The sequence below is a fragment of the Actinomyces sp. HMT897 genome (assembly GCF_016626125.1).
Lineage (GTDB): Bacteria > Actinomycetota > Actinomycetes > Actinomycetales > Actinomycetaceae > Actinomyces.
Map to the genome: position 1 here is coordinate 1,263,566 of NZ_CP067336.1, position 57,671 is coordinate 1,321,236.

The 57,671-nt window shown below is 70.7% G+C and carries 37 protein-coding genes, 3 pseudogenes and 1 CRISPR repeat array (1 of these 41 cut by a window edge); of the genes and pseudogenes, 8 read left to right on the forward strand and 32 right to left on the reverse strand.

Annotation, left to right across the window (positions count from 1 at the left end; all coding sequences use genetic code 11):
• The 3 genes from JJJ15_RS05100 to JJJ15_RS05110 form a co-directional block, all read right to left on the reverse strand.
• Positions 1 to 466, reverse strand: the start of a protein-coding gene (locus tag JJJ15_RS05100; protein WP_200511662.1) for a hypothetical protein. It extends 1,211 nt beyond the left edge of the window; 466 of the gene's 1,677 nt are visible here — the first part of the coding sequence; its start codon is at positions 464 to 466; its stop codon lies off the left edge, out of view.
• A gap of 62 nt (positions 467 to 528) precedes the next feature.
• Positions 529 to 1,926: a hypothetical protein gene (locus tag JJJ15_RS05105; RefSeq protein ID WP_200511663.1), complete on the reverse strand. Its 1,398-nt coding sequence runs from the start codon at positions 1,924 to 1,926 to the stop codon at positions 529 to 531.
• A gap of 6 nt (positions 1,927 to 1,932) precedes the next feature.
• A complete protein-coding gene (locus tag JJJ15_RS05110) occupies positions 1,933 to 4,065 on the reverse strand; it encodes a hypothetical protein (RefSeq protein WP_200511664.1) in 2,133 nt (710 codons plus the stop codon).
• Positions 4,066 to 4,505: 440 nt separating this feature from the next.
• Between JJJ15_RS05110 and JJJ15_RS05115 the strand changes: the two genes are divergently transcribed.
• Complete coding sequence (locus tag JJJ15_RS05115) at positions 4,506 to 6,074, forward strand: tetratricopeptide repeat protein (protein ID WP_200511665.1); 1,569 nt, start codon at positions 4,506 to 4,508, stop codon at positions 6,072 to 6,074.
• A 164-nt stretch (positions 6,075 to 6,238) separates the two neighbouring features.
• Here the strand turns inward: JJJ15_RS05115 and JJJ15_RS05120 are convergent, their stop codons facing one another.
• From JJJ15_RS05120 to JJJ15_RS05130, 3 genes are all read right to left on the reverse strand, one after another.
• Complete coding sequence (locus tag JJJ15_RS05120) at positions 6,239 to 6,847, reverse strand: hypothetical protein (RefSeq protein ID WP_200511666.1); 609 nt, start codon at positions 6,845 to 6,847, stop codon at positions 6,239 to 6,241.
• Positions 6,848 to 7,076: 229 nt separating this feature from the next.
• The gene (locus JJJ15_RS05125; RefSeq protein ID WP_200511667.1) at positions 7,077 to 7,463 is read right to left on the reverse strand and encodes a DUF5663 domain-containing protein; all 387 of its coding nucleotides are present in this window, start codon (positions 7,461 to 7,463) and stop codon (positions 7,077 to 7,079) included.
• An 81-nt stretch (positions 7,464 to 7,544) separates the two neighbouring features.
• Positions 7,545 to 8,348: a tetratricopeptide repeat protein gene (locus tag JJJ15_RS05130; protein ID WP_200511668.1), complete on the reverse strand. Its 804-nt coding sequence runs from the start codon at positions 8,346 to 8,348 to the stop codon at positions 7,545 to 7,547.
• A gap of 222 nt (positions 8,349 to 8,570) precedes the next feature.
• Between JJJ15_RS05130 and JJJ15_RS05135 the strand changes: the two genes are divergently transcribed.
• Positions 8,571 to 11,135: a (Fe-S)-binding protein gene (locus tag JJJ15_RS05135; RefSeq protein ID WP_200511669.1), complete on the forward strand. Its 2,565-nt coding sequence runs from the start codon at positions 8,571 to 8,573 to the stop codon at positions 11,133 to 11,135.
• A gap of 249 nt (positions 11,136 to 11,384) precedes the next feature.
• On the opposite strand, the gene JJJ15_RS05140 is transcribed toward JJJ15_RS05135, so the two are convergent.
• The 3 genes from JJJ15_RS05140 to JJJ15_RS05150 all read right to left on the reverse strand — a co-directional run bounded on the left by JJJ15_RS05140 (position 11,385) and on the right by JJJ15_RS05150 (position 17,158).
• The gene (locus tag JJJ15_RS05140; RefSeq protein WP_200511670.1) at positions 11,385 to 12,902 is read right to left on the reverse strand and encodes a hypothetical protein; all 1,518 of its coding nucleotides are present in this window, start codon (positions 12,900 to 12,902) and stop codon (positions 11,385 to 11,387) included.
• 390 nt (positions 12,903 to 13,292) lie between these two features.
• Positions 13,293 to 15,098 carry an ABC transporter ATP-binding protein gene (locus tag JJJ15_RS05145; RefSeq protein ID WP_246742157.1) on the reverse strand — a complete coding sequence of 602 codons (1,806 nt, stop codon included), beginning with the start codon at positions 15,096 to 15,098 and terminating at the stop codon, positions 13,293 to 13,295.
• Complete coding sequence (locus JJJ15_RS05150) at positions 15,095 to 17,158, reverse strand: ABC transporter ATP-binding protein (RefSeq protein ID WP_200511936.1); 2,064 nt, start codon at positions 17,156 to 17,158, stop codon at positions 15,095 to 15,097. The genes JJJ15_RS05145 and JJJ15_RS05150 overlap by 4 nt, the downstream gene beginning before the upstream one ends.
• Before the next feature lie 422 nt (positions 17,159 to 17,580).
• Between JJJ15_RS05150 and JJJ15_RS05155 the strand changes: the two genes are divergently transcribed.
• A complete protein-coding gene (locus JJJ15_RS05155) occupies positions 17,581 to 18,228 on the forward strand; it encodes a TetR/AcrR family transcriptional regulator (protein WP_200511671.1) in 648 nt (215 codons plus the stop codon).
• A 1,526-nt stretch (positions 18,229 to 19,754) separates the two neighbouring features.
• Entirely contained in the window at positions 19,755 to 20,660 is a 906-nt protein-coding gene (locus JJJ15_RS05160; RefSeq protein WP_200511672.1) for a hypothetical protein, read from the forward strand.
• Positions 20,661 to 21,904: 1,244 nt separating this feature from the next.
• Here JJJ15_RS05160 and JJJ15_RS05165 read toward each other — a convergent pair.
• The 6 genes and pseudogenes from JJJ15_RS05165 to JJJ15_RS05190 all read right to left on the reverse strand — a co-directional run bounded on the left by JJJ15_RS05165 (position 21,905) and on the right by JJJ15_RS05190 (position 30,618).
• On the reverse strand, positions 21,905 to 23,140 hold the full coding sequence (locus tag JJJ15_RS05165) for a discoidin domain-containing protein (protein ID WP_200511673.1): 1,236 nt from the start codon (positions 23,138 to 23,140) through the stop codon (positions 21,905 to 21,907).
• A 333-nt stretch (positions 23,141 to 23,473) separates the two neighbouring features.
• A complete protein-coding gene (locus tag JJJ15_RS05170; RefSeq protein ID WP_200511674.1) occupies positions 23,474 to 26,155 on the reverse strand; it encodes a choice-of-anchor M domain-containing protein in 2,682 nt (893 codons plus the stop codon).
• 343 nt (positions 26,156 to 26,498) lie between these two features.
• A pseudogene (locus JJJ15_RS05175) lies at positions 26,499 to 27,358 on the reverse strand (anchored repeat-type ABC transporter permease subunit).
• The gene (locus tag JJJ15_RS05180; RefSeq protein WP_246742158.1) at positions 27,334 to 28,188 is read right to left on the reverse strand and encodes an anchored repeat-type ABC transporter ATP-binding subunit; all 855 of its coding nucleotides are present in this window, start codon (positions 28,186 to 28,188) and stop codon (positions 27,334 to 27,336) included. Before JJJ15_RS05180 ends, JJJ15_RS05175 begins: the two are co-directional and overlap by 25 nt.
• Positions 28,185 to 29,093, reverse strand: a complete 909-nt coding sequence (locus tag JJJ15_RS13410) for a choice-of-anchor M domain-containing protein (protein WP_200511675.1) — start codon at positions 29,091 to 29,093, stop codon at positions 28,185 to 28,187. Before JJJ15_RS13410 ends, JJJ15_RS05180 begins: the two co-directional genes overlap by 4 nt.
• A 580-nt stretch (positions 29,094 to 29,673) precedes the next feature.
• Complete coding sequence (locus JJJ15_RS05190) at positions 29,674 to 30,618, reverse strand: anchored repeat ABC transporter, substrate-binding protein (RefSeq protein ID WP_200511676.1); 945 nt, start codon at positions 30,616 to 30,618, stop codon at positions 29,674 to 29,676.
• Between the two features lie 528 nt (positions 30,619 to 31,146).
• On the opposite strand from JJJ15_RS05190, the gene JJJ15_RS05195 reads away from it, so the two are divergent.
• The 3 genes from JJJ15_RS05195 to JJJ15_RS05205 all read left to right on the forward strand — a co-directional run bounded on the left by JJJ15_RS05195 (position 31,147) and on the right by JJJ15_RS05205 (position 39,295).
• Entirely contained in the window at positions 31,147 to 32,262 is a 1,116-nt protein-coding gene (locus JJJ15_RS05195; protein WP_200511677.1) for a hypothetical protein, read from the forward strand.
• 871 nt (positions 32,263 to 33,133) lie between these two features.
• Positions 33,134 to 33,536: a CRISPR direct-repeat array (repeat unit 37 nt; unit sequence GTCAGGGAGCACCACGCACCTGTAGGTGCATTGAGAC).
• Between the two features lie 819 nt (positions 33,537 to 34,355).
• Complete coding sequence (locus JJJ15_RS05200) at positions 34,356 to 37,358, forward strand: alpha-L-rhamnosidase (RefSeq protein ID WP_106109776.1); 3,003 nt, start codon at positions 34,356 to 34,358, stop codon at positions 37,356 to 37,358.
• 41 nt (positions 37,359 to 37,399) lie between these two features.
• Complete coding sequence (locus JJJ15_RS05205; protein ID WP_106109777.1) at positions 37,400 to 39,295, forward strand: CocE/NonD family hydrolase; 1,896 nt, start codon at positions 37,400 to 37,402, stop codon at positions 39,293 to 39,295.
• A gap of 1,058 nt (positions 39,296 to 40,353) precedes the next feature.
• On the opposite strand, the pseudogene JJJ15_RS12965 reads toward JJJ15_RS05205, so the two are convergent.
• The 4 genes and pseudogenes from JJJ15_RS12965 to JJJ15_RS05225 all read right to left on the reverse strand — a co-directional run.
• A pseudogene (locus JJJ15_RS12965) lies at positions 40,354 to 40,728 on the reverse strand (PTS glucose transporter subunit IIA); the annotation flags it as partial.
• 177 nt (positions 40,729 to 40,905) lie between these two features.
• A pseudogene (locus tag JJJ15_RS12970) lies at positions 40,906 to 41,676 on the reverse strand (serine/threonine-protein kinase); the annotation flags it as partial.
• A 305-nt stretch (positions 41,677 to 41,981) separates the two neighbouring features.
• A complete protein-coding gene (locus tag JJJ15_RS05220; protein WP_200511679.1) occupies positions 41,982 to 44,675 on the reverse strand; it encodes an AAA family ATPase in 2,694 nt (897 codons plus the stop codon).
• A 286-nt stretch (positions 44,676 to 44,961) separates the two neighbouring features.
• Entirely contained in the window at positions 44,962 to 45,615 is a 654-nt protein-coding gene (locus tag JJJ15_RS05225) for a hypothetical protein (RefSeq protein ID WP_106109780.1), read from the reverse strand.
• Positions 45,616 to 45,799: 184 nt separating this feature from the next.
• Between JJJ15_RS05225 and JJJ15_RS05230 the strand changes: the two genes are divergently transcribed.
• Positions 45,800 to 45,982: an antitoxin gene (locus tag JJJ15_RS05230; protein ID WP_106109781.1), complete on the forward strand. Its 183-nt coding sequence runs from the start codon at positions 45,800 to 45,802 to the stop codon at positions 45,980 to 45,982.
• A gap of 199 nt (positions 45,983 to 46,181) precedes the next feature.
• Here the strand turns inward: JJJ15_RS05230 and JJJ15_RS05235 are convergent, their stop codons facing one another.
• The 13 genes from JJJ15_RS05235 to JJJ15_RS05295 all read right to left on the reverse strand — a co-directional run bounded on the left by JJJ15_RS05235 (position 46,182) and on the right by JJJ15_RS05295 (position 57,527).
• Entirely contained in the window at positions 46,182 to 46,928 is a 747-nt protein-coding gene (locus tag JJJ15_RS05235) for a hypothetical protein (protein ID WP_200511680.1), read from the reverse strand.
• A gap of 26 nt (positions 46,929 to 46,954) precedes the next feature.
• Entirely contained in the window at positions 46,955 to 47,464 is a 510-nt protein-coding gene (locus JJJ15_RS05240) for a hypothetical protein (protein ID WP_200511681.1), read from the reverse strand.
• 60 nt (positions 47,465 to 47,524) lie between these two features.
• Positions 47,525 to 47,947: a helix-turn-helix transcriptional regulator gene (locus JJJ15_RS05245; protein WP_106109784.1), complete on the reverse strand. Its 423-nt coding sequence runs from the start codon at positions 47,945 to 47,947 to the stop codon at positions 47,525 to 47,527.
• Complete coding sequence (locus JJJ15_RS05250; RefSeq protein WP_200511682.1) at positions 47,944 to 48,966, reverse strand: J domain-containing protein; 1,023 nt, start codon at positions 48,964 to 48,966, stop codon at positions 47,944 to 47,946. The genes JJJ15_RS05245 and JJJ15_RS05250 overlap by 4 nt, the downstream gene beginning before the upstream one ends.
• Positions 48,967 to 49,151: 185 nt before the next feature.
• Positions 49,152 to 49,769 (reverse strand): nucleotide exchange factor GrpE, encoded by a 618-nt coding sequence (gene grpE, locus JJJ15_RS05255; protein WP_200511683.1) that lies wholly within the window; start codon positions 49,767 to 49,769, stop codon positions 49,152 to 49,154.
• A complete protein-coding gene (dnaK, locus tag JJJ15_RS05260; protein ID WP_200511684.1) occupies positions 49,766 to 51,616 on the reverse strand; it encodes a molecular chaperone DnaK in 1,851 nt (616 codons plus the stop codon). Before dnaK ends, grpE begins: the two co-directional genes overlap by 4 nt.
• Positions 51,617 to 51,953: 337 nt before the next feature.
• Entirely contained in the window at positions 51,954 to 52,751 is a 798-nt protein-coding gene (locus JJJ15_RS05265) for a hypothetical protein (RefSeq protein WP_200511685.1), read from the reverse strand.
• Positions 52,744 to 53,739: an ATP-binding cassette domain-containing protein gene (locus JJJ15_RS05270; RefSeq protein WP_200511686.1), complete on the reverse strand. Its 996-nt coding sequence runs from the start codon at positions 53,737 to 53,739 to the stop codon at positions 52,744 to 52,746. The genes JJJ15_RS05265 and JJJ15_RS05270 overlap by 8 nt, the downstream gene beginning before the upstream one ends.
• 137 nt (positions 53,740 to 53,876) lie before the next feature.
• Positions 53,877 to 54,044, reverse strand: a complete 168-nt coding sequence (locus tag JJJ15_RS05275; protein WP_165271603.1) for a hypothetical protein — start codon at positions 54,042 to 54,044, stop codon at positions 53,877 to 53,879.
• Positions 54,045 to 54,313: 269 nt separating this feature from the next.
• On the reverse strand, positions 54,314 to 54,979 hold the full coding sequence (locus JJJ15_RS05280) for a response regulator transcription factor (protein WP_200511687.1): 666 nt from the start codon (positions 54,977 to 54,979) through the stop codon (positions 54,314 to 54,316).
• A complete protein-coding gene (locus JJJ15_RS05285) occupies positions 54,976 to 56,151 on the reverse strand; it encodes a histidine kinase (protein ID WP_200511688.1) in 1,176 nt (391 codons plus the stop codon). The genes JJJ15_RS05280 and JJJ15_RS05285 overlap by 4 nt, the downstream gene beginning before the upstream one ends.
• Before the next feature lie 409 nt (positions 56,152 to 56,560).
• The gene (locus JJJ15_RS05290) at positions 56,561 to 56,902 is read right to left on the reverse strand and encodes an Lsr2 family protein (protein WP_106109793.1); all 342 of its coding nucleotides are present in this window, start codon (positions 56,900 to 56,902) and stop codon (positions 56,561 to 56,563) included.
• Positions 56,903 to 57,014: 112 nt separating this feature from the next.
• The gene (locus JJJ15_RS05295; RefSeq protein WP_200511689.1) at positions 57,015 to 57,527 is read right to left on the reverse strand and encodes a PH domain-containing protein; all 513 of its coding nucleotides are present in this window, start codon (positions 57,525 to 57,527) and stop codon (positions 57,015 to 57,017) included.
• Positions 57,528 to 57,671 lie beyond the last annotated feature (144 nt).

A 57,671-nucleotide genomic window follows, 5' to 3' on the forward strand; every position in this document is an offset into this window, starting at 1 on the left:
CCTCCAGCAGGGAGGCCAGGAAGCCCGGAGGGACGAGGACCTGGGCCAGGTCACGCATGAGCTCCAGCTCGCGCTCCGGGTCGCCTGCCAGGGCCCCGTCGACCACCCGCAGGAAGTGCCCCACCTCCAGCGGGTCCGGGGTGGCGGTGGAGGCCGTCTCGTCCTCGTCGTCATCGTCGAAGAAACGGGCCATCTCGTCATCGTCGTCCTCAGGGCCGGTGGCGGCGTCGGGCTGGGCGGGCAGGGGCGGGTAGTCCCGCTCAAGACGCTCGACCTGGGCCCCGGTGACCTGGTCGTCGTCGTCCATGTAGTCAGGCAGGGACCGGCGCAGCGCCTGTGTCACCCGGACGAGCTCCTTACGGTCCAGGACGACGAACGCCGGCGGGCAGTCCTCGCTCTCCCAGGCCACGTAGGTCCCCGACGTCGTGTCGACGCCGTGGAAGACGAACTCGAGCTGCTTGGTCACATCCACTCCTCGGAGGCAGTCGGGACGGCGCCCTTCTCGGGGCACCGGGGGAACCGGGCGGGTCAGCACCTGAACTGGGCCAGGAGCTCGGCGACCCACAGCTGGGACTGCTTCAGGCTGGACCGCACGAGCCGGGGCGCCATGCTCCGCCGCTGTTGGATGGCCTTGTGCGCGGTCCGCTGACGGCTCCGGACCCACTTGTCAGCCCGCTCCTGCTCCTCCAGGAGCCGGTCCCGGTCCCTGCCACGCACGGGCCGGGAGGGGCGGGGCACGGAGACCACGTCGACCAGCTCGATCTCCTGCCCCTCCCCCAGGGGCGCCGCACCGGTCACCTCCCCGGGGGCGGTGGCGCACAGGTGGACCAGGACCGGCAGGATCTCCCCGTAGACGTAGACGCGGGCCATCCCCACGTCACTGTCCTGGGGCAGTTCGCAGGCGGTGCGGACGGTCACGGTCACGCGCCGGTCCCGTTCGGTGCCCGCGACCCGCCAGGCCCCGGCGCCGGGGGAGGTGTCAAAGAGCCCCTGCACGTTCTGGCCCCAGTCAATGGTGAAGGTGCCTCGCGTCCTCCCGGCGCCCGCCACGAGGGCGACGGCGTCCTGGGACAGGCGCCCTCCCAGCAGGGCGGCCAGCTCGTCGTGCTGTCCCCTGCCCGCCCCGGCGCGTTCCTCCACGGCGTCCAGGAGCTCCTCCAGGGCGGCGGCCTCCTCCTCGTCGCCCTCGTCCTCAGCCGCGTCGAGCAGGCCCTCCAGGCAGCTGGCGATCACCAGCCCCCAGGAGCGCCGCACCGTCTCATCGACGCCGTTGTCAATGAAGTCCCGCGCCCGGTCCTTGACCTCCTGCGCCATGGGGGCGAGCAGGAGGGCGCCCACGCCCCCGTCCGCGGCGAGGCACAGGGGGACGTCACCCTCCCGGCTGAGCGCGATCAGCTCCATGTCCAGCGCGACCCGGTCGAGCTGCCTGACGCTGCCGTCGGCGGGGGACGGCCAGTAACGGCGCATCCACAGGCCCTGGGCGATCCTGCACAGCACCCTGGCGGTCGTCGTCGGCGCGCTGTGCCAGGTGGTGGGGACCTCGCGGGCCAGGCGCAGCTGGCGGCTGTCCTCGGCGTCCTCGACCTCGGTGAGAAGCTGCTGCGCCGCGAGGACGACGTCGTAGCCGTAGACGAGCTCGACCCACAGCGGCACGGTGGTGGTGAGGAAACCGCCCGCCACGGACACGGGATCCTTCTTGTCGATAACGAGGTCGGCGACGACCCAGCCTCCGTCCAGTGGGACAAGGGGGCGCAGAAAACTCTCCCTCGCGGCCTGCCCGTCGGGGGCCCTACCGAGGGCCTCGTCAGGGGTCCCGGCGGAGGTCCCGCCGGGGACAATGAGGACCGTGTCCCCGTCCCATGACACCGTCACCCGGTCCAGCGGGTCGGCGGGCTCTGCCGTCCTGGGAGTGGTCTGATCAGTCATCTGTGCTCACATCCTGTTCAGGCAGTCGAGGATGTCGGTGATATCGACTCCGTCGAGCAGCGGGCCGACCTGCGGGTCCTCGTAAAGGCGGTCCAGCTCTCCCATGAGCTCCAGTGCCACCCTGCCCCGCTTGACGTCGACGGCGTCCCTCTCCGCGAGACGCAGCGCCTCCCGCGGTACGTCGTCCCTCAGCTCCCGGCTGCGCCCCGGGATGGTCCCGGGGCCGTCGTCCCCGTCCTCCGGGTTCCTGTACTGCCGCATGAGACTGTAGACGGAGGCGTAGGGCTCGTCGGTCCGCAGCTCCTGGATCTTCATAATGAAGGGGAGGGCCGGGTGAGATGACCCACCACCCTGCGGTCCCTGTCGGAGCGACGAGCGCGGTCTGGGCACCAGCACCTTCCCCGCGTCAATGCACGCCTGCTTCACGGCGAAGTAGATCCTCTCCTGGACGGTCTTCACCGAGAAGCCGTCCCTCTTGTCCTCAAGGCCGAGGAACTCGTAGCGGTGCCACTGGTACCACAGCGAGCACGCGGCGTGGGAGGCCACCCTGCTTATAAAGGCCTTGACCTTGTCGTCCTTGAGCTGACGCTCCCCCGCCGCCCAGCTGACACTCCCGTCCTGGCGCATCGAGGCCGACGCGGAGCGCGCGGGCCGGAACGCTATCTGCACCGCGGTCCGCTCCTTGAGCACCTGCTCCCGCACGGCCCGGTGGACGAGGCTGCGCGGGTGCCACTGCAGGAGCTGGCCGACGTCGTCCTTGTCCGGCCTCGGGGAGAGGACCCGCTCGGTCTCCTGGAGCACGAACTCCACCACGAGCGCCGCCATGGTGATGACCAGTCGGGACTGCACCCAGGCCAGGCCCGTGCAGTGGGCGCAGCGCCGCGCCTCATCCACCAGGGCCTCGGGCAGGCGGTCCTGGGGGAAGTCCTCCGACACCGCGTTATTGAACACGTGAAGGACCCGGGGGACGTAGCCCAGGTCGAGCGGGGGCTCACGCAGGGGCTCCTTGACACGGGGCTCGGACTCATCCGCAGCACGATCCCGCCCCGACCGCCTGGAGAGCCTGTCCCACTGCGGTGCGGGCCGACGCCGGAGCGATGAGCACTCCACGTCACGAGTCAGCCCCAGGGGCTTAGACCTTCTCACCAGCGCCCAGACGTCGGAGCCGTCCTTCCCGCACTGGCGCACCACGGCCTGGAGCAGCTCGTCAACCGGGGTGTGCTCACACTGAATCGCCTGGCACAGGGTCTCGTCGTCATTCTCCGCCATCATGCGCGCCCCGGCGACTTTCATGGTGAGGTCGTCAAGTCCCGCGTCGGTTACCGGCCTGGTCGTCGGGGCCGGCTCCCAGAGCCTGTCGATCTCCCCCTCGACGCGCTGGCGGATCCCGGGCTCAGCAAGGATCCTGCGGCACGCAGCCGTGTTCGCACGCTGGGGTGCCTCGGTCCGCTCGACGAGGATCCTGTCCAGGAACGTGGTCTGGTCCTCCGGCGAGGCCTCCCGGAGATCCACCAGGCCACCTTCCTCAGCCTTCCCCCACACGGCCTCGAGAATGGTATTCGTGAGGTTGACCCGCAGGAACCTGTTGTCGGCATTGACGAAGTACCTGTCAGACGTCCTCCGTATCTCGCCATTGTTCTCGTACAGTGCGCGGAGCCTGGCCGCCCAGTCCAGCGCGCGGACGATGCGCTGCGCCTCCCGCCCCAGCGTCTCGTTCAGGACGGCGACCTGCACCGGGGTGAGGACGACGCTACCGGGTTTACCGACGAACTTACTGAGCACGTCCTTGAAGGCCGGCCCCCTGAGAAGCCCGTTGAGGATCTTGCGGCGCACCGGCTCCTGCGGGAGACCCTGGCTGCCGTCCTGCCCCTTCCGCCCTGGCCGTCGTCGTGCCCCGGTCGTCCACTCGTCCACGACGTCCACGACGTCCGGGGCGAGGTCCCTGACGTGCCCCCATGCGTCGCGCAGGGCGTCGGTGCCCTTGGTGCACCGGGAGAAGGGGACGGGCGCGGCCTCACGGGCAGGACGCCGGCGGTCAGCCCCTCCATCGGGGCCCTGGGGCGCGGCCTCGTGGGCGGGACGGGACCGGCCACCGGCAGCACCGTCCTTGCGCACGTCCGCGACGCCCGTCTGGTCCATGGCTCCCCCTCGTCCTCATGCAGTGCCTCAGGCGGCAACGGACTCATGGTAGAGGACGGGTGCACGCTTTAAGGGCACGATTCCGCACCCCAGTTCCTGCCGTCCTGCCCGCAGCTCTCCCACCAGCGGCTTCTTGCCGGACGGCCTACGGAGAGCGGACACGCCGGGAGGCCGATACCCGGCAGCCCGGTCTGCCACGGCGGTACCGACGTCGGCTGAGGCAGGCCCCGGCAGGCCAGGCCCTGGGGCACTGCCCAATACCCAGGGGCAGGCCCCGGCAAGCCAGATCCCGGTTCCGGGTCCTGCCGCCTAGGGCGGCCCGGCCCCGACGGGCCCCAGCAGCCCGGGTCCTGGTGAACGCCGTCGTGCCAGGACGGCGAGTCTCACCCCGCTGCCCAGGATGTGCTGGGATACTACTGTCCCCGACGGAGGAGGCGGTCATGGCGGACTCAGCTACGGAGGAGCTCTCCTCCGAGGACGTCCAAGGAAGGGCTCAGGAGGCGTTCAGCGAGGGGCTCCGGATGCTCGAGGGCGAGCACCCGGCAAAGGCGGTCACGGCCTTCACCCGGGCCCTGGAGGCCTACCGCACCCTGCCCGAGGCCCAACGGGACCAGGCCAGCTGCCTGAACGGCATAGGCAACGCTCAGCGCACGACGGGTCGGGACGAGGAGGCCCTGGACGCCTACCGCCAGGCATTGGAGATCTACCGCACCCTGCCTGAGGCCCAGCGCGGGCAGGCTGGTTGCCTGTACAACATCGGCTTCACCCTGGGGCAGACGGGCCGCTACGAGGAGGCCCTGGACGCCTACCGCCAGGCCACGGACCTGTACACCCAGGTCACGGGCACCTGGCAGAACCAGGTCGACTGCCTGTACTGCACCGGCATTATCCTCAACGAGCTGGACCGCTACGAGGAGGCACTGACCACCTTCCAGCAGATCCTGGACCTGTACACCCAGGTCACGGGAACCGGCCACCAGCAGGCCGACTGCCTGTACTGCACCGCCTTCATCCTGCGTACGCTGGGCCGCTACCCTGAGGCGCTGGACGCCTACCAGCGGGCCATGGACCTCTACACCCAGGTAGCGGGCACCGGCCACCAGCAGGCCGACTGCCTGCACAACACCGGCAACGTCCTGCGCAGGCAGGGGCGCGACGAGGAGGCCCTGGAGGCCTACCAGCGGGCCATGGACCTCTACACCCAGGTAGCGGGAACCGAGCAGGACCAGGCTGACTGCCTGCTCAGTACCGGCGGCACGCTGCGCACGACAGGCCAGCACGAGGAGGCGCTAACCGCCTACCGCCAGGCCCTGGACCTCTACCGCCAGGTAGCAGGCACCGGCCATCAGCAGGCCATCTGCCTGTACAACATTGGTAACACCCTGGACGACACGGGGATGTCTAAGGAGGCGCTGGACGCCTACCAGCGGGCCATGGACATCTACCGCACCCTGCCCGACACCCAGCAGGACCAGGCCAACTGCCTGCACAACACCGCCAGTACGCTGCGTGAGGCGACGGACCGCCACGAGGAGGCGCTGGACACCTACCGTCAGGCCCTGAGCCTCTACCAGCAGGTGACCGGCACCGGTTTCCAGCAGGCCAACTGCCTGAGCAACACCGGGCGCGTCCTGGACGACATAGGCCGGTACGAGGAGGCGCTGGACACCTACCGCCAGGCCCTGGACCTCTACCGCCAGGTAACGGGAACCGAGCAGGACCAGGCTGACTGCCTGAACAGCATGAGCCTCACCCTGCGCAAGGCGGGTCGGCCCGAGGAGGCCGACGCCGCCTACCAGCAGGCCCTGGACCTGGGCCTCCCGGCGGACCCGCCCACCGAGCCCGAGGAGCCACCCGAGCCTGGGGCGTCTACCGAGCTCGAGGCGCCCAATGAGCTCACGGATCCCGGGGAGCTCGAAGCACCCGGGGATCCCGGGGAGCTCGAGGAACCCACCGAGCCCAAGGATCCCGAGGAGTTCGAGGAGCCCACCGGTCCCGAGGCCCCCTAGCACCTTGGGACCACCGTCCCGGTCCCCGTAAGGCCTCACCGGGCGCCGGGCTCATCCGCCCAGGGGCCTGCGCGTGGCCGACCCGCCATCGCCTCACCGCCCGCCGGGCGACGGGCCCCTGCGACCGGCACGGGCCCGTCGCGCTACCGACGGCAGGGCACGTCTCAGGAGGTACTCGTCCCGGGGACCGGGAGGACGAGCCCTGGGGTCTGGCACAGTAGCGGCGTGGAGTCGCCGCCGAACCGGTAGTCGTAGGTGCTCCCACCCGCCTTCACCACGATCCGCCAGCCGTCCACGAGCGCCTGGGTGTACGACATCCCCGGTTCGGGGCAGCCCAGGGAGGCGTCGTTCCAGGTGGTCCACGTGGCCTCCACCACCTCGGCCGAGGCGCCGGAGACGCCACGGGAGTCCAGGTCCGCCCTAATGGCGGCGACCAGCTCCGCGGGCGCGGTAACGGACGGCGCACCGGTGGGTGCCGTACCGGTGGGGGCCGCACCAGGCGCACCGGGCGCACCGGTAGGACCGGCGCCGGAGGGGGCCGTGGCGGGCGCGCCGGTGGAATCGGTGGAATCGGTGGCAGAGGGGTTAGAGGGTGCGTTGGGGTTCATGCTCGGCTCGACGGTGGGAGAGGGGGATGTGGTGCTGAACTGCGTCGTCCCAGGCGGGCTAGCCGGGACGTCCGGACTGCCCGAGACGCCCGGGGTGACCGATGAGCAGGCGGCCAGCAGCAGGATCCCTAACGGACCAGCAGCTACGGACAACGGTTTCGTCATGACCCGACTCTAGCCCGGCAGCCGCCGCCGCACCCCTGAAACGCCGCCCCTCATCCAGGAGGTGAGGCCGCGGGCGCCGCCTGACCTATGACACAGGAATGCCGCCCCTCATCCAGGGGGTGGGAGTCCCTGAACAGCCCTTGAGCAACAGGGCCACGCCCCTGACCTGGCAGCCACCCGTCAGAGGCACCCAAGACGCCCGTGGATAATCCGGTAGACGACTCAGACCTCAGTGGTCCTGGGAGCCGTCGTCAGGGGTCCGGGGCTCTTGGTCCGTGCCTGCTGAGTAGGTCACGAAGGCGCGGGTGAGCTGCAGGGCCACTTCGTCAATGAGTTCCACAATGACGTCCATAATGACGTCCTCGTAGTCGGGGCGGTGGAGCTGGAGCCAGGCCGTGACCTCCTCGTCAGCCACTGAGTCGGCCAGGTCGCTGAACTCCTCCAGCTCGGCGTCACTGAGACCCTCCGAGAGGCGTTCGCCGACGCGCGTCTCCATCGCGGAGCAGACACGGGTCAGGGCCTCCTGGAAGCCTTCGGGGCCAATGGCCTCCAGGACGGGATCAGGGATGGTCTCACGGAGCCTGTCAGCAATGGCCTCATGCAGGTCGTTGTCCATGGCCACCATCATCCCCCCTGCCCCACCGGACCCAGCCCTGTCGGCAGGTGCGGTCCCTCACGCAGCCTGGCAGCCCCGGCGCTATCTCGCCTCAATGGCGCCTATGGCCTCCAGGCAGTCGGCCTGCTCCTCCTCAGAGTCCTCGAGGCGGGCATAGGCCTCCAGCGCCTGGCGGAACAGGGGCAGGGCCTGGTCTCCTCTCCCCAGCTCCTTGAGCATATTGGCGACGTTGTACAGGCAGTCGGCCTCGTAGTCCACCAGCGACCCGACCTGCTGGCAGGTCCGGAGCGCCTCGCGGTGGGCCTCCAGGGCCTCCTCGTAGCGCCCCAGCTCCTCCAGGGCGACGCCGGAGTTCTCCAGGCTGACGATCTGTCCGTACTGGACGCCCTCAATCTGCCCGTAGACCGTCAACGCCTCGTCGTACCGGCCCAGGGCCTCCTCGTAACTCCCCATTTTCCGCAGGGAGATAGCCATATTGTACCGGCAGTACGCCTGCTCGTTCTGGGTGCCCTCCACCTGACCGAAGAGCTCCAGCGCCTCGTCCCCGGCAGCCAGGGCCTCCTCGTAGTCGCCCAGGTCCCCGCGGACCGCGCCAATACCGTGCAGGCAGTCCCCCTGGTCCTTCTCGCTCCCCTCTACCTGCCGGAAAAGCTCCAACGACTCCTTAAAAGCGTCAAGAGCCTCCTTAAACCGACCCTCCCGGTGCAGTCGGCGTCCGGCGTCGTAGGCGTAACCGGCCCGGCCCGCGACACCCTGGTCGATCCGCTTAGCCTGCTGGACGGGGGTGTACACCTTGCGGGCAAGATCCTGGTCCTTGCTGGCCTCGGCCCGGGGGTCACGCCCCGGCCCGGTGGGCGCTGAGGTGGGACTGGGCTCTTTCCCCAAGAACCTGCGTACCATATTCAGCAGCTTGGTCGTCTTGCGCCCGTACACTCGCACCTCCTAAACGCCCCGGAGAGGTCAGTACCCCCTGGCGGGCACCCGGTCACATTGTGCACGTCCGGGCGGACCAGCACCACCGGCCCACGTATCCGACACCACCGCCCCGCCCCCGCCCCGCTGCCCTGCCCCGGCGTCGGGGGCGGGCGGGCGCCGTAGGCTGAGGCCATGAGCTTCCTGGAGGTCCTGCAGATCGTCTGCGCGACCACGGTCCTGGTCACCACCGTCATCGGGGTGGGGGTCTTTGCCCGCGCCTGCGTGACCATTGTCCACCGCGCCAGCGTGGGCCGGCCGGTGGAACGCTCCCGTCTGCACCCGGTGGGACGGCGCCTGTGGCTGACCCTCTCCAGCGTCCTGACCCACGAGGCCTTCAGGAACCGCCCCTGGGTGCGGGCGGCGCACTGGCTGGTCATGGTCAGCTTCCCCCTGCTGTTCCTCACCCTGGTCACCGGCTACGGGCAGGTCCTGGGGGGTGCGGACTTCGCCCTGCCGCTGCTGGGGCACGCCGCCTGGTGGTCCTGGACGGTGGAGCTCATCGCCTACCTGAGCCTGGCCGGCATCGTCCACCTCATGGTGCTGCGCCGCCGGACCAACCGGGGTGGGCGCGCCACCGCCCCCTACCCGCAGGACTCGGACGGCGGCACCCGGCCACGCACCTCCCGCTTCGCCGGCTCGACGGCGGCCCAGGCCCGCTTCGTGGAGCTGGTCGTCACCGGCGTCGTCCTGTGCGTCCTGGCCCTGCGCATGGAGGAGCAGGCGCTGCTGGCCTCCAGCTCGGACCCTACCGCCCGCCACCTGGGCTCCTGGGTGTACTTCCCCCTGACCTCCTGGGCCTCCCCCCTCCTGGAGCCCCTGGGGCCGACGGTGCTGACCGCCGCCGTCCTGGTGACGGCCACCCTCAAGATCGTCATCTCCATGTGCTGGTTCGTGGTGGTGGGCCTGGCCCCATCCATGGGCGTGGCCTGGCACCGGTTCCTGGCGTTCGTCAATATCTACGCCCGCCGTGAGACCGACGGCTCCAAGTCCCTGGGCCCGCTGAGGCCGCTGGTGGTGGACGGCACCCCCCTGACCGCCGCCACCATGGACGCCCTGGACGAGGCCATGGAGGCGGCCGACTCCGGGCAGGGCCCCGAGGTCCGCCTGGGGGTGGGGCGCATCCAGGACTTCACCTGGAAGGGCCTGCTGGACTTCGCCACCTGCACCGAGTGCGGGCGCTGCCAGGACCTGTGCCCGGCGTGGAACACGGGCAAGCCCCTGTCCCCCAAGCTCTTCGTCCTGGCCCTGCGCGACCACGCGGCGGCGGCGGCCCCCTACCTGCGGGCCGCCGCGGCCCTGGGGGTGGAGCCCGAGGAGGTCACCGACGAGGACCTGGAGCGGCGTCGCTCAGAGCGGGGGGTCCTGGGGCGCCTGACCGGCATGACCGACGGTCTGAGGACCGGTGAGGACCTGGGCCTGGTAGAGGGCAGCGCCCACACCGGCGACGTCCTGGGCGCGCTGCTCGCCGCCAGGGCGGCCCCCACCGAGTCGGGGGTGGCCACCCGCCCGGCTCCCCTGGCCGGGGCGGTCATCCCGGCGGACGTGCTGTGGTCGTGCACCACCTGCGGGGCCTGCGTGGACCAGTGCCCGGTGGACATTGAGCACCTGGACCACGTGGTGGACGTGCGCCGCCAGCAGGTCCTCATGGAGTCGGCCTTCCCCCGCGAGCTGGGGCAGATGTTCCGCAAGCTGGAGTCCAAGGGCAACCCCTGGGGGCTGGCCCCCCGCAAGCGCCTGGAGTGGACCCGGGGCCTGGACTTCGAGGTGCCGGTCGTCGGGGTGGACGTGGAGGACGCCTCCGAGGTGGACTACCTGTTCTGGGTGGGCTGCGCCGGGGCCTACGAGGACCGGGCCAAGCGGACCACGCGGGCGGTGGCCGAGCTGCTGCACATTGCCGGGGTGAGCTTCGCGGTCCTGGGCGACGGCGAGTCCTGCACGGGCGACCCGGCCCGCCGGGCCGGCAACGAGATCCTCTTCCAGATGCTGGCCGCCCAGAACGTGGAGACCCTCACCGAGGCCGGGGTGAAGCGGATCGTGGTGACCTGCCCCCACTGCTTCAACACGATCTCCCGGGAGTACCCGCAGGTCGGCGGGCACTTTGAGGTACTGCACTACACCCAGCTGCTCAATACCCTGGTGCGCGAGGGACGGCTGCGGCCCCTGGCGCCGGGGGCCGGGGCGGGCCGGGAGCCGGGAGGCGGGCCGACGCCGGGGGCCAGGACCAGCAGCCCGCCCGAGGGGGCCGGTGGCGCGGGGACCGAGCCGGGCCCGGACGCCCCTGCTCCAGGCACCACCGCCCCGGACGCCAGGGAGGCAGGACGCACGGGCAAGGAGGCCGCCCCCCTGGTGACCTACCACGACGCCTGCTACCTGGGGAGGCACAACCGGATCTACTCCCCGCCGCGCGAGCTGCTGGAGGCCACCGGCGCGCAGGCCGTGGAGATGCCGCGCAGCCGCGAGCGCGCCTTCTGCTGCGGCGGGGGCGGGGCGAAGGCCTTTATGGAGGAGTCAATCGGCACACGCATCGCCGTGGAGCGCTCACGCGAGGCCATTGGCACCGGGGCCCAGGTCATTGCCACGGCCTGCCCTTTCTGCACCACCATGCTCTCCGACGGCGTAGCCAGCCAGGGGGCCGAGGTACGGGTGACCGACGTGGCCACCCTCATGCTGGAGGCCGTGCGCCGCGCGGACACCTAAGACCCGGCTGGCGCTGGCCGTACCCGGCTGGCACCAGAGCCGTCGCCGCGCGGACACCTCCACGGCGTCGCCCTGCTGGCAGCCCACTCACCTGGGGTCCGGGCCACTACCCGGCCAGTCGTCCACGGCGGAACCCGGCGGCCCGCTGTCCGGGGGCGGGCTGTCGTCCGGGACCGGTCTCAGCACGGTCACGACCGACCCGCTGTCCGGGCGGGCCTGGTACCGGCGTCGGGGCGGGCGGCGGCCCACTCACTTCCGGGCCTGGGCCCAGGCCCGGGCCCGGGGGCTAATGAGGCCCGTCAGGACGAACCCCAGGACGACCAGGGCCAGGAGCGGCGGGACGGTGAAGATGTCGGCGGTCACGACTATGCTGTGGGTGCCCGAGTACTCGGCGACCGTGACGTACGTGACGTAGGTGTTGAAGCCGAGCAGCACGACGGCGGCCAGCGCGGCGAGCGCCTCGGCCAGCACCCAGGAGCGACGCATGACCATGAGCACCAGGGCGGCCAGGACCAGCACCGCCGTGAGCACCAGGGCGGCCACGCCCACTGAGAACATGTCCTGGTAGAGGGACGCCCTGGTCCAGTCGGGCCCGAACATGCTGGGGGCCAGCAGGTAGGAGCTGAACCAGAAGTCCATGGTCGCGAAGTACTCATCCGGGAGGCCACTCAGGGTGATCTGCGTCATTCCCAGGGTGACCACCTGCTGCAGGACCACCAGGCCCATGGCGCCGACCGCGCCGCGGCTCAGCAGGACGGTCGCCGGGCACCGGTCCGCGCCCCGGGGCCCGGCCAGGAGCAGGAGGATACCGGCCGTGACCCGCAGGACGAGGATAATCAGCCCTACGATCGCCGAGGGCAGGCCCATGAGGTGGTAGTAGAGGCTCGCCTGGTCGAACCCCAGGAAGCTGGGGTACATGCCGACCATGACGAGCGCGGACACCAGGACGATGCCGGTGGGACGCCTGAGGGCGGCCAGGACGACGCCAATGACCGCCGAGACCAGGCCGGTACTGACCAGCATGCCGACCATGACGCCTGCCAGGGGACGGTTGGGGGTGAAGCGGTCGCTGTACGTCATCGTCGTGAAGAGGTCGAGCACGTTGGGGACCAGGGAGACCAGGAGCAGGACCAGGGCGGTGACGCTGGCCCAGGTACGCGGCTGCTGGGACGGCGGGACGGCGGGTGGGTAGCCCGGGGCGCCGGGAGGGTTGTAGTAGGCGGGCTGCTGGGCCGGGACCGGGGTGTAGACCGGGACGCCGACGGCCGCGGGGACGCCCGCACCGGGCACCGGGGCGCTGGGTGCCCCCGGCAGGACCTGGCCCGGGACCGCCTGCTGGCCGGGTCCTGCCCCGTAGGCCGGGGCACCGGCCGGGACCTGGCCAGCCGGGACCTGGCCCGGGTTGTAGTAGGCCGGTGGGGCGGTGAGGGGCTGCTGCGTCATCGGCTGGGCTGCTCCGACCCCGTACGGGGCGCCGGGTGGGACCTGGCCGGGTACCTGGGGCACCGCTCCCGCCGGGGTCGGCACGCCGGGCGCCCCCGGCGGGACCTGGCCGCCGGGCACCCCCGCCCCGGGTGGCAGCTGCTGGCCCGCCCCGTAGGCCGGGACGCCGGCAGGCACCTGGGGGACCGCTCCCGTGGAGGTAGCCGCGCCCCCGGGCACCCCCGCACCCGCACCAGGGCCCGCTCCGGGCGGGACCGGGGTTGCGGACACGGGCTCGGGCGGGCCCTGCGGAAGGCCCTGTCCCTGGGTCGGGGGTGTCGTCATGATCTCTACCTCTCTGCGCACGTCAGCGTCCTGCGCGGCCTGTCTGCACCGGCCCGCACCGGTCCGGCCCTGGAGACGGTGCGACGGCCTCGGAGCACGATCCGGCCTCAGGGAACAGTATGCCCAGGTGAGGGGGGCCACGGCCAGGGGCGGTGGGTGGCAGCAGGTGATCTGGTCGTGACATTCCCTACCCGGCGGCCCCGGTCCCGTGCCCCCACGCCCCGGCCCCTGCCAGGCCAGCACCCACCCGGGACGAGAGGGACGAGCGGGCCTGCCCACGCCCCGGCCCCTGCCGGGCCGGTGACAACGCACTGTCCTCCTGCCGGGTCGGTGACGACGCACCGGCCCAGGTGACAACGCACCGGCCCGGGAGGAGGAGTAGGACCGGCCCTAGACCAGGGTCCAGCCCTGGGCCCTGCTGCGTGCCTCCCAGAAGTCCCGGTACCGGCCGGGGAGCGTCACGAGGTCGTCGTGCCGCCCCGTCTGGGCCACCCGCCCGTCGGCCCCGAGCACCACCACCTGGTCGGCGGCGGCGACGGTCTCCAGCTTGTGGGCGATGACAATGAGCGTGGAGGTGCGTCGCAGCTCCTCCATGGCGGCCACGACATTGGCCTCGTTCTCCGCGTCCAGGGCGCTGGTGGCCTCGTCGAGCAGCACGATCGGGGCGCCCTTGAGCAGGGCGCGGGCAATGGAGACGCGCTGGCGCTCACCGCCGGACAGGGCCCGTCCGCCCTCCCCCACGCGGGTGTCCCACCCCTGGGGAAGCCGGTCCACGATCTCGGTCACGCCCGCCAGGTCCGCGGCCCAGCGCAGGCGCTCCTGGTCCGCGTCAGGGTCCCCCACGCGGACGTTGGCCGCCAGGGTGTCGTCAAAGAGATACACGTCCTGGAAGACCATGGACAGCTGCTCCATGAGGTCCTTGGTGGTCAGGGAGCGCACGTCGGCCCCACCGACCCTGACCTGCCCGGACCAGACGTCGTAGAAGCGGGCCACCAGGCGGGCGATCGTGGTCTTGCCGGCCCCCGAGGGCCCCACGACGGCGCACATGGTGCGGGCCGGTACCCGCAGGTCCACCTCGCGCAGGACCGTGGTGCCCTCCTCGTAGCCGAAGGTGACGTCAATGAGCTCGACGGCGCCCGGCTCGCCCATGAGCGAGGAGGTCTGGGGCTCTGGCAGGGGCTGGGCGTCCATGACGCTGCTGAGGTGGTTCATCATCTGACGACGCTCCTCAATACCGTTGACGGTGTTGCCAATGTCCTCCAGCATGGTGGTGAAGCGCAGGCACAGGCCGATGGTGACCACGGCGCGCAGGGGCTCGAGGTCACCGCCCAGGGCGAGCGCGGCGCTCAGGGTGATCATGGCGACGACAATGGCCTGGACCAGGGCACCGCTGAGGAGGGTGCCAGCCGACTCCCACCACAGGGCCCGGTGGGAGGCGGCAGCGGCGTCGTCGAACGCGCTGGCCAGCTGGGGGTAGCCGGAGCCCACGTGGCAGGAGCGCAGCGCCCCCTGGCAGCGGGAGAACTCCACAATGCGGGAGGCGAGCTCGCGCTCGGTGGGCTCGGAGACCGTCTTGCCGCGGTCCACCAGGCGCCGCGACCAGCGCAGGAACAGGACCAGCAGCGGGACCGCGCAGGTCAGCAGGACCCCCAGGTGCCAGTCCCACAGCCAGGACCCCAGCCAGATGACCGCGCAGCTGGCGACGGTGGAGGAGACCTTGTGCAGGAAGTGGGCGGCGGACTCCCCCAGGGAGACCATCTCCTGGCTCACGGCGCGCGACAGGGTGCCGGCGGACTCCGCGTTGAACCAGGACAGGGGCAGCGTGGCGACCCGGTCGCCGATGGCGTGGTGGACGTCCGCCATAAAGCCCAGGGCCCCCATCATGCCCGAGCGCTGGGCGACGAAGTCGGTGACGGCCGCGGTCAGGGCGCACCCGCCCAGGACCCCCAGCCAGCCGCCCAGGCCCAGGCCCCAGGACGGCTCCCCGGTGGCCAGGGAGACCGAGGCGGGCAGGAGGGCGAGCAGGGACAGGCCCCACAGGGAGCCGGTGACCGCCCCCAGGACGATGCCGCGGCACAGCTGGGCCCACGACCGCTGGCTCATGAGCCGGCGGTACTGGCGCAGCAGCGGGGGCCGACGGCGCCCGGCGCCCCCGGAGGTGGTGGTCGTGGTGGTCGTGGTGGTCTGGGCGCTCACTTGAGGTCCTCCTTGTCCTGGGCCGTCTCTGCCTGGGCCGCCCGGCCTACGCGGGCCGCCGGGTCCGCTTGGGCCGCCCGGCCTGCGCGGGCCTGACCCGCCCGGGCCTGGGCCTGGGTGCGTGGGGCCGTCCGGCCTGCTCGGGCCTGACCCGCCCGGGCCTGGGTGCGTGGGGCCGCCGGATCCGCCCGACCTGCGCGGGTCTGGGCCACTCGGCCCCGGGCGCCCCCGACGTCGGCCTGCCCGGCTGGCTCCGACCGGCGCGGGTGGGCTGGCCCGCCTCCCGGGCTTCCCGGGCTGCCCGGCCCGGCTGGCCCGCCTGGACCGGGCTGCCCGGCCCCCGCAGGCCCGCTGAGCAGGCCGCCCTGACGCAGCAGTGCCTGGTAGTGGGGCTCGTCGACGATCTCCTCGTGACGTCCGGCGGCCACCACGCGCCCGCGGTCCATGACGACAATGCGGTCCGCCCCGCGCACGGCGCCGGGACGGTGGGCGATGACCAGGACCGTACGGCCCCGCACCAGCGCCGACAGGGCCCGCTGGATCTCGGCCTCGGACTCGGGGTCGGCCATGGCCGTGGCCTCGTCGAGCAGGAGGACGGGGTTATCGGCCAGGACCGCCCGGGCGATGGCGACGCGCTGCTCCTGCCCGCCCGACAGCGAGGTCTCCCGCCCGATGACGGTGTCGTACCCGTGGGGCAGGGCCATAATGACGTCGTCGATCTGGGCGACGCGGGCGGCGGATCGCACCTCCTCCAGGGTCGCCCCCGGCCGCCCCAGGGCGATGTTGTCACGTACCGAGGCGCTGAGGAGCTGGGCGTCCTGGAGCACGAAGGAGACGGTGTCGTACAGGGTCTGCTCCTCCATCTCCCGCAGGTCCACCCCGCCGATGCGCACGGCCCCGGTGTCGGGGTCGGAGAAGCGGGCGATGAGGGTGGCCAGGGTCGACTTGCCGGACCCGGAGGGGCCCAGGAGGGCGGTGACCGTGCCGGGCTCCAGGGTCAGGGTGACGTCGTCGAGGGCGAGGGTCTGCCCGTAGGAGAAGCTGACGTGGTCGATCTCCACGCGGGCCGACTCGGGTACGCGGGGGCGGGCGGCCTGGGGCAGGACGGGGACGTCGAGGATCTCGCACAGGCGCAGGGCCGCGGCCCCGGCCATCTGGTAGGACCAGGAGATCGAGGCCACGGTGATAATGGCACCGGGCAGGACCAGGGCGATGAGGGTGGTGACCAGGACCTGGGGCAGGGTGACCACCCCGGCGTGCAGGAGCAGGGCGCCGCCGCCCAGGTTGACCAGCAGGACCACCGGGACGGACACCCAGGTGAAGGACAGGCAGCTGATGGAGATCAGCGGCAGGGCCCAGGCGCGGTAGAAGGAGGAGAAGCCGTCGGCGGCGTGCAGGTAGGCGGTGTGGGCGCGGCCGACCCGCCCAAAGGCCTTGACCACGAAGATGCCGGAGACGAACTCGACCATGGAGGAGGAGACCTCGGCCAGACGGCGGTCCATCTCCACCGTCTTCTCGTTCATGCCCCGCAGGGTCAGGGAGTAGGTCAGGATGTAGAGGACCACCGTGACCAGGGCCAGCAGGGCCAGACGCCAGTCGATCCAGAAGGCGTAGGCCAGCAGCGCCAGCGGGGAGACGACGGCGTTGAGCATCTCCACCGGCCCGTGGGCGATGACGGTGTGCACGGTGGTGGTGTCGTCCTGGACCGCCTTGCGCACCCTGCCCGAGGTCGAGGCGGTGAACCAGGACAGGGGGACGTGGGACAGGCGCGCCACAATGTCCCGGCGCAGGTGGTCCCGCAGGCTCAGGTCAGCCAGGTGGGTGGCCAGCAGGGCCACGAAGTAGAGGAGGAGCCGCGTGGAGTAGGCGCTGACCAGCACCATGACGACGTGCCAGACGCGGTCGGGGTCCGGGACGGTGCCGGCGTGGTAGGCGTCGAGCAGGACGTCGCCGAGCTGGGCCAGGGCGACGTAGGGGGCGACGGCCAGGACCGCGGAGACCACGACCAGGACCTGGCTCACCCGCAGGCGGGTGCGTACCGGGGCGCTCAGGCGCCTCATGGCCGCCTGGCCCGCGACGGACTTGCGTTTGTCGTCCGTCTGGGTGTTCGCCTGGGCGTCTTTCTGGGTATCCGTACGGGTGCCCGCCTGGGCGCCCGTCGCCTGGGTGCCCGCCTGGGCGTCCGCCTGGGTGGGTACCCGGGCGTCTGTCTGAGTGTTCGTCCGGGCACCCGTCTGGGCGGCGCTGTCGGTCCCGGGGGCGCCTGCCGGGGCGGTGCTGCCAGCCTCCGGGGCCACCCAGGGGTCAGGGAGGGCGGCGTCGGACTGGGGAGCTGGCTCCGCCCTGCCCGACACGGCCGAGGAATGGGTGTTCATGGGTGCCTCACCTAATTGTGAAAATATTTCACGGTTGACTGAGGCAGACCTTACAGCGCACTCCTTCCGGCAGGCAAGCGGACGTGTTCCGGCGTTAGTGTGATCTCATGAGCACCCTCGGACGACCCACCGGCCCGAAGCCCAGCTTCTCGCGCCAGGACGTCGTCGACGCCGCCCTGGAGGAGGGCGTGGACGCCTTCAGCCTCACCGCCGTGGCCAAGCGCCTGGGCGTGCGCACCTCGGCCCTGTACCGGACCGTCTCCTCACGCGACGACCTCCTGCGCGCCTGCCTGGACCGCCTGGGGGACCAGGCGGCCGTGCCCGTAGCCGCCGCGATCCGCTCCGCGCAGGGGCACCACGACTGGGAGCCGGTGCTGCGCGCCGGGGCGGAGTCCATGTGGGAGGTGCTGGAGGCCCACCCCGGCCTGTCCCAGGTGCTGCTGACCGTGCCCTGGGCGTTCCAGTCCTTCGCCACCGCCATGAACGCCTTCCTGGAGGCCCTGGAGGCTGAGGGCCTGGGGCACGCCGACGCCGTCCTGGCCCTGGACGCCACCGGCGACACCATAGTGTCCGCCCACCTGTCGCTGAGGGCCATGCGCACCGCCGGGCCGCTGGAGGACTGGCCGCGCACCCGCCCCGGCGTGCGCCTGCCCAACGAGCTGGTCCCCGACCGCTCCCTGGTGTGGAGGGGCTTCCTGGACGCCAAGCTCAAGCTCATTGTGGCGGGCCTGCGCCACCTGCACGACCACGACTAACCCCCACCCGCCCCTGCGCGCAGGGCTTCGAGATCGCCCGCGGCCTGGACGCCCGACGGATATGTCCCGGGGCACCGTCAGCTCCTGCTCGAGACCGCCCGTAGCCTGGACGCCCACCCGCCCCTCGCGCACCCTCCTCCCTCCCTCTCTACCCTCCGCGAGTCTCCGCGAGAACGGTACTTGTTCGTCGCGAGAACGGTACTTATTCGCCGCGAGAACGGTACTTGTTGCTCGTGAGAACGGTACTTGTTGGCCGTGAGAACGGGGGTCGCCCTGGTGGCCTGGCGGCGGACGCCCCTGCCGCAGGGCCGCCCGTCGCGAGGACGGGGCGCGTACCCACGGGCGGGGATTGTCCGACAGAGGCGCAGGGCCGTCCGTCGCGAGGACGGGGCGCTGCGAGGGGGCGCCCGCCGGGCCCGTGGCACCTCGCTACCTCTCGCCCCCCTCATCCCCCACGGGGACGTACTCTAGTCATCGGCGACGTACCCTAGCCATCAGCGACGTACCCCAGAAGGCATCCAGAGTACGTCACCGGTGACTATGGCACGTCCCCGGCAGCTAGGGTACGTCCCCGACGCAGGAGGACACCAGGCCATTACACCACGGACAGGAACCTGCCCCCACCAGGCACGACGACGCACACGCCACCCGAGCTACCCTCCACCCATGACCACCACCCCATCACCTACCACCCCCCCCCCACGCCACCCCGGGACCCTGACGCCGAGGCCCTGAGTAACCCGCACACCCCTGCAATCGAGCTAGCTCGCATAGCCGCAACTCGCCCCGACCTGCACCCGGTTATTGCCGCCCACCCCCACTGCTATCCCGCCCTCCAACAGTGGATAGACCAGTACCAAGCCACCACAACCGGCAACCCGACCCCCACCAACACCCCAGCCACCAACCCGGCCCCGGCCGCTGGCAACCAGGCCCCGGCCGCGGGGCTGGCCCCCGCCAACACCCCGGCCCCAACCACCGGCCCAGCCACCACGGGGACCACGCGCCCCCAGGGCCCGTCCCGACGCACCATCAACCGAGCACCCCCCCTCCTCGCAGGCGGAGCCGCCCTAGCCACCCTCAGCGCCCTAGGAACCTGGAGCCTCTCCCACTACCTCTCAGAAGAACCCCAGGACCCCACAGAAGAGGAACCACAGACCCCCTCAGGAGAACATAGAACGTTCTCCATATCCGCCCTGTCACCAGACTTCGCCCGAGGTGTCACAGAGGCATGGTCGATTAAGGACGTAGACGCTAAGGACGAGATCATTTCAGCTAAGGGAGACTTCATCCTCATCCTCTCCTACGAGGGATCTCCCGGAAAGGAGAGCTCGCACCTTCTGTACCCAATCAGTGCATCCGGACCCGGCACCCCTGTCACGGTTAGCACCTCTCCCTGGAAGAACGAGTACCGAAGCGGCGCATCAGAGTTTAGCGCACATGCATTCTGGTGGGGCGACTCGCCAATATGGCAGGACAGGATCATTGACCCCCGCAATGGTGACGCCACCACCGTTCCCTGGGATATGACGTCACACCTGTTCCTGGGAGCGGTTGACGACAGCTCGGCCCTCCTCTTCAAGCGAACACCTTGCGGCCCCAACATCTGCTCGGGCCTCAGCGACATCACCACCGGCCCCATTAGTGCAATTGACCGTCAGGGTAGGACGATCTGGAGCACATCCGAGTCCTACGGCAGCGTGTTCTTTGACCCAATGCAACCAGACGTCCTCATAGGGAATCCTCTCATAGGGCATCCAAACGATATGGACAGAATTATGCGCCTTATTAACACCACCACAGGGGAGACGATATCACAGCTGCCGTCCTCCAACGGCCTCATTGTATGCACAGACGGCGTCGTCGCCGTTACAGGCCGCTTCTCACAGTCGGAGACTGTGACCGCCAGGGCTTTTAGCTTCACCGGGGAACCGCAGTGGGAGCAGAAGATCGGTAACTGCGAAGATATATTCTTTGCCGGCACCCCCGCATTGGACGTGGTCCGCCGCTCACTGGACGAACTGACCGGCATGGCGGCAGTCGTTACAGAGAACGGCACCGTACTGGTATTCAACGGAGAAAGTCACGGGGACTATGTTTCGCTCAGTCTTAGAAACAAGGACGGGAGTACCGGACCTGCCATCAACTTCCACCAACCCAATACTCGCATTCTGGCAGATGGCTCAGGGGCTCTCACAAGAAGATCAGATAACGATCCTTCCATCGACTTTGTCGACTTTACTACTGGCAAGACCAAGAAATGCTCCGACTCAGACATTCTTGATCACGACGAAAACGATTACTATTATCGACAGTCTGTCAAAGAAATCACTTGTCTAGATTTTATACCGCGACACACACTCGGAATGAATCGGAATTGCCTGATTGACATAAGCAGCAGCAAAGTGACCTGCTACGTCCCCAAAAAGTAGTGCAACCCATGACATCGGCAGCGGAAGATAGCGATGACTTACTGTCGTCCCAGGGCCCCGGGCGCCTTCCTGTATACCAGGTCGAGGTAGACGCAGGAGGCACGCCTACGCCGTGCTGAAGACGCCTTTTTGGACACCAGGGGCCGAGCCCGGTATCCCTGGAGCCAAGTCGGTCGCGTCGCGGCACCTCTCCGCGAGGACGGGGAGGCAGCAGGCCTGCTCGGATTCCTCCGCCAGACACGGGCGACCTTTCCCGCGAGGACAGGGAGGCAGCTCATAGGACCAATCGTGACGGTTTCCAGGTTGTACTGGTTCTTTTGCAGACTGCACGAGTTTCTGCGGACTGCACTGGTTCCTGTAGGGGCCGCCCCTGGGGCCTACAGGATTGTGGGGATATCTTGGGGTCCAGCAGAGGGCCGGATCAAGAACCTGCGAGATCTGCAAGAACTCGTACAACCTGGAGGCCGCCCACGGACTGCGGGCCTGTAAACGCCTCTTGCCCTCGCACAGAGGACGTCAAGTCGCGCTCAGCACCAATCAGAATACGAGCTTGCCCCCGCACAGAGGACGTCAAGCCCTAACGCGAGGCCTGCAACCAGGCCCTGCCCACGTCGTACGCCAGGGCACGGCGGCCGCTGGCCCGGTAGCAGGCCGCCAGCCCGGTGGCGGGCCGCCTGGCGGTCGCGGGTACTGCGTCCATGTTCCCGGTTGGCGGTCGCGAGCAGGTCGCTGACCCGGCTGGCGGAGTTGCACATTCTTTCTACAAACCGCGATCAGTAAACGGCGGGATCACGCGGATCCGCCTGACGACCCGGGGCCGTGAACCAGGATGAATGTGCAACGACGCCCACGTTGCACATTCATCCCGTCCCCGGACACCTCCCGTGCCGGGAAACCGTTGGAACCACGCCACCACCCTGACCAGGACCTCAGGATGAATGTGCAACACCACCACCCAGGCTCCCCGGCCCCTGACAGCCACGCTACCGGCAGACGCTCCGACCCTCACCTGGTGGCGGCCGCCTCCAGTCCCAGCCCCCGCCCTCCACCAGCAGCCATCCCACACCCCCACAACCAGACCTCCTGCCCACGCAACAAGTACCGTTCTCGCGACGAACAAGTACCGTTCTCACGGCCAACAAGTACCGTTCTCACGGCCAACAAGTACCGTTCTCGCGAGGAATAAGTACCGTTCTCGCGGCTGGGTGCGGGCCCTGGACGGGTGGTCCTAGACAGACGGCCGCTTAGCCCTGCGGGCGTGCCCTGGCCAGGTCGTCCTGGCTGCCCTCGGTGGTGACGGCGCTGGTCAGGCGGGTCTGGAGGAGGACCCGACCACCACGCACCAGGGCGAGGGTGTCCCACCCGTCCCCGTCCCAGTCACCGACGTAGACCGTGTCGGAGGCCCGCCCCAGGGAGAGCGTCGCGGCCGGGGAGGCCAGGACCGTGTTCTCGTTGTAGAAGACCACCCGCGTGCCCACACGCGCGGCGTAGGTCACGGTGCCGTCCCCGTCCCAGTCACCTCGCAGGACCGTGCCCCTGCCGCTGGCCGCCACGGCGGTCACAAAGGCGGGTACGCCCTGGGCAGGTGGCGGGGTGGGTGCGGTGGTGGGCTGCGGTGCCGGGCTGGACGTGGGCCCCGGTGTAGGGGCAGGTGTCGGCTCAGGAGCCGGCGTAGGGGCGGCAGTCGGGCTGGGCTCCGGGGCGGCGGTGGGCCCAGTGGTGGGCTCCGGGCTGGGTGTCGGCTCCGGCTCCGGACTGGGCCCAGCGGTAGGCCCGGGCGTAGGCTCCGGGCTGGGCCCAGGCGTCGACCCCACCACCCGGCGGGCCGTGAACTCGGCGCCGGTGGCCCAGTTCCCGTACCAGGCCCGGCCCGTGGAGACGACCCGCACGCAGCGGGCGTCCACCCCGCCCAGGGTGACGGTCCGCGCCTGACGGTCGTGCTCCCAGGTCCCCTGGGCCGCCCGGGTGAAGGTGCCGTCCCCACAGGCCTCGTCGGCGGAGGTCCAGATCTCGTAGTCCTTGATCAGGCCGTTGTCGGTGTTGTGACGCGGGGTCCAGGTCACCGACTCCAGGCGCTCGGTGGCACCCAGGTCAATGGTCACCTGGTGCGGGGGGTCGGTGTTGGTGGTGGACCAGTCCGAGTGCCAGTAGGTGGTCGGGTCACCGTCCAGGAGGTTGGCCGCGCGCCCGTCCTCCTGGGCCGTCTCCTCGGAGTCGACGGAGACCACGCGCATGCGCTCCTGGGGGATGACGGCGGGGTCGGTCACGGTGAGCGTGGCGGTGGCCGTCATACGGGCGGTACCGGAGGTGACCGTGGCGGTCACGGTGCCGGGGCCGTAGGCCGCGCCGTCGGGCGTGACCCTCACCTCGACCTCACCCGCACCGCTGAGCTCGGTGACGGCCGGGGCCACGGCCAGGCTCGCGGTCAGGGCGAGCACGCCGGTCAGGCCCCGCCGGGCCCGGGGAGGGAGGATGGACATACACGTTCCGATCGACGTTGACGGGTGGGCAGGCCATCTCCAACTGTGACACATATTGTGTCTTGAAGCTAGTTTTCAGACAGAACCGCTCATGCTAGAGCCGGAGGGGCGCGCAGGCTGCCGGGTGGGGCGTCTGGTGCGGCGTCGGGGGCGTGCCTTTGCCTGAGGTGAGGTGCCGGGGACGTGCCTTCGTCGGTGGTGCGGCGTCGGGGACGTACCTTCGACAGTGGTGAAGCGCTGGCGACGTACCTTTGCTGACGGGGACGTACCTTTAAGGCACGTCGCCGCCGACTAAGGTACGTCGCCGCTAACGGAGAGCTATATTCCCGGCACTTACCGCCGGGCACTGACGTACCGGGCCAGGGCCCGACGTCGTGTCACGACGGCCGCCGTCCCCACCAGCGTCAGGACCCCGGCCAGGGTCAGGGGGACCAGCGGCGAGGCGCCTGTGCGGGCCAGGGATCCGGGGGTGCAGGGCTTGCCCGACGGGGTGCGGCCCACGATCTCCTTGACCATGGGCAGGCCGTTGGGCCCTGTCTCCCCGGTGGGCACGAGCGTAGCCGTCGAGCCGGAGCTCCTGGGCGTCGAGGAGGAGGTAGGCGTGGGGCCAGCAGGCGCCCCGGTGGGGCCAGCAGGCGCCCCGGTGGGGCCAGCAGGCGCCCCGGTGGGGCTGGCGGGCGCCCCGGTGGGCCTGGCGGAGTTCGGGTTCGAGGCCCCCGGTGAGCCCGAGGAGCCGGGGCTGGTGGGACCGCCCGAGGATCCGGAGGACGAGTCGGGACCGGTGGCGGCGCCCACGGCGTTCACGCCCGCCGGGCTGCCACCGCCCGCGACGCTCCTGACACCACCCGGGGAGGCGGTGCTGGCGCCACCGGGGGCGGTGCTGCCGGGTGCTGCCGGGCTGGTGGGCGCGGCCGGGCCGCTGGGCGCAGGGCTCGAGCCGCCGGACCCGCCGGGAGCGGGGCTGGTGGGTGCCGCGGGGCCCGGGGTCGCCGGGCTGGTGGCGCCCCCGGGGCCGGTGGGCGCGGGGCTGGCGCTGGTGGCACCCCCCACGGAGCCCGTGAGCTCCCCGCTGACGGGGGTGACCTTCATGGCGATGGTCAGCTTGTAGGTGCCGGGCTCGGTGAACATCCAGTTCTGCAGCCCCCGGGCCTCGTGGGGCAGCGTGTAGCCGGAGCCCTCCTTGTCAAAGAACAGGACGGGCTTGCCGTCCTTGTCGCGGGCGACGGCGCCGCCCAGGAAGCCGGGGCTGTAGACCCCGACCTTGCCCTTGTCGGGCCCGGAGACGGACAGCAGGGTGAACTCGACCCCGCCGGTGGTCCCGCTGACGAGGTTCTTGTGCCTGGCGCTCAATCCGAGCGACAACGAGCCCACGCCGCCCCTAGAGGAGATGGCCCAGACCGTGGAGCCCTCGGCGGCCACGGAGGACACGTCTCCCGGCGCCTTGGTCCTGGCCGCGCCCCCCAGGGCGAAGGTCATGCTGCTGGGATCCACCCACTTGTCGTCGTCGTTCCTGACCCGGGCCAGGACGGTGCCGTTCTCCACCACGGGGCCCAGGTCGAAGCCGCCCTTGTCAACGCCCCCGGCCGCGGGCGCGCCGTCGCCCACCTTGAAGGTCAGGGTGGTCACGGCCGTGTTGGCCACCGGGGTCGGGGCGGGTGCCGTCGTCTTGGGCGAGATACCCAGGCGCCTGGCCTCCTCGGCGGTGGCCTCACGGGTAACGGTCGTGGCCAGGCAGGTCTCCGGCGGGGTGGTCGCCGAGCGCCCGCTACCGGGTGTCGTCCCCGAGCTGCGCCCCGGGCCGGGCGTGACGGCGGTACCAGGCCTGGAGGCGGTGCCGTTACCGGTACCACCCGAGGCGGAGCCCCCGACGCCGTTGGATGACGTGGACTGCTGGCTGCCCTGAGGCGAGGCGGGGTTGGTCGGCCGGGTGTCCGAGGCGCTGGCCCCGTCCGTGGGCGTCTGCGCGCTAGAGGTGGTCTCCTGCTGCTCCGGTGCCGGCTTCTGCCCGTTCAAGGCCGACCCGTCCGGGGGCGAGGCAGGCTGGGTCCCGGGGGACGTCTCCGGCATCTCGGTGGCCGGGCCAGCCTGCTCGGCCGGGGCAGGCTGTCCGGCCGGGCCGGGCTGGGCCCCAGGGCCCGCCCCCGACCCGGACTGGGCGCCCCCGCCCTGGCCGACGGCGTCACCGACCGTGACGGTGTAGTCCACGGCCTCCCGGGAGGCGGTCTCGTCGCCCTGCCCCTTGGGCGTCACGTGCAGGGTGTAGGTGCCGGGTTTGGTAAAGGCCCAGGTGGTGGCGCTCCCGGTGGGGCGTACGACGGCGGAGCCATTGGGGTCAACCAGGTAGCCTCTCCCGTCCTCCAGGACGGAGCCCGGCGTCCTGCCCCGACCGGTGACCTCCTGCCCGGCCCCCTCGTCCTGACCGGGCTCGTCCGGAGTGGCCGAGGTGGTCGGGGTGGCGGCGTCCTGGGTGGCGGCGTCCTGGGTGGCGGCGTCCTGGCTGGCGCCGTCCTGAGTGGCCTGGGTGGCGGTGGCGCTATCCGGCTCAGGCTGGGTGGCGTCGTGCGGGGCGCTACCGGGGGCGACGCCGCCCTGGCCGTCCCTGTCCAGGTCGGACCAGGCGTAGATCCTCCCGTCCGTGGAACCGTCCTCACCCTGGTAGGTGTAGCCGACGGTCACGGACTCGCCGGCGACAGACCGGGCCTGCCAGCCCGGCACCGCCTCGGCGTCGCCGGGCTGAAGGGTGCGGAGGTAGCCCTGCTGGCCCTCGGCGACCGCCGGGGGGAGATCCTGGGCGGGCCCGGGGATGCTCAGGGCCGCACGCCCCGTGCCGTCGGGCGCGCCGGCGGGGGACGCGGTGGAGCCGTCCTGGGCGGGGCCGGAGGCGACCGGGGAGACGGAGGCGGGGTCAGCAGGAGCGGCGGCGACCGGGCTCGGGGGGAGCACCAGGCCCGCCAGCGCCAGGCCGGTGACGACCAGCACGGATAAGGGGTGCGGCAGCACGTGGAAACGGGTCATAGGGGAACCTCTCCAAGGACGAGAACCATTTGCGCACCCGTACCCCGCCGCCTTCGCTGACGTGTGCAGGTCGAGAAGTCACGACGGGCGCAGCAGCCCGTGGCTGGCGGCCAGCCTACCACGGTCGCGTAATGCCTCCGTGACCCGCTCGGGGTGCAGGTCCCCGCTGCGAGGCTGCGCTTTCTGGCTGACCCCCTGCGCCCCCGGGGCAGGGTGCAGGGACCCGCGACTGGCCCCCTGCGCCCCCGGAACGAGCCATAGGGCCCCGTTGCGGGGGCGTGCTCGAGGGCGGGTCTCAGCGGGCAATAGCTTTGACGCATCCCGTGGTCGTACACAGACGGCACTAGCGCCTCACCCGCCTGCGCGCCAGGAGCCCGTGACGAGGAGCGACCAGCCAGGCGGCCACGAACCCGGCCGTGAGGACCAGGACGATCGTCCCCCCCCGGTCGGCAGGTCAATGGACCAGGACAGGTAGAGCCCCACCACGCTCGCCAGCGCCCCCACGAGCGGCCCCAGCCACATCATGGTACCCAGGCGGTCGGTCAGCAGCCGGACAGTGGCAGCCGGGGTGACCAGGAGGGCCAGGACCAGCACATTGCCAATGGTCTGCACGGAGATGACCACCGCCAGGCTCACGGCCACGGAGAGCAGCACGTCCAGGAGGAGGACCGGCAGCCCGGCCGCGCGGGCCGTCTCCCGGTCCAGGCTCACAGCCACGATCTGGGGGTGGAGGGCCGCCACCATTGCCAGCACCACCGCCCCGCCCGCGAGCGCCACCGGCACGTCACTGGCCGGCACGCCGGTGATGGAGCCGAACAGGAAGTCCTGGAGGCTTCCGGCGTAGCCCGGCGCCCGGGAGATAACGACCACCCCCAGGGCGAAGGCCCCCACGAAGAGGACCCCGATGACCGAGTCCTCCTTCAGGCGCCGGTTCTGGCTCAGCAGGGCCACGAGGACGGCCGTGGTCACCCCCGCGACGGCTCCGCCCAGGACCAGGGATCCCGAGAGGAGGAAGGCCACCGCCAGGCCGGGGAAGACCGAGTGGGCCACGGCGTCGCCTATGAAGGCCATGCCGCGCAGGACCACGTGGGTGCCCACCACCCCGCAGACCACGGCGGACAGGACCGCCATGAGCAGGGCCCGCGGGAGGAAGGCGAGGGTGGGGTTGAACAGGTCGGTCAGGAAGTCGATCGGGGTGAGCACGAGATGTCCTTCAGCTGGTCAGGGCGGGGGTGGGGCTGGGGAACCGGGTCAGGGGCCGCGGCGGCCTGCCCACGGGTCTGGCGCCCCAGCCCCAGGGCGGTCAGGAGGGGGTTGCCGGGGCGGACCTGGAAGGTGCGGATCCACGGGTCGGGGTCGGACAGGGCTGCGGGGGTGCCTGAGGCGATGACCGTGCGGTTGACCAGGACGAGGCGGTCGCACTCGGAGCGGGCGGCCACCAGGTCGTGGGTGGTCATGAGCAGGGCCTCGCCCTCGCCGGCCAAGGTGCGGAACAGGTCGGTGAGCACCTCCTGGGTGGGCATGTCCAGGCCGGTGAAGGGCTCGTCCAGGAGGAGGAGCTCAGGACGCAGGGCCAGGGCGCGGGCCACCAGGACCCGCTGGCGCTGGCCGCCGGAGAGCTCGCCCACGGGCCGGGTGGCCAGGTCGTCCATGCCGGCGCGGACCAGGGCCTGCTCGACGGCGCGCTGGTGCTCCAGGCGGGGGCGGCGCAGCCACCCCAGTGAGCCGGTCAGGCCGCTCAGGACGGCGTCGCGCACGCTGACGGGGAAGTCCCAGGCGAACTCGTGGCGCTGGGGGACGTAGCCGATCCGGCGGGAGTCCACCGGGTGCCCGCAGACCGTGACCGTCCCGGCCCGACGGCGGACCAGCCCCAGGACGGCGCGCAGGAGGGTGGTCTTCCCGGCGCCGTTGGGACCGATGAGGCCAACGAGCTCCCCAGCACCCACCGTGAGGTCCACGTCACTGAGCACCCGGCGGCCGCCGAGGTCCACGGTCAGGCCGCTGACGCTCAGGGCCGGTGGACGGGGGCTCACTCCCGCCCTCCCCGGGGCTGGGTGGTCCCGGTGGGTCCCTCGGTCGTGGTACTGGTGCCGGTCCCGGCCTCCCGGTCAGCCTGCGCCCCGGCTGGCGCCCCGGTGTCAGGTGCGGTCCCGGTGGGTCCCTCGGTCGTGGTACTGGTGCCGGTCCGCACCTCCCGGTCAGCACGCACCTCGGCCTGGGCCCGGGCGCGCTCGCGGGCGGTGGCCCGGGCCCGCAGGAGGATCCAGGCGCCACCGACCAGGACCACGACCACGACCCCGCCGCCTACGAGCAGGGTGGCTCGGCTACCGGACCCGGGGGCCGGGGAGGCGTCCTGCGTGGTGGCCGGGGTGCTGGGGGTCGCCCCCGCAGCACCGGCGTCCAGGACCGCGGAGGCGTCCAGGGCCAGGGCGTCCTGGGTGGAGGTGGCGCTGCCTACGGCGAAGCGCAGGACAGTAGTGGCGCTCACGTGCCTGCCGTCGAGCGTGTCCGCGCTGAAGGTGAGGCGGGCGAGGTAGGTGCCGGGGGCGCTGAAGACCCAGTTGGCGTGGACGTGGGTGTTGACGTCCAACCACACGTCCTGGGGCGCCCCCGTCTGGGAGTCCATGAGGGGCAGGGGCTTGCCGAAGGTGCCGTTCTGGAGGAACATCCAGGCGCGCCCGGGGCCGCTGGCGGGGCCGATGCTCATGGTGGCGCCCCGCTGCACGGTCCGGGTGACGCCGGGGTCCTGGGTGTTCCAGCCCAGCCAGACGACGTCGGGGTTCTGGGTCTGGGGCGACGACGTACCAGCGCTCGCCGGCCCTGCCGCCCATGAAGTCGTAGGCGGGGTCGGTGGGCGCGTCCATGAGGGCGGCGTCGGTGACGTGCAGGGCGGTCCGGGCGGGGTCGCGCCACACCGGGGCGGGACCGGAGTCGTCACGGGCCATGACCTGCCACTGGCCGCCTACCACGCGCGGGCCGACGTCCACGTGGCCGACGTCGATGACGGCGGGGTCGCTGGCGGCGGCCTCGTCAGGGGCGACGCTCTGGGCCAGGGCGGGGTCGTCCGGGGGCGGGGTGGGGGCAGCCCCCGCCGTGCCCGAGCCCAGGACGGCGGCCAGGAGGGCCAGGAGGGCGGTCAGGCGCCGGGGACGCAGGCGGGTATGACACGGTCGCATTATCGTCTCCAATATAGTGTGGGATAGTCTTTGACTAGGGGAAGTTTCTTGACATTATGACGTGTGATCCTGGTGTGCGTCGGCAGGTCCTGTGGACCCGGTGGGCCTAACAGACCCAACAGACCCTGCGAATCCGGCAGACCCAGCGGACCAGACGGGGCCTGGTAGCCCTGGGCCGAGCCCGCTGACCCTGGCGCCCGGAGGGCCCGACCGGTAGTGACGCAGCCCATGTGGCGGTGACGCCGGCCCCGGGACGCCCTCCAGGCGGTGCCGGACCACCAGCCGGGTTGGGCCTCGGCCCGGGAGGCACCCGGCCCGCCTGCCGACGGCCCGGCACCTCGTCTACCCGCCGGGGGTACCACCCAGGCACCGGGCCAGCGAGTTGGCGTTAAAGCGCATCATGTCCAGGTAGGTCGGGGCGCCCTCGTCCAGGGTGTCGCCGTAGAGCGGGCACACCTGCACCCCGGCGTCCACCATGAGGTCCACGGCCCCGGCCTCCAGGTCCACGGTGACGTCCGCGTGCCCGGCCTCCAGGACCTGCCTGCCCTCGGCCGCGGCGACCTGGGCGGGGTCCACCCCCACCGCGAAGACGGCGGTGGCCTCCCCCACGGGCACGGGCCGGGCCCCCGCGCGGGTGCGCAGGGACGCGCTCAGGTGGACGCGGTAGACGCCCGGGGCGGTAAAGGCCCAGCTCATGTGCTGGTGGGCGTCGGCGGGCAGGGTGGAGGTGTCCTGGCGGTAGCCGTCCCCGGCGTCGAAGCCGTCGGAGGAGGTAAAGCCCACCTCGGGGGCACCGAAGGTGGTGGTCAGGTAGGCCGAGGCGTCCCCCGGCCCCTCCACGCCGGTGACGCTCAGGTCCACCTGGCTGGCGCGGTCGGCGCCGTACCGGCTGCCGGTGCCGGCCACGCGCATGCCCAGCCACACGGCCTCCAGGGCGCGGTCCTCCACCAGGGGCAGGATGGTGGCCCCCTCCTTGGAGGCCTCCTCGGCGATGGACACCGACACGGCGCCCCGGGGGAGGTTGGCGTCCAGGGTGCGGATAATGGCGTGCTCCTCCAGCAGGAGGTAGTTGGAGAAGGCCAGGTCGGCGTAGGCCACGTCCCGCACGGTACGCAGGCCGGGCTCGTAGGAGTGGGGGTCGGCGCCGTCGGGTACCATCTGGGTGACGGTGGCCCGGTCCCCGGCGACGTTGCGCACCAGGTCGGCGAGGATGCCGGTGGTGGTCACCACCCGCAGCTCGCCGTCGGTAGCGGGGTCAACACCGCGTCCCAGGCCGCAGCCCGCCACCTACCCCCGCGAAGCGACGGTCACCTCAGCACTCGCGCGCCCGCCTGTCCCACCAATGCGATCGCGACAAGACCGTTAAAGCAACACCGAAAAGGCGTCCGCTGCGTCTCCTGGCACGGATCCGGGTGGTGGAGGTGTCTGTCGAGCTCTCCCGGCACGAACCCGAGTAGTTTGATACAACTCTTTAGGTAGTCTGCCGCCTGTCTGCTGGCTCGGATCCGTGTACGTGTCGCAATCTGAGGATCAGGGCGATGGGCACTCTCTGCTGCGTTGGACCCCAAGCCTCTGACCTGCGTGGACATTGGGTGTACAAAGGCGAAGACGGGGTGGGGTCGGCTCTGATCCTCAGATTGCGACAGAATCGGACACCCGACCTCACCAGGGCCGTGTATAGCCTCCCCTTCTCACCCTCGACGGTGCAGGACGCACCTGTGTCGGGCGCGCCGCAGGCCGGGCAGACGGATGCCGGGTAGGCTCGGACACGACACGACTACGCGCGTCGCCTGGCTACGCAAGGAAGGACACATTATGGGATCTCGGCTGGTCGTGGCGATCCGGTCCGAGACGGGCTGGGAGCTGTACTACGATCATTGGGCCGCCCAGACCATCGGGCAGGACATTGCGATCAACGGCTTTGAGAAGACCTTGAAGAGAGTCCGGGCAATGGTCTCCCTGGGTGACTCGCTGTATGAGTGCGTGAAGTCGACGCTGATAGAGGGCATGCTCCTGATCGACATGGCGACGAAGCACGTCACATGGGCTGAGGAGAGTGACGGCCTGTACATGCCGCGCCTCATTAACGCACTCGTGGAGCACAGCTGGCCGGGGTGGACTGCTATCTGGTCCGCTGAGAGCACCGACGGGGTGCTCCAAGCAGCTGACATCGACCCCGCCGATATCTTCGCAGAAAAGCACGACGCCACCAGGACGCTCGAGGGCTCCGCGTGGTTCGGACCTTGGGGTGATTTCGGGGACTCAGGCGTGTTCTCCATCCGTCTTGACGATGGGCAACTGGTGGTGTGGCGGGGTCTCGGCGATCTCGATGCCGTCACCAAACTCGGGCCGGACAATATGCGCCAGCACACGCTCACCGTCCTTGAACGGGCCCGGGCCGGTGAGCCCCTGCTGTGGGACGAGCAGAACGAGGGCGCATTCGAGGAGATCCCCGATACCGGCATACACATTGACTTCCCGGCGCGCGAACTGCGTTGGTGGTCAATCTCGGGCGAGTACACCAGTCCATGCCCCTTTAAGGAGATGTGGCCGGGCTGGACCACCGAGTCCATGGGTGACAACTACGAGTGGCAGGCGCAGATTATCGGCCGCACACTGCGCAGCTGGGCCGACGATGTCGAGGAGTGCCGTCAGCAGCTAGCCAGTGCCATTGATGAGGGCGAGCGCCCCAACCCCATGTGGGGCATGGTGGAGGCCATGACGGAAAAAGGGCACAAGATAGACGTGTACGCCGTCGCGGCCGAGTTCGTGCCCGCAAGCTTCGACGCCACCAGCTACTCGGCGCTCGACTTCCTCGACCAGCTCAAGGATGGCGCCCCGCTACCGCCAGCACGCATTATCACCCGAGACGGACGGATCAAACCGCCTCTTGTCGCAGACCGGCTTCTCACGCCGAAAGCCCGGCCGTAACCATCTGCCACCAAGAGCGACCTCTTGGACAATATCAGGCTGGTGGCCACATCCAGACTATGCCCGGCCACAAGATAGAAAGAAGGCTGCGAGCGTAGAGACCGTTATCTCACGATCAGGCCCCGGACGACGCTTTAATAGGAGTGACCGAGAACAATACGTCACCGGAAAGTTTATTCAGGGAGCGTCTGGGGACATTTCCCGGGTGCGATATTATGATGGTCCGCTCCCGTGGTGTGTCATGGATGTGGAATAAACGTTCGCATGAGTTCAGAAGGATTTGGGGCGTCGTCATGACGTATGCCATAGGATTGATCGATGATAAGTTCGACGAGTTGCTCGCCGATTATTCCTGGACTCTGAAGGGCCTGCGACTCACGGCCGAGGAGGTGTCCGAGGGCTGCGACTTTCGTGATAGATGGCGCCCTCTTTCCCTGAATCGCCTTCCCGATGGAGATCTCGTCCGGGTTTGCCGGAATGGTCGGAGGATCGCGTTCGTTCCGGTCGGGGCTCGGGGCCGGGCTCGTTTGGGCCCGGGTGTCCACGTCGGGTCCGGTCGGTGTGCAGGGGTGTCCTCGGCGGGGCCGACCCGGTTGGTGCTGGAGGTGCTGTTGTGGCTGGTGGGGCGGTATAGTGAACAGGGTGTCATGTTACATGTTTGCAAGATGGTGCTCCGACACCGACTTTTCCGCATGACCTGGTTGAAAGTTGGCGCGCGGAGGGCTCTGAGGGCCGTCGATGGCGCTTGGCGTGATTCCGCCACTATGTGCTAGTCTGAGCCCGGTGCTGGCCGGTCCGCAGGGGTGCTCCCGGGGCCGGTGGCGCTCCGGGCCCTCGAAGTGGCGTCATACCGCCACTCTCGGAGGCAGGGGTCAGGGAGCACCACGCACCTGTAGGTGCATTGAGACCTGATGTTTCTGTCGCGTTGGGCATTGATCTTCTCGTCAGGGAGCACCACGCACCTGTAGGTGCATTGAGACGTACTTGTAGACGGGGACAAACCGGGGCTTGCGCCCCGGTCAGGGAGCACCACGCACCTGTAGGTGCATTGAGACCAGAACCCAACGGCCTGCCAAAATGACAGGTGAGGGTCAGGGAGCACCACGCACCTGTAGGTGCATTGAGACGGAATGGACAATTCGGCGACGTCGACAACAATGTGGTGTCAGGGAGCACCACGCACCTGTAGGTGCATTGAGACCAGGTGAACTTGGACAGCTCCTCGTACTGCGAGGGGTCTAGGGAGCACCACGCACCTGGAAGGTTATTCTGGGGGCGTCTGGGTATGTCGAGTCCTCCTCATCGGGGAAGGGTTCCGGGGCGGGGTCGGTGGGGAGGGCACATTCTGCGTCCGGTTCGCCAGCCCCTGCCCGTCATCCTCCGCGAACGCGCACCTCCCATCTGCGCGTTTGACTGGAGACCTGCGCGCTCGCGGAGAACCGGGGGACTCCCGGCGGGGCCGTCCAGGCGGGCGCCGGACCCGCCGCCCACTGAATAACCTTCACTGACACAGCCGGTCCCTGAGGCGGAACGATCCGCTGCGTCGAATTCGGGCGAGGACGGTGAGGTCCTCGCCCTTCTTGCTGCTCGGCCGCGAATACCATCGCGAGCCGCACGGTCTCCCGGCCGCACGAGGACGACGGTCATCGAGCGGCGATCAGCGCGCCATCCGTGTCGGGTCATTAAGCCTTTCTCATCAGAAGCGGTGGCTTGGAGGCCGGAGTCGGCGCGATGACGCACGATCGTGGTGGGGCGTGTGAGGCTCCCGGGGCTGACCGGGGCGTGGGCCTCTGCGGGGAGGGCGGTCGCGGACCAGGCGGCGGCTGCAGGTGCGGGCCGGGCGGCGGCCGCTGCGGGTGCCCCGAAGACCGCCCCGGCCGCGAAAACGGCGCCCCGGACCCGCGATGCTCCGCCTGGGACGGAGAAGCCGTCCGCGGACCGCCGTTCCCGGCGAGAAGGGCTCAATGGCGGGGATGTGTCCGTCCCCGGGACGTCACGATACGATCTGAACCGCTTCAACGACGAGCGATTGGAACGACATGACTTCTCCCCGCACCAGTCGGGACACGACGCCCCTCGTGTGTCGCGCGCCCGTGAACCTCACCGTCGACCACCTCGCCGCCCCCACCGGCGTCGCCGTCCCCCGCCCGGTCCTGGCCTGGCGGGTTCCCGGGCCCGCACCGGCGCGGGCCTACGAGATCGAGGTGCGCCGCCTCGACCCGGCGACCGGCGCCCCGGCCGACCCGGTCTGGGCGACCGGCCGCGTCGAGGTAGTCTCCCCTCCCATGTCCCCCTGGGTCGCCTACGGCGGCGATCCCCTGGCCTCCGACGCCGACTACGCCTGGCGGGTGCGCGTGTGGACCGCCGGCGCCGCCCCCTCCGCCTGGACGGACTCCGCCTTCTCCACCTCCCTGCTGCACCCCGACTCCGACGTCGTCGCCCCCTGGGTCGAGCCCGCCCAGACCCCGGTCGAACCTGAGCCGCCCATTGACTTCGCGGCCGTCTTCGGCGAGGACGGCGCCGCCCGCGCCTGGGAGCCCGCCGGCCGGCGCCTCCACCCGGTCAAGCTCATCCGTCAGGAGCTCGTCCCGCCCCGGCTGGCAGCCCCGGACACCGCCGAACCGGCCCCCGCCGCCCCGGATACCACCGAACCGGCCCCCGCCGCCCTGACCCGCGCCCGCCTGTACACCACCGCCCAAGGCGTCCTCGACGTCTCCATCGACGGCGCGCCCGTGGGCGACTCCGTCCTCGCCCCGGGCTGGACGAGCTACCACGACTACACCGAGTTCGACGTCCACGACGTCACCGCCGCCCTGGCCTCCCCCGGCCCCCACGTCCTGGGCCTGCGCCTGGCCGACGGCTGGTTCGCCGGGCGCATCGGCGCCCTGGGCGAGTCCGCCCAGTACGGGCGCGTCCTGCGGGCCTGGTGGCAGCTGTCCCTGACGTACGCGGACGGCTCCACCGCCGTCGTCGGCCCCGACGCCACCGCCCGCAGCACCGAGGGCGGCCCGATCCGCTACAGCGACATACTCGTGGGCGAGCGGCGCGACGACCGGCTCGCCGCCGCCGTGGCGGGCTGGGACCGCCCCGGGTTCGACGACGGCGCCTGGGACCGGGTGCGGATCGTGCCCGCCGCGCGCCTGGACCCGCCCACGCGCCTGGAGCCCTTCCGCGGCGAGCCCGCGCGCCGGGTCAGGGCGCTGCCCGTCGCGCAGGTCCTCACCACGCCCGCGGGCGAGACGGTCCTCGACCTGGGGCAGGTCATCGCCGGGAGGCTGCGCCTGGCCGCCGTCGGGCCGGCCGGCACCGAGATCGTCCTGGAGCACTCCGAGCACCTGGCCGCCGACGGCTCCTTCTTCTCCAACGTCGTCGGTCCCAACAAGGACCAGCGCGACGTGTGGGTCCTGGCGGGCACGGGCACGCCCGAGGCGCCGGAGGTCTTCGAGCCGGCCTTCACCTTCCACGGCTTCCGCTACGTGCGCGTCACCGGCTACCCCGGCCGGCTGCGGGCGCGCGACGCGGTCGGCGTCGTCCTGGCCTCCGACCTGCCCGCCACGGGCGGATTCGCCTGCTCCGACGCGCGCCTGACCCGGCTGCACAAGAACGTCGTGTGGTCCCAGCGGGCCAACTTCCTGTGGATCCCCACCGACTGCCCCCAGCGCGAACGCACCGGCTGGACCGGCGACGCCCAGGTCTTCGCCCCCGCCGCCGCGAACAACGCCGAGGTCCACGCCTTCCTGGCCCGCTGGATGCGCAATGTCCGCGCCGACCAGCGCGAGGACGGCTCGGTGATGAACATGAGCCCGTGGCCCCCGCTCATGGGCGCCGTGGAGGGGATCCCCGGGCCGGGCGGGATCGCGGTGTCCGCCGGGTGGGGCGACGCCGTCATCCGCGTGCCGCTGGCCCTGTGGGAGCGCTACGGGGACACCACCGCCCTGGAGGAGAACCTGGGCGCGATGCGCTCGTGGGTCGCCAAGCAGACGCGCGAGGCCGACCGGGAGCTGCCCGAGCGCCTGCGCGCCGAGGCGGGCGGGCCGACCGACGGGTGGGAGCGCCTGAGCGGGGAGGAGGCCGCGCGCCAGCGCCTGCTGTGGAACTCGCGCACGCACTTCGGCGACTGGCTGGCGCCGTCGACCCTCGCCGCCGACGTGCCGCTGCCCATTATGGAGGCGCCCCGGCGCACGGGCGAGTTCGTCGCCAGCGCCTACCACGCCGAGGCGCTGCGCACCCTGGCCCGGGTGGAGGGCGCCCTGGGCCACGAGCGCGAGGCCGCCGGGCTGCGCGGGCGCTGGGAGGCGGTGCGCGGGGCGGTCGCGGCCGAGTACGTGAGCGCCGACGGCGTCGTCTCCTCGGGTCTGCAGGGCGAGCAGGTCCTCGCCCTGGCCTTCGACCTGGTCGCCGACCGGGCGCTGCGCGGTCGGGTGGCCGAGCGCCTGGCCGAGCTGGTGCGCGGGGCCGGGGGCCGGCTGGACACGGGGTTCCTGTCCACGCCCTTCCTCCTGGACGTCCTGGTGGACAGCGGGCACGAGGCCGAGGCTTGGGCGGTGCTCATGCAGGAGGCGGTGCCGTCGTGGCTCTACGAGGTCGCCGAGGGGGCGACGACGATCTGGGAGTCCTGGGCGGCGGTCGCGCCCGACGGGACGGTGGGGGCCATGAGCTTCAACCACTGCGCCCTGGGCTGCGTGGACGACTGGTTGTTCCGCCGCCTGGGCGGGATCGCGCCGTTGGAGCCCGGGTACCGGCGGGTGCGCGTCGCCCCGCTCACGAACGGCCCGGTGTCCTGGGCGCGGGCGCACCGCGACACGCCCTTCGGGCGGGTGGAGGTGTCCTGGGAGCGCACTGCCGGCCGGGCGGCGCCGGGGGGCGCCGGCGGGGCGGGCGCCAGCGCGGGCATCGACCGGCCCAGCGCCGCATGGGCCAGCTCCGCGCGGACCGGCACCGCTGTCGTCGGCGCGCACTCCCGCGTGCGCTACGAGATCGAGCTGCCCGCCGGGGTGAGCGGGGAGCTGATGACGCCCGACGGCGGGGTGCGCGAGCTACGCGGGGGGCGGACCGTCGAGGTCTGCGCGGCCGCCGACACCGCCCCGGCCCTGTAGTCTCGTAGCACAGTCATCGCCCCGGGAACAGAGGACCCGATATGACCGACATTGACGCTGGTGCCGACGCTATCGCCGACGCCGGCACCAGCACCGCCGCCGACGACATTGGCACCGAGATCGCCCCTCCCGAGAGCCTCGAGCAGATACGCAAGGCGCTCCTCATGCCCGAACCGGGCGGCGCCGCCTCGCGCGCCGTCCACGAGGTCCTGCCGATCCCAATGCCCGACGGCACGGTCCTGCGGGCCGACGTCGTGCGCCCCGACGACGACGCCGCCCACCCGGTCCTGCTGGCCCGCTGCCCCTACTTCGGGTCCTGGCGCCCCATGATCGCCCAGGACCTGGGCGAGGATCCCGCCGCGCCCGGCCTCACGGCGGCCTGCCTGGGGATGCAGACGGCGGTGGGCCTGGACCGGGCCGTCGAGGAGGGCTTCGCCGTCGTCGCCCAGGCCTGCCGCGGCACGGACATCTCCGACGGCGACTTCCGCTTCCACGCCGATGAGGCCTCCGACGGCGTGGCCGCGCGCCGGGCCCTGGCCGCCCTGCCCTGGTGCGACGGGCGCGTCATCACCTTCGGCAACTCCTACCTGACCACCACCCAGTTCACCGCGGCCCTGGCCTCCACCGAGCACTTGGCGGCGATGACCGCCTGGGTCGCCCCCTCCACCTACGACGAGGACCTGGCCATGCGCGGGGGCGTGCTCCTGGCCGGAACCTCTTACGAGTGGACGCGCCAGCAGGTGCGCGCGGGCCTGGTGCACGACGGGCAGGAGGACGCGCCCCAGGAGCTTCTGCCCGAGCCGATGGAGGACTTCACGCCCTTCCTGGCGCGTGTGGGCATGGCGGAGGCCGCCCGCAGGCTGGCGCGGGCGCACACGGCCGGAGGCCACGCGGCCGACTGGGTCGCCCACCCGCTGCACGACGCCTACTGGGAGTCCCTGGCCTACCCCTGGCGGGCCCTGGCCGCCCTCGACGTGCCCGCGCTCCACGTCGCCGGCTGGTACGACCTGTTCCTGGGCGGCACCCTGCGCAACTACCGCGCCATGGCCGGCGGCCCGGCCGGGGCGGGCCAGCGCCTGGTCATCGGCCCGTGGACGCACCTGACCTTCGACGGGCGCCTGGTCGGGCGCTCCTTCCCCGGCGGCGGCACGCGGGAGTCGGGACTGGGCGAGCTCACGGTCGACTTCTGGAGGGCGAGTCTGGGGGACGGGGAAGCCGCCGCGCGCCTGCCCCACGACCCGGTGCGCGTTTACATCATGGGGGCCGGGCGCTGGGTCGACCTGCCCGCCTGGCCGGCTCCGAACGCCGAGGAGACGGCCTGGAGGCTCGCCGACGGCGGCGCCCTGCTCGCACCCGACGAGGCGGAGGCCGCCGTCGGCGCCACCTCCTGGATCCACGACCCCGCCGACCCGGTCCCCGCGCAGGGCGGCCAGATGCTCATGGGCACGCCGGAGAACTCCGGGCCGCACGACCAGCGCGGCGTCGAGGCGCGCGACGACGTCGCCGTGTTCACCGGGCCGCCTTTGACCGAGCCGGTCACCGTCCTGGGGCCGGTGCGGCTGCGCGCCTGGGTGAGCGCCGACGCCGTCGACGCTCACCTGCACGCCGCCCTCACCGAGGTCCTGCCCGACGGCACCTCCGTCCTGCTCACCGACGGCGTGCTGCGCCTGTCCGCCCGCCGCGGGACGGACCGGCGCGACCCGCTGACCCCGGGCGAGGCGGTCGAGGTGGAGGTGGACATGTGGGCCACCGGCGTGCACGTGCCCGCCGGGCACCGCCTCCGCCTGGACCTGGCGGGCTCGTGCTGGCCGCGCTACGACGTGGCCGACCCGGCGGGCGGGGCGCCGGTGACGATCACCGTGCACCACGACGCCGCCCGCCCGAGTGCGCTGCTCCTGCCCCTGGTCGACCTCGCCGCCCTCGGCCGGAACCGGTAGACGCCGGCGCGGCGGGCTGACCCCGCCCGTCCCCGCCCTCTTCACCGAAACCGGCGGAAAAAGCACGCGAAACCGGCGGAAACGACACGCGAAACCGGCGGAAAGCGCTCATTGAGCCTTTCTCACCGGGAAGCTTATTCAGAGGGTGGTTTTGAATACGTAGAGTGAGAGTGCGGCGGTGATGGTCTGTTCGAATGCGTGCAGGGGGCGGCGGTAGTCGGTGCGGGTGGATTCTCCAGGCCTTGATGTGGGCGATGGTCTGCTCGACCACCTGGCGGATCTGATTGACGCTCTTGTTGGCCTCCTGGGCGGCTTCTCTCAGTTCGCCGTTGGGGGGCTTCTTGTGCGGGGTGATCATTCCCCTGCCGACGTATCCCTTGTCGGCGATCCATCCGGAGGGGTCCAGCCCGTCGAGCAGTCCGGAAGGCGCCTGGTGCGGCCACGTCGTGCATGGAGCCGGGGTAGGGATCGGAGGCCCACACCAGCCTGCCGCCGGGCAGGACCAGGATCTGGACGTTCATGCCGGTCGTCCCATGCTTGCCCGACCACAATTCTCGGTGAGCGCGCCAACTCCAGCAGGGGAAGAGGGTGCCGTCGAGCACGTAGTCGCAGCCCTCGGGCACCTCCTCCGCGGTGAGCAGCATGTCCTTCAGGGCCCGGACGATCGCCTCGGTCATGACCCCGATGGCCCGCGAGACAGTGGGCTGGGACACGCCCAGCTGCTCGCCGATCGCCGCCTGTATCACATTGTGACGCATGTAGATCAGCGCCGCCCGCAGGGAGTCCCTCAGCCCCAGGCTCGGCGGATACCCCTCGATCCCCTCCTCGCGCAGACGGATGAGCAGATCGGCGAACTTGGGGGTGGGCAGTCCCGTGGTATACTTCATGACGATGGTCCGTTTCTCGTGAGGTCGTGGAACTTATTTCAACACCCATTGTACCTCATGAGAACGGACCATCATAATATTGCTTCCCGGAAATGCACCAAGACGCCCGCTGAATAAGCTTCCGGGAACAACCTCGGTCGAGGAAGTCCCTCTTATTACATCGAAGACAGCAGCATTAGAGACGACGACCGGGGTCACCGTCTCGTAGCCGGCGGCCTTGATGGCCGCCCAGTCCACGTCCACCAGGGGGGTGCCGCGGCGGACCTTGTCACCGGCCTTGACGTGGGGGGTGAAGCCCTTGCCGTCGAGCTTGACGGTGTCCATGCCCACGTGGATGAGCAGCTCGACGCCGCTGGCCGAGCGCAGCCCGTAGGCGTGGCCGGTCGGGAAGGCGACGAGCACCTCGCCGTCCACCGGGGAGACCACCGGCCCGGAGTCCGGGACGATCGCCATGCCCGGGCCGAGCAGGCCCTGGGAGAAGGTCGGGTCGGCGACCTCGCTCAGCGGCACCGAGCGGCCCTTAATGGGGGCGGTCACGGTGAGGTCGTGCGGGGCCCCGTCGGTGTGCGGTCGTGTCGCCGGCGTCGTCAGGCGCCACGTGGCCGACGTCGGCTGCTCAGCGCGGGCCCTGGTGCTGCCGGCGATCCTCGCGGTCCTGGTACCGGCGTGCTCGGTTGCCTGGCTGGTGATGCTGGTGCGGATCGCGGCCAACCTGACCAGCAGGTCCTGGGCGGTGGGGCGCTGGCCGGGGTCGAGGTCCAGCATCTGCACAATGAGACCCCTGAGCTCCGTCGCGCAGGAGGGCGGCGGGTAGTTACCGTGGGTGATCGCCATTAGGAGAGCATGCATCGTGTCGGCCTTGAAGGGTGGCCTCCCGCAGGCGCACTCGTACATCACCGCGCCCAGGAAGTAGACGTCGGACGCCGGTGTCGCCTTCTCCCCGTAGATGACCTCCGGCGCCATGTAGGTCGGCGTCCCGACCACGATCCCGGCCGCGGTCAGCGAGGAGGTCTGGTCCAGGGACGAGGCGATCCCGAAGTCCAGGAGGACCGCCGCCCCCGAGGTGTGGATCATAATGTTGCCGGGCTTGACGTCCCGGTGGCAGATGCCCTGGGCGTGGGCCTCACCAAGGGAGCTGCTGACCCCCCGGATGATCGACACGACGTCGGCGGCGCCCATGCGCCCCCGGCGCAGCCGGTCAGCCAAGGACTCCCCCGTGACCACGGGCATGACAATGTAGACGTAGTGGTCGCCATCGTCCCGAGCGGTGTCCAGGACGCGCACCGTGTGGGGGTCAGTGAGCCTCTGAAGAGCCCGGATCTCACGCTCCGCCCTGCGGGCCCTATCAGGATCCCCCTCGAAGTCCACCACCTTGACCGCGACCTCACGCCCCACAAAGAGGTCATGACAGAGCCACACCGACGCCTGGCCGCCCGAGCCCATCTGACGCTCAAGACGATAACGCCCGCAGACCAGCGCCCCAGCCCTCACCACTAGACCCCCGACCTCGATCTCCTACTGGCTCTTGAGCGCGCACCCGGCCAGACGAGGCACGGCATCCGCACCGTCCGATTCTGCCACGCCTACCTGCCCTTCCCGCGCATCACTGAAGGCGTGGGGCGGCAAAGGCGTGGACGGCAGGTGAACTCACCTGCCGCCCACGCCCTACCTGCGAGCGCCGCGCGGCGCCTCGGGACCGACGCCAGCAGCGGCTGGCCAGCGGCCTGCCCCGCCGTCCCGGGAGCAGGACGACAGTCGCAAAGACTGCCGCGCTACCAGTCGTCCCCGACCCACCCCCGTCAGGCGGCGCTGGAGGCGCTCGGCGCCCAGGCCTCTCCGCGGGCGGTGAGAACCAGGCCCGCCGCGGGCCCGTCCAGGCTCACGTCCACCACGACCTCCTGGCCGTCCAGGACCTCGCCGCCCAGGATCATGCGGGCCAGGCGGTCGCCGATCTCGCGCTGCACCAGGCGGCGCAGGGGCCGGGCCCCGTAGGCGGGGTCGTAGCCCTCGTCGGCCAGCCAGGAGCGGGCGGCGTCGGTCACCGTGAGCGTCAGGCGGTGGGACGCCAGGCGCTCCTGCATCCTGGCCAGCTGGATGCCCACGATCCGCCCCAGGTCCTCCTTGCTCAGCGCCTCGAAGATGATCGTGTCGTCCAGGCGGTTGAGGAACTCGGGCTTGAAGGCGGCACGCACCCGCCCCATGACCTCGTTGCGCTTCTCCTCGGGGCTGAGCAGCGGGTCAATGAGGAACTGGCTGCCCAGGTTGGAGGTGAGCACCAGGATGACGTTGCGGAAGTCCACGGTGCGCCCCTGGCCGTCGGTCAGGCGCCCGTCGTCGAGCACCTGCAGGAGGATGTCGAACACCTCCGGGTGGGCCTTCTCCACCTCGTCGAGCAGCACCACCGAGTAGGGCCGGCGCCGCACCGCCTCGGTGAGCTGGCCGCCCTCCTCGTAGCCCACGTACCCGGGAGGGGCACCCACCAGGCGGGCCACCGAGTGCTTCTCGGAGTACTCCGACATGTCAATGCGCACAATGGCGCGCTCGTCGTCGAACAGGAACTCGGCCAGGGACTTGGCCAGCTCGGTCTTGCCCACGCCGGTGGGCCCCAGGAACAGGAAGGAGCCGGTGGGGCGGTCGGGGTCGGAGACCCCGGCCCGGGAGCGGCGCACGGCGTCGGCCACGGCCGCCACGGCTGCCTTCTGGCCAATGAGGCGGGAGCCGATGACCTCCTCCATGCTCAGCAGCTTCTCGGTCTCGCCCTGCATGAGCCGGCCCACGGGGATGCCGGTCCAGGCAGCCACCACCTCCGCCACCTGCGAGGGCCCCACCTTCTCGGCGATCATGGGCTCGGCGGGGGTCTGGGTGCCGTCGGGGTTGACCACGGCGGAGCGGGCCTCGGCGGCCTCGGCCTCGCGGATCTGGCGCTCCAGGGCGGGCATCTCGCCGTAGCGGACCCGCCCGGCCTCCTCGAAGCGGCCCTCACGCTCGGCCAGGTCGGCCTTGGTGCGCAGCTCGTCCAGGGTGGCGCGCAGCTCCCCGACCCGGTTGTGCCCGGCCTTCTCCGCCTCCCAGCGCGCGGTCAGCGCGGTGAGGGACTCGGTGGCGTCGGCCAGCTCGGCCCGCAGGCGCGCCAGGCGCTCGACGGCGGCCGGGTCGGCCTTGGAGCCCTCCTCCTGGACGGACTCGGCCAGGTAGGACTCCTCCATGTGCATGCGGTCCACCCGGCGACGCAGCTCGTCAATCTCCACAGGGCTGGAGTCCAGCTCCATACGCAGGCGGGAGGCGGCCTCGTCAATCAGGTCAATGGCCTTGTCGGGCAGCTGGCGGCCGGTGATGTAGCGGTCGGACAGGGTGGCGGCGGCCACCAGGGCGCCGTCGGAGATGGTCACCTGGTGGTGGGCCTCGTACTTGGGGGCGATGCCGCGCAGGATGGCCACGGTGTCCTCCACGCTGGGCTCACCGACGAAGACCTGCTGGAAGCGCCGCTCCAGGGCGGGGTCCTTCTCAATGCGCTCACGGTACTCGTCCAGGGTGGTGGCACCCACCATGCGCAGCTCGCCGCGGGCCAGCATGGGCTTGAGCATATTGCCGGCGTCCATGGCGCCCTCGGAGCCGCCCCCGGCGCCGACGACCGTGTGGAGCTCGTCAATGAAGGTGATGACCTCGCCGTCGGAGTCCTTGATCTCCTTCAGGACGGCCTTGAGACGCTCCTCGAACTCGCCGCGGTACTTGGCCCCGGCCACCATGCCCGCCAGGTCCAGGGCGATGAGCCGCTTGCCGCGCAGGGAGTCGGGCACGTCCCCGGCCACGACCCGCTGGGCCAGGCCCTCGACGACGGCGGTCTTGCCCACGCCGGGCTCGCCAATGAGGACGGGGTTGTTCTTGGTGCGGCGGCTCAGGACCTGCACGACGCGCCGGATCTCGGCGTCGCGGCCAATGACGGGGTCGAGCTTGCCCTCGGCGGCGGCGGCGGTGAGGTCGGTGCCGTACTTCTGAAGGGTCTTGTAGGTCCCCTCCGGGTTGGGGGAGGTCACCCGCGCGCTGCCGCGCACCTGGGGCAGGGCGGCGCGCAGGTCCTTGGCGGTGGCGCCGGCCTCGGACAGGATGCGGGCCACGGGGTCGGAGGACGCCGCCCCCGCGCCCTGGGCCAGGCCGATGAGCAGGTGCTCGGTGGAGATGTACTCGTCCCCCAGGCTCTTGGCCTCCTTGCCGGCGGCGTCCAGGGACGCCAGGAGGGCGCGCGAGGGCTGGGGCTGGGCCACGGAGGAGCCCGCCGAGCTGGGCAGTGAGGTCAGGACGCGGCGGGTGGCGGCGCCCACGGCCGTGCGGTCGGCGCCGACGGCGGCGAGCAGGGCCAGGGCCACGCCCTCCTCCTGGCCCAGGAGCTCGGAGAGCAGGTGGGCGGTCTCGATCTGCGGGTTGCCGGCCGCGGCGGCGGCCTGCATGGCTCCGGAGATGGCCTCCTGGGAGCGGGTGGTGTAGTTGGTGTCCAACAGGACCTCCTTGGGTGATGTCGTGGGCGGCGACGGTGCGCCGCGGGTCTGAGAGGTTCAACCCACGACAAGTTGAGTCTATTCCACTCAACTTTGAGTATGACGCAGGGCATACGACGCCGCCCGGGCGGGCCCGCCCGTACCGGAGCCAGCGGGTCAGCTGGTAGCCAGCCGGGCGCCAGCCTGGGCACCGGGTCCGCTGGAGGCTGGCAGGCCCCGCAGGCACCGGGACGAGCAGTCCGGGAGGCCCCGCGCACCGCCACGGGCGTGCAGGCCGCCATTGGCCCTAGCTGGTAGTCAGTGAGGCGACGACCGCGTCAGCCAGGGGCTGGGCCTGCTCGAGGCTGGAGCAGGCCACGCCGACGAGCGCGACCCGCCCTCCGCTCAGGGGGACGAAGATCATAATGCTTGACGCCCCGCCCGGGGAGCTGGGGGTGTAGGCGTGCATGGCGACGTCGCCGATCGGGCTGCTGCGCACGGTGTACTGCCCCGGGACGTTGCCGGTGGACTCAATGGCGCTGCGCGTGATCTCCTCCGGGGGCACGCCGGAGTAGGACACCGTCTTGCTGTTGGCGGAGATGACCCTCAGGTTCCCAAAGAGTGTGTCAGCAGCCATAATGTCGACCACGCCCGCCTGCTTGCTGACCTTGTCGCTGGTGACGTTCGTCGCCTGGGCGTACCTGTCGATGGCGGCCTGGTCGCCGCTGGTCAGGGCGTTGCCGTCAATGGTGGCCATGGTGCCGGGGACGTCGAAGCCCAGGCCCAGGTTGGGCGCGGTCACGTGCTGGGAGACCGGCGCGGTGGGGGAGGGCGTGGGACCCTCGACCACCGCGACCACGTCGTCCTCCTCGTTGTCACTCGCGCAGGCGGGAAGGGCCAGCGCCCCGGCCAGGACCAGGGCGACCGCGACGGCGCGGCGGGCGGGAGCCACACGGCTCATGAGTTCCTCCAGGGGCCAGGAGCAGCAGACACCCAGATCGTATACGGCCCCACCAGCAGCGTGCGCTACGGGCCTCGTAGCGGCCGTAGCCACCCCGCCCTCGCTCTGGGGGCCAGCGGACGCTAACCTGCCCTTGAGATACGTCACCCCTCGTGACGTCCGTCCGAACCTGAAGGAGACCACCATGGGACTTGGCGACCTGACCAAGAAGGCATCTGACGCGCTGTCCTCGGAGAAGGCCGAGGAGATCAGTGACACCGTCCTGGACAAGGCGGGCACGGCGGCCAAGAAGGTCACCGGGGGCAAGTTCGACTCCCAGATCGACTCCGCCATCCAGGCTGCCGACAAGGCCGTGGGCACCGACTGACACCGACTGACGGAGTTCGTGGCGACGCCGCCCTGCGTCCCGGCGACAGCGACGGGACGCAGGGCGGCGTCCGTGGTGGGTGCGCCATGAGCTCGCCCGTTCTCACGAGCAATAAGTACCGTTCTCGCGACAAACAAGTACCGTTCTCACGGCGAATAAGTACCGTTCTCGCGAGGAGAGGGGAGGGGAGAGGGAGGGGTTAGCGACGCCGGACGGCGCGCACCAGGCCGCCTACGGTGAGTCCCAGTCCCAGCAGGCCGCAGCCCAGGGCCGCGACCACCAGGACCGCGATAATGCCGAAGCGCTCGGTGTAGGCCCTCGGGCCCACGACCACGCCGTCCGTGCCCTGGGGGCAGGAGAGGCGGTACTCCCCCTCCACGCCGGTGGTAAAGGTGCCAATGGTGGACAGGCTGCCCCCCATGCCCTCCAGCGGGGTCACGCTCACCGGCGCCCCGGCCGGGTCGGTGACGGCGCACCGGGAGGTGTCCTCCCCCAGGCCCGGGGAGTAGATCGCCAGCTGGCGGGAGGCACCCAGGTAGACGCCTCCGCTGGCGGACAGGGCGACACCGCTGCCGCCTTCTCCCCCGGTCAGCAGGAGGGCCGAGGAGACCAGCAGCACCACGGGGAGGACGACCATGGTCACCAGCCCGACCACCAGGAGCCGCCACCGGTGCCGGGGCCGCGGGCTGCGCCAGGGTGGCACTGCCGCCGTCCTGGGGCCGACGGGCCTCAGGCCGTGCCTGGCAGGAGGCACCGCCTGGGGGTCGTAGCGGTAGGGGTTGACCTCTCCCCCGGGCGGCAGCCCCTGGCCACCGTCCGGGAGGGAGGACGACGTCGGGATACCGGCGTCCAGACCGTGCGTATGCCGGTAGGCGGCGAGCTCCTCGGGATCCAGGCGCTGCCCGTACCTGGGGCTGCCGTCCTCGTTCTCGTAGGGGCCGACCACCTGCGGTTACCCGGTCCGGGCGGCGCTCAGGCCTGCGGGCCCTCGCCCCTGGGGGCGGTGTTGCGAACCAGCTCGATAATCATGCGGAAGATGAACAGCTGGACCATGGCCTTGGCGGCGCCGGCAAAGAGCGTGGACAGCAGGCTCACCACAGTCCTACCGGTGTTACTACCGTAGCCGCCAAAGGACATGAGGACCGTAATGAGGTCAAAGAGCCAGCCCAGGCCGTAGCCCACCAGGGCCACGATGAACAGCGCGTTGCCGTACTTGACGGCAAAGGCGCGGGTGGTGTTCATGAGGTTCCCAAAGAGGGAGTCCTGGCCCACCGGGGCATAGCCGCCCTGTGGTGCGTAGGGGGCACCGGCCTGGGGCGCCGAGGCGGAGTAGGGCGCGGGCCCACCGGCGTAGGCGCTGGCCTGCTGGCTGTAGGGGGCGGCCACGGGGGCCGACGAGGTCATGGGAACGGCCATGGTGGGAGCCTGGGCGTTGGCCGCAGCAGCGTTGGGGTTCTGGGATGGGTTGTAGGGCTGGGTCATGACGTCTCCTGTGGACTCGGTACGTACCCGCGCATCCTACAAGGCCGGGCGCCTGTTGTCTCACCTGCTCCTACGGCGTGGCCCCGCAGGCAGCCGACGTCCCGGCAGCACCTGGACCTCGCCGTCGGCGGCGGCGGCGAAGACGCGCTGGACGGCGGCCTGGCGCTCCCGCAGGACCCGGTTCTCGGCCTCGACCCGGGCCACCTGGTCCTCCAGGGCCAGGATACGGCGCACGCCCTCGAGGTTGACCCCGGCGTTGCTCAGCTCCTGGACCCGCCTGAGACGGTCCACGTCCCGGTGGGAGTAGCGTCGCCCCCGCCCGCTGGTACGGGCGGGGGACACCAGGCCCAGGCGGTCGTACTGGCGCAGGGTCTGGGGGTGCATGCCGGCGAGCTCAGCAGCCACTGAGATGACGTAGACCGCACGCTCCAGGGCGTCCTCGGCGAGGAAGTCCACCCCCTGACCAGTACGACGCGCCCTCACCGGGAGGCCTCCTCCATGAGGGTGGCACGCGGGTTGGTGGAGCCCATGGCGGCCTCGAACGACTCCAGGGCCTGCCTGGCAGCCGCGGAGAGCTTCTTGGGCACCGCCACCTGCACGGTCACCAGCAGGTCACCGGTCTTCTTGGAGGTGACCACGCCCTTGCCGCGCAGGCGCAGCACCGTGCCCGAGGAGGTTCCGGCCTTGATCTTGACCCTGGTGGTGGAGCCGTCCAGGAGGGGGACCTCCACGGTGGCGCCCAGGGCCGCCTCAGCCAGGCTCACGGGCAGGTCCATGCGCAGGTTGACGGGGTTCTTGGGGTCTATGGAGTACACCGGGTGCCTGGCCACGGAGATAGTCACCACCATGTCCCCGGGCTCGCCACCGCCGGCCCCGGGACGGCCCTTGCCGCGCAGGCGGATCTTCTGCCCGTCGTGCACCCCGGCCGGGATACGCACGTTCATGACCTTCCCGTCGGCGGTGAGCTCGACGGTGGTGCCGGCCACGGCGTCGCGCAGGGACAGGGTGGCCGCCGTCAGGACGTCGGGGCCCTTGACGGGCTCGCGCTGGCCGAAGCTGCCGAACCCGAAGGGGCCGCGACGCCGCCCGGAGGTGGAGGCCCCGCTGGCGCCGAACATGCCCATGAGGTCGTCGAGGTCGGGCTGGCCGGCGCCGGAGGTGGAGAAGCGGACGCCGCCGCCACCACCGCCGAACATACTGGACAGGATGTCCTCGAAACCCGCGCCCGAGGCGCCTGAGGAGCCTGAGGTGAAGCGGGCCCCGCCGCTGGCCATGGAGCGGATGGCGTCGTACTGCTGACGCTCCTTGGGGTCGGACAGGACCGCGTAGGCCTCTCCGATCTCCTTGAACCTCTCTGCCGCGGCGGCGTCGTCGGGGTTGCGGTCGGGGTGGTACTTCTTGGCGAGTACCCGGTACGCCTTCTTGATGGCGGTGGCGTCGGCGTCCTTGGTGACGCCGAGGACCGCGTAGAAGTCCTTGGTCATCCAGTCCTGGCTGGCCATCTCGTGTCACCGCCTCCTTGTGGTGGTGTTCGTGGTTCTTCCTATTCCTACTGGTGGGTTAAGGCCCTGCCGGTCCGCACCCGGCGCCGGCCGAGGGGGGGGGCGCAGGAGCCGGTGGCCCCGCGCCCCCCGGGCAGGAGGCCGGGTCGCGCCTCAGGGCGGGTCGCACCCCCTGGGCACGTGCCTCAGGCCGGGTTGGCCACCTGGACGCGGGCGGCGCGCACCACCCGCTCACCCAGCCGGTAGCCGGGCTGGAGGACCATGGTCACGGTGGTCTCGGTGACCTCGGTGGACTCGGTGGCCATGAGGGCCTCGTGGAGGGTGGGGTCGAAGACCTCCCCGACCGCCCCAAAGCGCTCCAGGTGGAACTTGTCGGCCAGGACGGTCTCCAGCTTGGTGGCCGTGGTGGCGAAGGTCCCGGTGAGGTCGCCGTGCTGGCGGGCCAGCTCGATCTCGTCCAGGACCGGGATGAGGGCCTCGACGACGGCCGCCTGCCCCGCCTCGCGGTGGCCCGCGGCGCCCTCGCGGGAGCGGCGCACGAACCCCTGGTACTCCTGCTGGAGGTTGTACAGGTCGGCGCGGGCCCGGGCCAGGTCGTCAGCGGCCTGGGCGGCGGCGGCCTGGGCGGCCGCCAGCGGGTCGTCCTGCCCGGACCCCTCAGCCGGGCCGGCGGGCTCGGCCCCCGGGGTGGCGTCGGGGTCCTCCCCGTCGTGCACCGCGCTGAGGGCCTCCTCGACGGCGTCGGCCAGGGCGGGGTCCACGCCCTGGGCGCCCTCGTCGTGGCTGGTGCTCTCGGTACTCACTTGGAGTCCTCGTCATCCACGATCTCGGCGTCCACGATGTTGTCCTCCTCGGCGGGCTTGCCAGCCTGCTGGGAGCCGGAGGCCTGCGCCGCCTGGTCGGAGGCGTAGATGGCCTCGCCGATCTTCTGGGCCGTGGTGCTCAGCTTCTCCTGGGCGGACTTAATGGCCTCGATGTCCTCGCCCTCCAGGGCCTTCTTGAGCTGCTCGACGGCACCGGAGACCTCGGAGCTGATGTCCGCGGGGATCTTGTCCTTGTTGTCCTTCAGGAGCTTCTCCACGGAGTAGGCCTGCTGCTCGGCGCGGTTGCGGGTCTCGGCGTTCTCGCGGCGCTTCTTGTCCTCGGCGGCGTGGGCCTCGGCGTCCTTGACCATGCGGTCAATGTCCTCCTTGGGCAGGGCCGAGCCGCCGGAGATGGTCATGGACTGCTCCTTGCCGGTGCCGCGGTCCTTGGCCGAGACGTGGACGATGCCGTTGGCGTCGATGTCGAAGGAGACCTCGATCTGCGGGATGCCGCGCGGCGCCGGGGCGATACCGGTCAGCTCGAAGGTGCCCAGCCGCTTGTTGTCCTGGGCGAACTCGCGCTCACCCTGGTAGACCTGGATGAGCACCGAGGGCTGGTTGTCCTCGGCGGTGGAGAAGACCTCGGAGCGCTTGGTCGGGATGGCCGTGTTGCGCTCAATGAGCCGGGTCATGACCCCGCCCTTGGTCTCAATGCCCAGGGACAGGGGGGTGACGTCAATGAGGAGGACGTCCTTGCGGTCGCCCTGGATGACGCCGGCCTGCAGGGCGGCGCCAATGGCGACGACCTCATCGGGGTTGACGCCCTTGTTGGGCTCCTTGCCGCCGGTCAGCTCACGCACCACCTCGGAGACCGCGGGCATGCGGGTGGATCCGCCCACCAGGACGACGTGGTCGATCTCGGAGAGCCTGACGCCGGCGTCCTTAATGACGTTGTGGAAGGGGACCTTGGTGCGCTCCAGCAGGTCGGCGGTCATCTCCTCGAACTGGGCGCGGGTGAGCCGCTCATCGAGGTGGATGGGACCGGCCTCGCTCATGGACAGGTACTGCAGGTTGATATTGGTGCTCATCGCGCTGGAGAGCTCCTTCTTGGCCTGCTCGGAGGCGTCGCGCAGACGCTGCATGGCGATCTTGTCCTTGGACAGGTCGACGCCGTTCTTGTCCTTGACCTGCTTGACCAGCCAGTCCACGATGCGGGCGTCCCAGTCGTCGCCGCCCAGGCGGTTGTCGCCGTTGGTGGCCCGGACCTGGATGGTGGAGAAGCCGTCCTCGTCCTTGCCGACCTCCAGCAGGGAGACGTCGAAGGTGCCGCCGCCCAGGTCGAAGACGAGGATGAGCTCGTCCTCCTTGCCCTTGTCCAGGCCGTAGGCCAGGGCCGCGGCGGTGGGCTCGTTGACAATGCGGTCCACGGTCAGCCCCGCGATGGTGCCGGCCTCCTTGGTGGCCTGGCGCTCGGCGTCGTTGAAGTAGGCCGGGACGGTGATGACCGCGTTGGTGACGCTCTCGCCCAGGTAGGCCTCGGCGTCGGCCTTGAGCTTGGCCAGGATGCGGGCGCTGATCTCCTGGGCGGTGTACCTCTTGCCGTCAATGGTGACGGACCAGTCGGTGCCCATGTGGCGCTTGACCGAGGAGATGGTGCGGTCCACGTTGGTGACGGCCTGGCGCTTGGCCACCTCGCCTACCAGGACCTCGCCGGACTTGGAGAAGGCGACCACCGAGGGGGTGGTCCTCCCGCCCTCGGCGTTGGGGATAATGGTGGGCTCGCCGCCCTCCAGGACGGCGATGGCGGAGTTGGTGGTACCGAGGTCGATACCGACGGCGCGTGCCATATGTGTGTGCTCCTTCATAGCTGGACGCGGCGCCCCGCGGCATGTGGCGGCGGGGCTGCCTTGAGTTTGATGCACTCAGACTGGTCGTTGAGCCGAGGCTTGTCAACCTTCGGCACGCCAACCTTGAGTCTGACTGGCTCAACTTTAAAGGCGCGTTGACTATTCCGCGGAACGTACGTCTCGCCATGAGTCACTCGTCACATTTGGGCCGCCCCCTAGGTGCCGAGGCCTCGTGGCACGGTCATGCCCGCCGCGACCACGGCACCGGCCCCCGCCCGTCCCGGACCCGGGGCGTGCCCAGCCCGACCGCGCCCGCCCGATCGCCCGGCCGCCGTCCTCAGGCCGTCATGTCCCGCCTGCGCAGGCTCACGACGTAGCCGCCCACGAGGAGCACCACCGCGTACCCGAGGAGGACCGCGAGCCCGCCCTGCCAGCTCAGCCCGGCCTGGACCGTCTGCGGGGTACTGGTCAGGCCGGGCTCCACCGGCCACACCGCGGACCAGTTCGCCCCGCCGGGCAGGAACTGGCCGACGCTCTGCAGGCTCTCGGACTCGTTGCACATGGCCGTGACCGTGGGCTCCACGAGGACCGCGAAGACGAACACCGTGGCGACCGCCGCCACCTGGTTGCGCACGAGCATGCCCAGGCCCACGCCAATGAGCGCCCACAGCACGAGCACCACGACCGCCCGCAGGGACATGAGCCAGTAGACCGCGCCGCCCAGGGCCGTGTCCTCACCGGTGGCCGTCAGCACGCCGGCAATGACGGCGACCGCCCCGAAGACGGTGACGACCGCAATGACGAGCGCCACAATGCCGCCGCAGACCGCCTGGTTGACGTAGGTCCGCAGGCGCGAGGAGCCGTAGAAGACGGTACGGGCCACCGTGTGGTACCGGAACATCTGGGTCGCCACGAGCACCCCGACAAGGAACGGCAACAGGTACCCGGAGCGGCCCACGTAGGAGTAGACGTACCCTCGGGCGACGTCGGCCATCTGCCCGGGGCCGTAGCCGCGCGCGATATTGCTGGTAATAAGGGCGCACATGCCCCACAGGCACGCCCCGATGAGCACCGAGGTGAGGGCGACGGCGCGGTCGCGGACCACACCGCCCAGCTGGGACAGGAACTCATTCACGGTCGGAAACCTCCTGGTGACGAAGACCATGGGAACGGATGAGGTGGTAGACGAGGTCGAGGCTCGGGCGGCCCAGGCTCGTGACGGACACGCTCTGGCCAGTCTCGGCCACGACGGCCTCGGCCTCGGCGACCTGCTCGACCCTGACGGCGAGCTCGTCCGGACCGGCCTGGAGGACGTCGATCCCGCGGCCGGCGAGGCGCTCGGCGACCTCGAAGGCGTTCGCGGACCCCCGCAGGCCCACGTAGCGCTCGGATGCCGCGGTGACGACGTCCTGGTAGGGGCCCGCCCACTCGACCCTCCCGTCGAGGAGGAAGACGGCGTCGTCGATAAGGCCCTCGGCCTCGTTGAGCATGTGGGAGGACAGGAGGACCGCACGCCCCTCGGCCGCCATCCGGCGTATGACGCGCCTGAGCCACACGATCCCGTCGGGGTCGAGCCCGTTGGTCGGCTCGTCGAGCAGGACGACGTCGGCGTCCACGAGGAGGACCTCGGCGATCCCGAGGCGGCAGCGCATGCCCAGGGAGTACCTGCCGATCCGGCGACGTGCCGCCGGGGCGATACCCGCCTCCTCCAGGACCTCGGTGACCCGGGACGCCGGGCGGCCGAAACGGCGGGCGACGGTGCGCAGGTGCTCGCGCCCGGTGAGGAAGGGGTTGTAGCCAAAGGACTCCAGGAGGACCGCCATCGGCTCGCGCCCCGATGGCCGGGGCCCGGGCAGCTGCACGACGCTTCCCCCATCAGGGGTGACCAGTCCGGCGAGGATCGACAGGGTCGTGGTCTTGCCCGAGCCGTTGGGCCCGAAGAAGCCCTGGATCCGCCCGGCCCGGACATCCAGGTCCACGTCCGACAGGTGGAAGGACCCGTAGCTCTTCCTCAGGCCCGTGGCCCTCAGGCGCGGACCCGCTGCGTCAGTCGGCTCCTCGGGCCGGGGGCGCCGCGACGGCGTTACCCTCGCCGGGCCTCCTAGGTCTCCTGCAACGGTCATCTTCGTAACTCCTTGTCAAAAAGGGCCTCACCGGCCGGTAGGGGTCATGAGCTCGTGGCCCGGCTCCCGGACCATCTGGGAGCGGACAAAGTCCGCGTAGCCGGGACAGGTCAGACTGCCCGGGACATCCCAAGGTCCTATGACCGCTCGCCCGCGATGGCCTGGAGCACGACGGTAATGGCTGACGCGAGCGCGACGACCCAACCGACCTTGAGCAGCATGGGGCTGCCCGTGATAAAGCCGACGGCGAGGACGGCCATGCCGACGAGCATCGAGATCGTCCACGGATTCCTCTTCTTCTCCATGAGGAGCACCTCCTGTGACACCTGAACGCGAGCCGTCCAGGACGTCCTCATCCTCCGGCAGCGGCATCAGGTGGCGCCAGGGCACAAGGACGAGGGGCGGCCGTACGAAAGTACGGCCGCCCCTCGTCCTGAAGGAGGATGTCAGGTGCGTCGGGGGCAGACGAACACGATCCAGGGCGCTACCCGGCAAAGGTAGTCGTTCATCGGGCGGGTCTGGGTCGTCCGGTGGACACCGTGGCTCGTCGTCGATTCCCGCAGGTCTTGCGCACTCAGCCCCTCAGAGGGACCAGCCCCTGCTCAAAGGCCGTGACGACGACGTGGAGCCGCGAGGTGCACCCCATCCGCGTCATAATGGTGGACACGTAGGCCTTGACGGTCGACTCCGACAGGCTCAGCCGCTTGGCGATCTCCCGGTTCGAGGCCGCCTGGCACAGGAGCTTGAGGACATCGCTCTCCCGCTCCGAGAGGCCGAAGTCCTCTAGCTGCGAGCGCCGACGGTACTGGGAGGCGGCCTCACGGACAATGCGGGCGTTGACAGTCGGTGAGACCGGCACGCCCCCGTCGACCACCGCGCGGACGGCCGCCCGGATCTCCTCGGGTGTCGCGTTCTTGAGCAGGAAGCCGTGCCCGCCGTGGGAGAGGAGCTGGTAGACGATCTCCTCGTCGTCGAAGGAGGTCATGAACAGGACGCGGACCTGCGGGTGTGCCACGGTGAGACGGGACAGGGCCGTCGGCCCGTCCATGACCGGCATGCGCACGTCCATGAGGACGAGGTCGACGCGGTGCGTGTCAAGGTAGTCGAGGAGCTCGACGCCATTGGACAGGCGGGCGACGACCTCAATGTCCTCGGCACTGTCGAGGTACATTGTCAGGCCGTCACGAACAATGGGCTCGTCGTCGACAATGACGACGCGAACGGGTACGCCCGTGCTCATGCGTGGACCTTCGGGGACTGGGCGGTGGCCGTCAGCGGCATGACCAGGTTCAGGACCCAGGCGTCCCCGCTGCGTGCGCTCGTCAACGAGGCACCGACGGAGAGCGCACCGTGGCGCAGGAGCTCCAGGCCCGGACCTGTGGGGTCGGTGGCACGAGGGGCTGTGGGGACGCCGTCGACGACGACGAGCTCGACGACGTCGTCCTCCGCGCTGAGCATGACCCGCACCGGTACGGCGGGGTCCCCGTGGCGCCGCACGTTCGTCAGGGCCTCGGCGATCACCCTGCTGAGGAGATCACGCCGAACGGTGTCGAGCCCGAGGGGCACCGCGCCACCGACGAGGACCTGGAAGCCCTTCTGGCGGAGCAGGGCCGTCTCGGTACGGAGCTGTTCCTCCGGCGCCACCCGCCACGCGACGCCGTCGAGGGCCAGGACCTCCGACAGATCGGTCCCGTCATTATCGCACCTACGCAGGACCCAGAGGAGGGAGCACAGCTCCGCCGTGAGGGTGCGGCACTGGTCGCCGATCCTCGTCATCGCCTCCGCGAGGGCGGGGTCGTCGGAGTGCGTCAGCCGTGTCGTCTCCGCCTGGATGGTGATGGCGGCCGCGATGCGGGTGACCGAGTCGTGCAGCTCGGCGGCAATGAGCCCGCGCTCCTCCGCCCGGGCCCGCTCAAAGGCCGCCCTTACCCGCTGGCTGCGCCTCAGGGCCTGGTTGTCCAGGAGCCCGATGACGAGGGACAGGCCTGTCAGCACCCCCCACGGGAGGACGTTCACGAGGACCGGGTTACCCGAGCTGGCGAGGCGGGTGCTGAGCAGGCTCATGGTGGCGGTGGCGGCGACGGCCAGGACCACGGCAGGGCGTCGTTCCCCCCTGGAGACGAGCACCCCCACCGGCAGGAGGAGGAAGAGGGCCATGAGGCTCCCGTACGCCTGCATAGGCCCCACACCGAGCAGGACGAGGAGAACGACGGTCCTGACCGCTCTCGGCGAGCCTCCCGACAGGCAGCCCAGGACCGCCAGCAGCACCACTGTGCACACGGCAGCCGTACCAACGGGTCTGCCCACGGAGCTGGCCGCCAACACGCACACGAGGCCGAGCGAGACGAGGCTCGCGAGGAACGCCGTCGCACGCCTGCCGGGGGCCGCGAGGGGTGTGAAGCTACGAAGCATCAGTGTCCTGTCCGAGACGATTGTCCCTACCACCTGAGCCACGGAGAAGACCGAGGGCATACCCCATCAATCATCATACTTTACATACATGACGCAACTCATACACCAGGATATTCAGCCAGAAGCGCAACGCCTTTGTCGGCGGGTGGGCTACCCGGTCAGTGGCACCCGGCTGCCGGGACCCAAATCCAGGAGCCATCCCTGTGGTGCCGGTAGTGCGTGCGCGCTGGGGGATGCCACTACCAGTAAGGCGGTGCTGCGTAACCAGTACTGGCGCGCCGGGGTCTGGGACCCAGGGGCAGGGACTGGGAACCAGGGGCCGGAAGTGGCTGCCGGGCAGGTAGGACGGCGCCGCCCACCACGGAGGTGGACGGCGCCGTCAGCGCCCGCACCACGGCGGGCAATCAGGTCAGCCCTCGTGGTGGGCGTTCTCGCTGTGGGCGTTGTTGTAGAGCTCGACGAGGTCGGCGGGAATCCGGCCCCGGGTAGACACCTCGCGGCCCTGGGAAAGAAGCCACTCGCGCATCTCCTTGGTCTTGCTGTTGCGTACCGCGGGGCGTCCCTTGTGACGACGGCCTCCTGTGCGACGGCCCTTGGAGGTCCACTCCTCGAAGGACTCGCGCAGGGCTGCTGCGTGCTCGTCTGTCAGGTCGATCTCATAGGTGACGCCGTCCAGTGCGAAGGTCACCGTCTGCGAGGCCTCGGAGCCGTCAATGTCGTCAACGAGGATCGTCTGTGTCCTGCGGGCCATGTTCTCTCCTTGAGAATGATCGTGAGTGTGCCGCTCCATTCATGCGGTCCCGGCAGTCACACTGTAAAACGAAACCGGGGCGGACGCAAACGAATTAGGGTCGTGTTATGTCTCAGCCTCGCGGGCCGGCGTCCGCGGCGTCCCGGCCGTCGCGGAATAGGTGGTCGGCGATCTCCACCTGGACCATCTCCGCATTCGGGACGTCGTAGAGGGGCAGCGGGTCATTCGCGCTGGTCTGCAGGGTCAGGGTACCGCAGCCGAACAGGCGGTCCACCACGTCCCGGTCCAGCTGGACGTCGCTGATACGGCTCATGGGCAGGTCGTGGCCGGTCCTGCGCAGGATTCCCGAGCGTGTGACGACCCGCATGGAGGTCACGGTGTAGGTGGTGGTCATCCACCGCAGCCAGGGAAGGAAGAGGACGGGCACCGAGGCAATGAGGGTCACCGCCCACAGGATGATATAGGGCACCGAGCCCCAGGACACGGGCATCCAGACCGTCAGGACCACGGCCCCGGCCAGGATGACGACCTCAAGGAGCCCTGGCCACAGCAGAACCTTGGGGTGGGTGTGCATATGCCGGACCAGGACCTCGTCACGGCTCAGGAGGGTCTTGGAGGATGCCATGTCCTCATGGTGCCAGCGCCATCGACCGTACACACAGAGGCAGGGCCGTCCCGACGCCTCCTGCTACTCCCCATCGACCGGTACATACAGAGGTAGGGCGCTCATGGTCCTCACCAGCGGCTGCGGCCTACCGACCATATACAG

Excerpts from the sequence above, each read along its gene's own strand:
- JJJ15_RS05105 (WP_200511663.1), bottom strand. The coding sequence starts at position 1,926 with ATGACTGATCAGACCACTCCCAGGACGGCAGAGCCCGCCGACCCGCTG.
- JJJ15_RS05110 (WP_200511664.1), bottom strand. The coding sequence starts at position 4,065 with ATGGACCAGACGGGCGTCGCGGACGTGCGCAAGGACGGTGCTGCCGGT.
- JJJ15_RS05115 (WP_200511665.1), top strand. The coding sequence starts at position 4,506 with ATGGCGGACTCAGCTACGGAGGAGCTCTCCTCCGAGGACGTCCAAGGA.
- JJJ15_RS05120 (WP_200511666.1), bottom strand. The coding sequence starts at position 6,847 with ATGACGAAACCGTTGTCCGTAGCTGCTGGTCCGTTAGGGATCCTGCTG.
- JJJ15_RS05125 (WP_200511667.1), bottom strand. The coding sequence starts at position 7,463 with ATGGACAACGACCTGCATGAGGCCATTGCTGACAGGCTCCGTGAGACC.
- JJJ15_RS05135 (WP_200511669.1), top strand. The coding sequence starts at position 8,571 with ATGAGCTTCCTGGAGGTCCTGCAGATCGTCTGCGCGACCACGGTCCTG.
- JJJ15_RS05140 (WP_200511670.1), bottom strand. The coding sequence starts at position 12,902 with ATGACGACACCCCCGACCCAGGGACAGGGCCTTCCGCAGGGCCCGCCC.
- JJJ15_RS05150 (WP_200511936.1), bottom strand. The coding sequence starts at position 17,158 with ATGAGGCGCCTGAGCGCCCCGGTACGCACCCGCCTGCGGGTGAGCCAG.
- JJJ15_RS05155 (WP_200511671.1), top strand. The coding sequence starts at position 17,581 with ATGAGCACCCTCGGACGACCCACCGGCCCGAAGCCCAGCTTCTCGCGC.
- JJJ15_RS05160 (WP_200511672.1), top strand. The coding sequence starts at position 19,755 with ATGACGTCACACCTGTTCCTGGGAGCGGTTGACGACAGCTCGGCCCTC.
- JJJ15_RS05165 (WP_200511673.1), bottom strand. The coding sequence starts at position 23,140 with ATGTCCATCCTCCCTCCCCGGGCCCGGCGGGGCCTGACCGGCGTGCTC.
- JJJ15_RS05170 (WP_200511674.1), bottom strand. The coding sequence starts at position 26,155 with ATGACCCGTTTCCACGTGCTGCCGCACCCCTTATCCGTGCTGGTCGTC.
- JJJ15_RS05195 (WP_200511677.1), top strand. The coding sequence starts at position 31,147 with ATGGGATCTCGGCTGGTCGTGGCGATCCGGTCCGAGACGGGCTGGGAG.
- JJJ15_RS05205 (WP_106109777.1), top strand. The coding sequence starts at position 37,400 with ATGACCGACATTGACGCTGGTGCCGACGCTATCGCCGACGCCGGCACC.
- JJJ15_RS05225 (WP_106109780.1), bottom strand. The coding sequence starts at position 45,615 with ATGAGCCGTGTGGCTCCCGCCCGCCGCGCCGTCGCGGTCGCCCTGGTC.
- JJJ15_RS05230 (WP_106109781.1), top strand. The coding sequence starts at position 45,800 with ATGGGACTTGGCGACCTGACCAAGAAGGCATCTGACGCGCTGTCCTCG.
- JJJ15_RS05240 (WP_200511681.1), bottom strand. The coding sequence starts at position 47,464 with ATGACCCAGCCCTACAACCCATCCCAGAACCCCAACGCTGCTGCGGCC.
- JJJ15_RS05250 (WP_200511682.1), bottom strand. The coding sequence starts at position 48,966 with ATGGCCAGCCAGGACTGGATGACCAAGGACTTCTACGCGGTCCTCGGC.
- dnaK (WP_200511684.1), bottom strand. The coding sequence starts at position 51,616 with ATGGCACGCGCCGTCGGTATCGACCTCGGTACCACCAACTCCGCCATC.
- JJJ15_RS05270 (WP_200511686.1), bottom strand. The coding sequence starts at position 53,739 with ATGACCGTTGCAGGAGACCTAGGAGGCCCGGCGAGGGTAACGCCGTCG.
- JJJ15_RS05275 (WP_165271603.1), bottom strand. The coding sequence starts at position 54,044 with ATGGAGAAGAAGAGGAATCCGTGGACGATCTCGATGCTCGTCGGCATG.
- JJJ15_RS05280 (WP_200511687.1), bottom strand. The coding sequence starts at position 54,979 with ATGAGCACGGGCGTACCCGTTCGCGTCGTCATTGTCGACGACGAGCCC.
- JJJ15_RS05285 (WP_200511688.1), bottom strand. The coding sequence starts at position 56,151 with ATGCTTCGTAGCTTCACACCCCTCGCGGCCCCCGGCAGGCGTGCGACG.
- JJJ15_RS05290 (WP_106109793.1), bottom strand. The coding sequence starts at position 56,902 with ATGGCCCGCAGGACACAGACGATCCTCGTTGACGACATTGACGGCTCC.
- JJJ15_RS05295 (WP_200511689.1), bottom strand. The coding sequence starts at position 57,527 with ATGGCATCCTCCAAGACCCTCCTGAGCCGTGACGAGGTCCTGGTCCGG.